The 57311-nt window shown below is 71.0% G+C and carries 48 protein-coding genes and 2 pseudogenes (2 of these 50 running past the window's edge); 21 read left to right on the top strand and 29 right to left on the bottom strand.

What is annotated here, in order from left to right; translation table 11 throughout:
* The 4 genes from ACIHIX_RS32670 to ACIHIX_RS32655 all read left to right on the top strand — a co-directional run.
* A protein-coding gene (locus tag ACIHIX_RS32670; RefSeq protein WP_399962528.1) for a hypothetical protein crosses the window boundary here: on the top strand, positions 1 to 570 show its 3' portion. Its footprint begins 501 nt before the window's first position; 570 of the gene's 1071 nt are visible here — the last part of the coding sequence; the start codon falls outside the window, past its left edge; its stop codon occupies positions 568 to 570.
* Positions 571 to 593: 23 nt separating this feature from the next.
* Positions 594 to 1463, top strand: coding sequence for a DUF3592 domain-containing protein (locus tag ACIHIX_RS32665; RefSeq protein WP_399962526.1), 870 nt, complete (start codon positions 594 to 596; stop codon positions 1461 to 1463).
* A 266-nt stretch (positions 1464 to 1729) separates the two neighbouring features.
* On the top strand, positions 1730 to 3367 hold the full coding sequence (locus tag ACIHIX_RS32660; protein ID WP_399962524.1) for a carboxylesterase/lipase family protein: 1638 nt from the start codon (positions 1730 to 1732) through the stop codon (positions 3365 to 3367).
* A gap of 171 nt (positions 3368 to 3538) precedes the next feature.
* Positions 3539 to 4216, top strand: a complete 678-nt coding sequence (locus tag ACIHIX_RS32655) for an SDR family NAD(P)-dependent oxidoreductase (RefSeq protein WP_399962522.1) — start codon at positions 3539 to 3541, stop codon at positions 4214 to 4216.
* Positions 4217 to 4378: 162 nt separating this feature from the next.
* Here the strand turns inward: ACIHIX_RS32655 and ACIHIX_RS32650 are convergent, their stop codons facing one another.
* The 7 genes from ACIHIX_RS32650 to ACIHIX_RS32620 all read right to left on the bottom strand — a co-directional run bounded on the left by ACIHIX_RS32650 (position 4379) and on the right by ACIHIX_RS32620 (position 10190).
* Positions 4379 to 4909, bottom strand: a complete 531-nt coding sequence (locus ACIHIX_RS32650; protein ID WP_399962520.1) for a cyclophilin-like fold protein — start codon at positions 4907 to 4909, stop codon at positions 4379 to 4381.
* Positions 4910 to 4926: 17 nt separating this feature from the next.
* Positions 4927 to 5592: an SDR family NAD(P)-dependent oxidoreductase gene (locus tag ACIHIX_RS32645; protein WP_399962518.1), complete on the bottom strand. Its 666-nt coding sequence runs from the start codon at positions 5590 to 5592 to the stop codon at positions 4927 to 4929.
* A gap of 181 nt (positions 5593 to 5773) precedes the next feature.
* The gene (locus tag ACIHIX_RS32640; protein ID WP_399962516.1) at positions 5774 to 7195 is read right to left on the bottom strand and encodes an MFS transporter; all 1422 of its coding nucleotides are present in this window, start codon (positions 7193 to 7195) and stop codon (positions 5774 to 5776) included.
* A gap of 223 nt (positions 7196 to 7418) precedes the next feature.
* Positions 7419 to 8291 carry a helix-turn-helix transcriptional regulator gene (locus ACIHIX_RS32635; RefSeq protein ID WP_399962514.1) on the bottom strand — a complete coding sequence of 291 codons (873 nt, stop codon included), beginning with the start codon at positions 8289 to 8291 and terminating at the stop codon, positions 7419 to 7421.
* Between the two features lie 124 nt (positions 8292 to 8415).
* Complete coding sequence (locus ACIHIX_RS32630; RefSeq protein ID WP_399962512.1) at positions 8416 to 9117, bottom strand: type 1 glutamine amidotransferase domain-containing protein; 702 nt, start codon at positions 9115 to 9117, stop codon at positions 8416 to 8418.
* A gap of 30 nt (positions 9118 to 9147) precedes the next feature.
* On the bottom strand, positions 9148 to 9537 hold the full coding sequence (locus tag ACIHIX_RS32625; protein WP_399962510.1) for a nuclear transport factor 2 family protein: 390 nt from the start codon (positions 9535 to 9537) through the stop codon (positions 9148 to 9150).
* Between the two features lie 53 nt (positions 9538 to 9590).
* Positions 9591 to 10190: a flavodoxin family protein gene (locus ACIHIX_RS32620; protein ID WP_399962508.1), complete on the bottom strand. Its 600-nt coding sequence runs from the start codon at positions 10188 to 10190 to the stop codon at positions 9591 to 9593.
* Positions 10191 to 10440: 250 nt separating this feature from the next.
* On the opposite strand from ACIHIX_RS32620, the gene ACIHIX_RS32615 reads away from it, so the two are divergent.
* Positions 10441 to 12027, top strand: a complete 1587-nt coding sequence (locus tag ACIHIX_RS32615) for a Na+/H+ antiporter (RefSeq protein ID WP_399962506.1) — start codon at positions 10441 to 10443, stop codon at positions 12025 to 12027.
* A gap of 25 nt (positions 12028 to 12052) precedes the next feature.
* Positions 12053 to 12994 (top strand): NADP-dependent oxidoreductase, encoded by a 942-nt coding sequence (locus ACIHIX_RS32610; protein ID WP_399962504.1) that lies wholly within the window; start codon positions 12053 to 12055, stop codon positions 12992 to 12994.
* A gap of 78 nt (positions 12995 to 13072) precedes the next feature.
* Here ACIHIX_RS32610 and ACIHIX_RS32605 read toward each other — a convergent pair.
* The 6 genes and pseudogenes from ACIHIX_RS32605 to ACIHIX_RS32580 form a co-directional block, all read right to left on the bottom strand.
* Positions 13073 to 13330: pseudogene (locus ACIHIX_RS32605) on the bottom strand (transcriptional regulator); the annotation flags it as partial.
* 114 nt (positions 13331 to 13444) lie between these two features.
* Entirely contained in the window at positions 13445 to 16642 is a 3198-nt protein-coding gene (locus ACIHIX_RS32600; protein WP_399962502.1) for a family 78 glycoside hydrolase catalytic domain, read from the bottom strand.
* A gap of 40 nt (positions 16643 to 16682) precedes the next feature.
* Positions 16683 to 19733 carry a family 78 glycoside hydrolase catalytic domain gene (locus ACIHIX_RS32595; RefSeq protein WP_399962501.1) on the bottom strand — a complete coding sequence of 1017 codons (3051 nt, stop codon included), beginning with the start codon at positions 19731 to 19733 and terminating at the stop codon, positions 16683 to 16685.
* A 68-nt stretch (positions 19734 to 19801) separates the two neighbouring features.
* Positions 19802 to 21067: an ABC transporter substrate-binding protein gene (locus ACIHIX_RS32590; protein WP_399962499.1), complete on the bottom strand. Its 1266-nt coding sequence runs from the start codon at positions 21065 to 21067 to the stop codon at positions 19802 to 19804.
* Positions 21068 to 21110: 43 nt separating this feature from the next.
* Positions 21111 to 21932: a carbohydrate ABC transporter permease gene (locus ACIHIX_RS32585; RefSeq protein ID WP_399962497.1), complete on the bottom strand. Its 822-nt coding sequence runs from the start codon at positions 21930 to 21932 to the stop codon at positions 21111 to 21113.
* Positions 21929 to 22876: a carbohydrate ABC transporter permease gene (locus tag ACIHIX_RS32580; RefSeq protein WP_399962495.1), complete on the bottom strand. Its 948-nt coding sequence runs from the start codon at positions 22874 to 22876 to the stop codon at positions 21929 to 21931. The genes ACIHIX_RS32585 and ACIHIX_RS32580 overlap by 4 nt, the downstream gene beginning before the upstream one ends.
* 333 nt (positions 22877 to 23209) lie before the next feature.
* Here ACIHIX_RS32580 and ACIHIX_RS32575 point away from each other — a divergent pair, with 333 nt between their 5' ends.
* On the top strand, positions 23210 to 24250 hold the full coding sequence (locus ACIHIX_RS32575) for a LacI family DNA-binding transcriptional regulator (protein WP_399962493.1): 1041 nt from the start codon (positions 23210 to 23212) through the stop codon (positions 24248 to 24250).
* Between the two features lie 51 nt (positions 24251 to 24301).
* On the opposite strand, the pseudogene ACIHIX_RS32570 reads toward ACIHIX_RS32575, so the two are convergent.
* A pseudogene (locus tag ACIHIX_RS32570) lies at positions 24302 to 24700 on the bottom strand (glycoside hydrolase family 43 protein); the annotation flags it as partial.
* 149 nt (positions 24701 to 24849) lie between these two features.
* Between ACIHIX_RS32570 and ACIHIX_RS32565 the strand changes: the two are divergent.
* Positions 24850 to 26694, top strand: a complete 1845-nt coding sequence (locus tag ACIHIX_RS32565; RefSeq protein ID WP_399962491.1) for a hypothetical protein — start codon at positions 24850 to 24852, stop codon at positions 26692 to 26694.
* Positions 26695 to 26772: 78 nt separating this feature from the next.
* On the opposite strand, the gene ACIHIX_RS32560 is transcribed toward ACIHIX_RS32565, so the two are convergent.
* The 8 genes from ACIHIX_RS32560 to rpmG form a co-directional block, all read right to left on the bottom strand.
* Positions 26773 to 27687: a PfkB family carbohydrate kinase gene (locus tag ACIHIX_RS32560; protein ID WP_399962489.1), complete on the bottom strand. Its 915-nt coding sequence runs from the start codon at positions 27685 to 27687 to the stop codon at positions 26773 to 26775.
* Between the two features lie 133 nt (positions 27688 to 27820).
* Complete coding sequence (locus tag ACIHIX_RS32555; RefSeq protein ID WP_399962487.1) at positions 27821 to 28915, bottom strand: SPFH domain-containing protein; 1095 nt, start codon at positions 28913 to 28915, stop codon at positions 27821 to 27823.
* 29 nt (positions 28916 to 28944) lie between these two features.
* Positions 28945 to 29382 carry an NfeD family protein gene (locus ACIHIX_RS32550; RefSeq protein ID WP_399962485.1) on the bottom strand — a complete coding sequence of 146 codons (438 nt, stop codon included), beginning with the start codon at positions 29380 to 29382 and terminating at the stop codon, positions 28945 to 28947.
* Positions 29383 to 29476: 94 nt separating this feature from the next.
* A complete protein-coding gene (locus ACIHIX_RS32545; protein WP_399962483.1) occupies positions 29477 to 30259 on the bottom strand; it encodes a VOC family protein in 783 nt (260 codons plus the stop codon).
* Between the two features lie 128 nt (positions 30260 to 30387).
* The gene (locus ACIHIX_RS32540; RefSeq protein WP_399962481.1) at positions 30388 to 31926 is read right to left on the bottom strand and encodes a CHAD domain-containing protein; all 1539 of its coding nucleotides are present in this window, start codon (positions 31924 to 31926) and stop codon (positions 30388 to 30390) included.
* Positions 31927 to 32083: 157 nt separating this feature from the next.
* Positions 32084 to 32206 (bottom strand): type B 50S ribosomal protein L36, encoded by a 123-nt coding sequence (ykgO, locus tag ACIHIX_RS32535; RefSeq protein WP_026084623.1) that lies wholly within the window; start codon positions 32204 to 32206, stop codon positions 32084 to 32086.
* A gap of 39 nt (positions 32207 to 32245) precedes the next feature.
* Positions 32246 to 32506: a type B 50S ribosomal protein L31 gene (locus tag ACIHIX_RS32530; protein ID WP_399962479.1), complete on the bottom strand. Its 261-nt coding sequence runs from the start codon at positions 32504 to 32506 to the stop codon at positions 32246 to 32248.
* A 46-nt stretch (positions 32507 to 32552) separates the two neighbouring features.
* Positions 32553 to 32717, bottom strand: coding sequence for a 50S ribosomal protein L33 (rpmG, locus tag ACIHIX_RS32525; RefSeq protein WP_399962477.1), 165 nt, complete (start codon positions 32715 to 32717; stop codon positions 32553 to 32555).
* 161 nt (positions 32718 to 32878) lie between these two features.
* On the opposite strand from rpmG, the gene ACIHIX_RS32520 reads away from it, so the two are divergent.
* Positions 32879 to 33163, top strand: coding sequence for a hypothetical protein (locus ACIHIX_RS32520; RefSeq protein ID WP_399962476.1), 285 nt, complete (start codon positions 32879 to 32881; stop codon positions 33161 to 33163).
* Between the two features lie 34 nt (positions 33164 to 33197).
* Here the strand turns inward: ACIHIX_RS32520 and ACIHIX_RS32515 are convergent, their stop codons facing one another.
* Positions 33198 to 34277: a bile acid:sodium symporter family protein gene (locus ACIHIX_RS32515; RefSeq protein WP_399962475.1), complete on the bottom strand. Its 1080-nt coding sequence runs from the start codon at positions 34275 to 34277 to the stop codon at positions 33198 to 33200.
* Between the two features lie 202 nt (positions 34278 to 34479).
* Here ACIHIX_RS32515 and ACIHIX_RS32510 point away from each other — a divergent pair, with 202 nt between their 5' ends.
* Positions 34480 to 35229 (top strand): M23 family metallopeptidase, encoded by a 750-nt coding sequence (locus ACIHIX_RS32510; RefSeq protein WP_399962473.1) that lies wholly within the window; start codon positions 34480 to 34482, stop codon positions 35227 to 35229.
* A gap of 162 nt (positions 35230 to 35391) precedes the next feature.
* Here the strand turns inward: ACIHIX_RS32510 and ACIHIX_RS32505 are convergent, their stop codons facing one another.
* On the bottom strand, positions 35392 to 37305 hold the full coding sequence (locus ACIHIX_RS32505; protein WP_399962471.1) for an ABC transporter ATP-binding protein: 1914 nt from the start codon (positions 37303 to 37305) through the stop codon (positions 35392 to 35394).
* A 322-nt stretch (positions 37306 to 37627) separates the two neighbouring features.
* Here ACIHIX_RS32505 and ACIHIX_RS32500 point away from each other — a divergent pair, with 322 nt between their 5' ends.
* From ACIHIX_RS32500 to ACIHIX_RS32485, 4 genes are all read left to right on the top strand, one after another.
* Positions 37628 to 39043, top strand: coding sequence for a family 2B encapsulin nanocompartment shell protein (locus tag ACIHIX_RS32500; RefSeq protein WP_399962469.1), 1416 nt, complete (start codon positions 37628 to 37630; stop codon positions 39041 to 39043).
* A gap of 14 nt (positions 39044 to 39057) precedes the next feature.
* Positions 39058 to 40521: a family 2 encapsulin nanocompartment cargo protein terpene cyclase gene (locus ACIHIX_RS32495; RefSeq protein ID WP_399962467.1), complete on the top strand. Its 1464-nt coding sequence runs from the start codon at positions 39058 to 39060 to the stop codon at positions 40519 to 40521.
* Positions 40522 to 40536: 15 nt separating this feature from the next.
* On the top strand, positions 40537 to 41412 hold the full coding sequence (locus ACIHIX_RS32490) for a geranyl diphosphate 2-C-methyltransferase (protein WP_399962465.1): 876 nt from the start codon (positions 40537 to 40539) through the stop codon (positions 41410 to 41412).
* An 84-nt stretch (positions 41413 to 41496) separates the two neighbouring features.
* The gene (locus tag ACIHIX_RS32485; protein WP_399962463.1) at positions 41497 to 42300 is read left to right on the top strand and encodes a peptidoglycan-binding protein; all 804 of its coding nucleotides are present in this window, start codon (positions 41497 to 41499) and stop codon (positions 42298 to 42300) included.
* Between the two features lie 404 nt (positions 42301 to 42704).
* On the opposite strand, the gene ACIHIX_RS32480 is transcribed toward ACIHIX_RS32485, so the two are convergent.
* Positions 42705 to 44123, bottom strand: coding sequence for a GH1 family beta-glucosidase (locus ACIHIX_RS32480; protein ID WP_399962461.1), 1419 nt, complete (start codon positions 44121 to 44123; stop codon positions 42705 to 42707).
* A 119-nt stretch (positions 44124 to 44242) separates the two neighbouring features.
* Here ACIHIX_RS32480 and ACIHIX_RS32475 point away from each other — a divergent pair, with 119 nt between their 5' ends.
* Positions 44243 to 45793 (top strand): glycoside hydrolase family 43 protein, encoded by a 1551-nt coding sequence (locus ACIHIX_RS32475; protein ID WP_399962459.1) that lies wholly within the window; start codon positions 44243 to 44245, stop codon positions 45791 to 45793.
* Between the two features lie 70 nt (positions 45794 to 45863).
* Here the strand turns inward: ACIHIX_RS32475 and ACIHIX_RS32470 are convergent, their stop codons facing one another.
* Positions 45864 to 46880, bottom strand: a complete 1017-nt coding sequence (locus tag ACIHIX_RS32470) for a LacI family DNA-binding transcriptional regulator (protein ID WP_399962457.1) — start codon at positions 46878 to 46880, stop codon at positions 45864 to 45866.
* Positions 46881 to 47102: 222 nt separating this feature from the next.
* Between ACIHIX_RS32470 and ACIHIX_RS32465 the strand changes: the two genes are divergently transcribed.
* Together ACIHIX_RS32465 and ACIHIX_RS32460 are read left to right on the top strand one after the other, a co-directional pair.
* Positions 47103 to 47411 carry a GNAT family N-acetyltransferase gene (locus ACIHIX_RS32465; protein WP_399962455.1) on the top strand — a complete coding sequence of 103 codons (309 nt, stop codon included), beginning with the start codon at positions 47103 to 47105 and terminating at the stop codon, positions 47409 to 47411.
* Positions 47404 to 48528: an NAD(P)-binding domain-containing protein gene (locus tag ACIHIX_RS32460; RefSeq protein WP_399962453.1), complete on the top strand. Its 1125-nt coding sequence runs from the start codon at positions 47404 to 47406 to the stop codon at positions 48526 to 48528. Before ACIHIX_RS32465 ends, ACIHIX_RS32460 begins: the two co-directional genes overlap by 8 nt.
* A gap of 64 nt (positions 48529 to 48592) precedes the next feature.
* Here ACIHIX_RS32460 and hppD read toward each other — a convergent pair whose 3' ends face one another.
* Together hppD and ACIHIX_RS32450 are read right to left on the bottom strand one after the other, a co-directional pair.
* Entirely contained in the window at positions 48593 to 49798 is a 1206-nt protein-coding gene (gene hppD, locus ACIHIX_RS32455; RefSeq protein ID WP_399962451.1) for a 4-hydroxyphenylpyruvate dioxygenase, read from the bottom strand.
* 280 nt (positions 49799 to 50078) lie between these two features.
* Entirely contained in the window at positions 50079 to 50546 is a 468-nt protein-coding gene (locus ACIHIX_RS32450; RefSeq protein WP_399962449.1) for a MarR family winged helix-turn-helix transcriptional regulator, read from the bottom strand.
* Between the two features lie 199 nt (positions 50547 to 50745).
* Here ACIHIX_RS32450 and ACIHIX_RS32445 point away from each other — a divergent pair, with 199 nt between their 5' ends.
* From ACIHIX_RS32445 to ACIHIX_RS32430, 4 genes are all read left to right on the top strand, one after another.
* Positions 50746 to 51165 carry a YciI family protein gene (locus ACIHIX_RS32445; RefSeq protein WP_329342903.1) on the top strand — a complete coding sequence of 140 codons (420 nt, stop codon included), beginning with the start codon at positions 50746 to 50748 and terminating at the stop codon, positions 51163 to 51165.
* Entirely contained in the window at positions 51162 to 52340 is a 1179-nt protein-coding gene (locus tag ACIHIX_RS32440; RefSeq protein ID WP_399962447.1) for an RNA polymerase sigma factor, read from the top strand. The genes ACIHIX_RS32445 and ACIHIX_RS32440 overlap by 4 nt, the downstream gene beginning before the upstream one ends.
* A 370-nt stretch (positions 52341 to 52710) precedes the next feature.
* Positions 52711 to 53727, top strand: coding sequence for a sigma factor-like helix-turn-helix DNA-binding protein (locus tag ACIHIX_RS32435; protein WP_399962445.1), 1017 nt, complete (start codon positions 52711 to 52713; stop codon positions 53725 to 53727).
* A 248-nt stretch (positions 53728 to 53975) separates the two neighbouring features.
* The gene (locus ACIHIX_RS32430; protein WP_399962443.1) at positions 53976 to 56225 is read left to right on the top strand and encodes an ATP-binding protein; all 2250 of its coding nucleotides are present in this window, start codon (positions 53976 to 53978) and stop codon (positions 56223 to 56225) included.
* Positions 56226 to 56284: 59 nt separating this feature from the next.
* Here ACIHIX_RS32430 and ACIHIX_RS32425 read toward each other — a convergent pair whose 3' ends face one another.
* On the bottom strand, positions 56285 to 57311 hold the 3' portion of the coding sequence (locus ACIHIX_RS32425) for an ATP-binding protein (RefSeq protein WP_399962441.1). It continues 926 nt past the right edge of the window; only the last 1027 of its 1953 coding nucleotides appear in the window; its start codon lies beyond the right edge, outside the window; it ends in the stop codon at positions 56285 to 56287.

Raw genomic sequence — 57311 nt, 5'->3', positions numbered from 1 at the left:
GCGCCCGGTCCAGCCATGAGGAGCGACTCCCCCGAGGGCTGCGCCGCCGGTTTCCTCACGCTGATCGGGCTGCTGCTCGGCGTGACCGCCGTGCTCGTACTGTTCCACGCCGACCTCTTCGACCGCGACGAGGGTACGGGCGGCGCCTCGCCCCGGCCGTCCGCCTCGTCGTCGTCCACGACCACCGTGACCTCCGCGACCGGCACGGTCACCCTCGGCCCGGGCCGGTCGATGCTCGACCCTGGCCAACTGCGCAGGGCCGTCGAGTCGTTGACGCGGGACGCGGACAAGCGCCGGGCGCTCACCCTGGTCGTACAGGAGCGCCTGCTGACCGTCGTCTTCTCCCCGGGCGGCACGAGCGGGTTCGACCCGCGATCCCTGCCCTACGACCGCGTCCCCGCTTTGGTCGACAAGGCCGGCACGGGCGTCGACTCTCCGCGCGGCTGGCAGCTGACCGCGGACGGAGTGACCGGCCGGCTCACGCTCAGGATCGTGGTGACCGGCGACGGAGGCGCGGGGTCGCTGGAAGCGGACGCGCACGGCAAGGTGCTGCGGCGCAGCGGCAGTTGACCGGATCGGCAGGAGGAGGACACATGGGGTGGGCCGGGTTTCTGGCGCTGTGGTGCGCGCTGTGGGCCGTGGTGGCGCTGATCGGGTTCGGGATGTCGCTGGCCGGGGTGACCAAGGCGCAGCGGACGGTCCGGCTGGCGGGGCGCGTCGAGCGGGTGCGCGAGCCCCGGCACGGCGGGTCCCGCATGGGCGGGATATCGGTGGTCGTCGCCTACACCGACCCGGTCACCGGGCAGGCGGTCACCGTGACCAACGACGGTGAGCGCGGCGAGATGATCACGGAGGCGTGGGAGGGCAGGGAGGTCGGGATCAACCACCCGCGCGGCAGACCGCATGCCTACCGGTTCACCAACCGCCCCGAGGAGCCCAGCCGCGGCCTGGGCCGGCCTTCGTTCGCCCTCTTCCTGGTGTACGTCGGCCTGGTGGTCCTGTCCGCAGTCCACTGGGCCTGGCCATGGGCCCTGATCGGCTTCGGCGGCCCCCTGGCGCTCTTCGCCGCCGCACACCTGCCCGCGACGATCCGCGCCAGGAACGACCACGCGGCGAAGCTGGCCGCGATGGAGCACACCGAGGGCCGCGTGGTCGCCGTCCTCAGGGACGTCAGCGTCGACCAGGACGACGGGCACACCTACACCACCATCACCCCGGTCGTGTCCTTCACGACCCACGAGGGCACAGCCGTCACGGCCCACTGCACCTCCCATCTCCCCGACCCGGCCGGCGCGTACGGCCGGGAGGTCACCGTCCACTACACCCGCGCCGACCCGGCCGACTTCACCGTCGACCGCGCCGCGGAACGCCGCTCGCAGAATCAGGACGTGACGTTCAACGTCCTGACGATCGCGGTAATGGCGGCGACGGGCGTGGTGGGGGTGCTGTTTCTCGTCGGATGAATACGCGTTCTCCTCGCGTGGACAGGAGCGGCCGGCTGCGGTCGAACTTCTTGTGCCGTCCGCACCGCATGGATAACGTTTCCCAGTCGGAACGCCGGCGACCGCGACCGCGCACCGACGCGCGCCACCTGTACGGCTGGACATATTCATGAAAGCGCACTTCGGGAGCGCGGCTCGCCGGTAATGAATCGTTTCACCCGCACGGCCCGGTGAACACGACCGAGGGCAACGGTTCCCACTGCGCGCTCTCCATCCGAGGAGGTCCGATGCCAGGTTCGAGGATGACCCGCAGGACGATGATCGGCGGAGCCCTGTCCGTCGTCGCCGTGACGAGCGTGCCGACGCCGGCCCTCGCGCGCGGGGCACACCGAACGGACGAGGCGGCGACCTGTCACGGCAGGGTGCGCGGACGGCGTGAGGACGGCATCGTGAAGTTCCTCGGCGTGCCCTACGCCACGCCACCGGTCGGCGAACTGCGGTTCAAGGCCCCCGAGCCGCCCCGGAGTTGGCGCGGCGTGCGCGACACCGTGGACTTCCCCAACCCGGCCTTCCAGGTGGCCGGCATCGAGATGGGCCCGAACGGCAACGGTCGGATGCCCGCGCCCTCCGAGGACTGCCTCTACCTCAACATCTGGACGCCCGCCGCGGACCGCCGGCGGCGACCGGTGATGTTCTACAACCACGGCGGCGGCTACATGATCGGCTCCGGCTCCGCCACGGGGCAGGACGGCACCCATCTGGCGCGGCTCTACGACGTCGTGGTGGTCGAGTCCAACCACCGGCTCGGTCTGCTCGGCTACCTGTTCCTGGGAGATCTCGCCGCCGACGACCGGTACGCCGCCAACCAGGGAATGCTGGACATCCTCGCGGCGCTGCGCTGGACCAGGGAGAACATCGAGAACTTCGGGGGCGACCCCGACAACGTGATGGTCTGGGGCGAGAGCGGTGGCGGCGCCAAGACCGCCGCGATCCACACGATGCCGGACGCCGTGCCGCTCTTCCACAAGGCCTCGATCGAGAGCGCCGCGCCGCTGCGCTTCCCCACCCGCGCGGGCGCCACCGCGCGGGCCGAGCGCACGCTGGAGCTCCTCGGACTGACCGCGGCGGACATCCCCGCACTGCACGGGACACCGGCCGAGAGACTGCTCGCGATCCAGCAGTCCGAAGCCGCGAACGGCGCACCACCCTGGGGCGACGCCGGTTCGCTCCCGGGCTTCGGCGCCTTCGTCGACGGCACCGTCATCCCGCGGCATCCCTTCGCCGACGGCGCCGCCCCCTTCTCGGCGGGCAAGCCGCTGATGTGCGGCACATGCCGCGACGAGACGGTGTTCTTCAGCCTGTTCGGGCCGCCCGACATCTTCCGGATCGACGAGGTCGGCCTGCGCAGGGAACTGGCCCGCACGTATCAGGGCGCCGAACTCGACCGCGTCATCGACGTCTTCCACAGATCCCGGCCCGACGCGACACCCGCACAGCTCTACTTCGCCATCACCACCTCACCGATCTGGCGCGACGCGATCAAGATCGCGGAGGCCAAGGCGGCGCAGCACGCGGCGCCGGTGTTCATGTACCAGCTCGCCTACAAGAACCCCACCTTGGTGCCCGGCACGGACTTCCCCCTCGGCTCGCCGCACGCGTCGGACATCAACCTCAAGTTCGCCAACACCGACAAGGACCTCGACTCCCTCCTGAACGCGGACCAGTCGCCGGGCCGGCTCGCGACCGCGCGGCACATGAGCGGACTGTGGGCGGGCTTCGCCCACCAGGGGCGTCCGGCTGCGGAGGGGGTGCCGGCGTGGCCGGCCTACACGCCGCAGCGGCGGGCGACGATGTGGCTCGACGCCGAGTGCGGGATCGTCGACGATCCGGACCGGGCGGAGCGGCTGTACTGGCAGCTCGGTTGAGAGCCGGCGGCTCCGGGCGGCTGCGCCACAAGGGCGCGGCCACCACCGCCCCACAATCGGAATGACCTATCCATTTATGGTGCTACGCTGGACGCCGGACAACCGGACAGCCCTATCCGGTTCACGAACCGGATAGGGCTGTCCATTACCTGCACCGGAAGGATCACCCCCATGACCAGCATCGCCATCGTCGGAGCGGGCCCTCAGTTGGGCCTGGCCGTCGCCCGCACCTTCGGCTCCCGCGGCTTCGACGTCGCGCTCGTCTCACGCGACCGCGACAAGCTCGGCCGACTTGTCGACACCCTCACCGCCGAGGGCATCACGGCCGCCGGGTTCCCCGCGGACGTCCTCGACCGCGACGCGCTCACCCAGGCGCTCAAGGACGCCGCCGCGCACTTCGACGGCATCGACGTCCTGGAGTACTCCCCCGTCGGAACGCTCGGCTCCACCACCCTCACCACCCCGACCCAGACCGAGCCGGACCATGTACGGCACGAGATGGAGTTCCAGCTCTACGGGGCGATCGCCGCCACCCGCGCGGTGCTGCCCGCCATGCGTGAGGCCGGCGCCGGCACCCTGCTGTTCACCACCGGCGCCGGCTCCATCGACCCCGTACCGCAGGTCGGCAACGTCAACGCCGCCGCGGCGGCCCTGCGCAACTGGGTCCTCAACCTGCACAAGGAACTGGACGGCACCGGCGTCCAGGCCGCCCACGTCGGCATCGACGTGTCCATCGGCACGCCGGCTGTCCCCGGCTTCCCCACCGCCCAGCCCGAGGAGATCGCCCCGGTCTACTGGGACCTGCACACCACCAAGCGGGACCAGGCCGAACTGGTCTTCAGCGGCTGACACCACGCAGGACGCCGCCCGCCAAGCGCCCCTACCGCGCGGCGTACCCGCCGTCGACCGTCGGCCTCGGCGCGAGGGCGGCGCCGGCGGTCAGGCCGATCACGCCGCGCTCGGAGGCGTGGGCGAGGTTCATATGTGGTCTCGCGACGAGCGCGCGCCGCCTCAGGACGCGGCCTCGATGGTGGCCTCGGTTGCGGTGGCGAGGAGTTCGGTGTCGCCGTTCAGCCGGCCGAGGATGATCAGGCCGGGGTCGCTGGAGCCGCTGCCGCGGTAGAAGAGGGCGAGGTTGCCCCAGGGCGCGTAGTACGCCAGGTCACCGGGTTGTGCTTCGGCGGCCTCGGGGGTGCCTGAGGTGGACAGACGGCGGGGCAGGTCGGCCGTCTTCTCCGTCTCGTGGAAGTCGTTCAGGTGCAGCGTGAGCGGCAGCAGGCCGGCGAGGTCGCGGGCCGTGGCGCTGTCGTTCAGGGTGGCGTCGACCGGGTGGCCGTCGAGGGTGATGCGCAGGTGCAGGGCGGCGGTGTCCTTGTCATCGCGGGGTGAGGCCGCCGGCGCTGCCGATGACGCGGAGGCGGCGGCGGACGACGCGGACGGTGCCGACCGCGGCGGAGCCGGCTCGTCGGTGCACGCGGTCGCCGCGAGGAGCACGGCGGTGGGGATCGCGCGGGCCAGGCTGGAGCGGGTGGTCGGGTGCACGGCGTCCTCCAGGTGCGTCAGTCGGGCAGGGACTCGGCGTAGTGGCGGAAACCCTCGCGCGCGAGGTGGATGTCGTACAGGCGCTGGGCCAGCGCATCGGGGCTGCTGTGCTCGGCGTCGGGGCGGATGGCTCCGGGGATGATCAGCTGGGCGGCGTGGATGTTCTCCGGTACGAGGGCGTCGTGGAGCATGCGGGCGTAGGCGCTCTCGGCGGCGAAGGCGATCGAGGTGCCCGCCCGGTCGGGGTGGGGGCGCACGGCGCTGCCGCCGTTGACGAAGAGCAGGGTGCCGCGGCCGAGGCGGCGCATGCCGGGCAGGACGGCGTTCACGGCGGCGACCGGGCCCTTGACGGAAAAGGCGAGGGGAGCGTCCAGGTCGTCGGCGCTCGTGTCGAGGACCGGACGCATGAAGTCGGCGCGAGGGACGGGGCTGTACTGAAGGATCTCGATGGGCCCCAGGGCGGCCGCGGCCGCGTACAGCGCCGCGTCCAGTGACTCGATGTCGAGGGCGTCGGCGGTGAAGCCCTGCGCCTGGACACCGGCCCGGGCCAGCTCTGCGGTCAGGCCCTCCAGCTTCTCGGCGTTGCGGGAGAGGAGTGCCACGGTGTGGCCGGCGGTTCCGAAGCGACGCGCGGTGGCGAGTCCGAGGCCGGGTCCGGCGCCGACGAGGGCGAAGGTCGTCACAGTGAGTCCTTGCGGGTGGGGTGCTGTGTTCCGCACCGACCCTCACACGCCGGTGCGAGGGCGAAAAGGGGAGAAAGGCATCCGGGGAGAGCGGCGTCCCAGGGAGGAAATCCTCCCTGGGAGAGTGCGGACGACACGACTCTGGTTCGGCACCCACGTCCGCAGACGTGCGAGAAGGGGCTCAGCGCCGCGGTAGCCGCAGTGCGGGGGCCAGGTTCAGGAGCAGCCCGATCACCGCGACACCGGTGACCAGGTTCAGGCCCGGCCGGTAGGCGGTGAAGTCGGCGCCGCCGTCTCCCGCCTGAGCGATCACGGCGGTGAGGACGGCGAGGACGAGGGCGGCGCCGACCTGGCCGGAGGTCTGCACCAGGCCGGAGGCGAGGCCCTGTTCGGAGTCGTCGATGCCTTCGGTGGCCTGGGACATGATCGCGCTGTACCCGAACGCGAAGCCGCCGCCGAGCAGGACGAGGGACGGCAGCATGGCGAGCAGATAGTCGGGCGAGGAGCCTGCCATGGCCAGGAACCAGACATAGCCGAGGGTCAGCGAGATCATCGAGGTGACGATCAGCGGCGCCGTGCCGAAGCGGTTGACGAGTCGCCCGGTGAGGGGCGAGCCGACGGCGACGATCAGCCCGACCGGCAGCAGCGCGAACGCCATGCGCAGCGGCGACCAGCCGAGGCCGTCCTGGAGGTACAGCGTCATCATGAACTGGAAGCTGAGGTAAGAGCCCATCAGCGCGACGATGCTGAGGTTGGCCCGGACGGTGGTGGCCTTGCGCAGGATACCGAACCGGACCAGCGGGTGCCGGACCCGCTGCTCGATCAGCACGAAGGCGACCAGCAGCGCGCCGGCCACGCCGAAGGAGCCCAGCGTCGCCGCGGAGGTCCAGCCCGTCTGCGGGGCGGTGACCACGGCGTACACGGCGAGCAGCATGCCCGCGGTGAGCGTGATCGCTCCGGCCGGGTCCTGGCCGCCGGTCCCGGTGCGGCGGTCGCGCGGGATCAGGACGAGACCGACGACCAGGGCGAGCAGCGCCAGGGGGACGGGCATCAGGAAGGTCCAGCGCCAGCCGAAGCCGGTGAGCAGGCCGCCGAGGATCAGGCCCGAGGAGTAGCCGAGGGCGCCGAAGAGGCTGAAGACCGACAGGGCCCTGTTGCGCTGCGGGCCCTCCGGGAAGGTCGTGGTGAGGATGGACAGGCCGGCGGGCGCGGTGAAGGCCGCGGCCAGACCCTTGACGAAGCGGGTCGCGATCAGGAGCGTGCCGTCGTCGACGAGACCGCCGAGCAGGGAGGCGGCGGCGAACACGGCCAGTGCGACGAGGAAGACCCGGCGGCGGCCGAGGAGGTCGGCGGTGCGGCCGCCGAGCAGCATCAGACCGCCGTACCCGAGGACGTAACCGTTGATGATCCACTGCAGTGAGCCGGTGGCCATGCCGAGGTCGTGGCCGATGGAGGGCAGGGCGACACCGACCATGGAGACGTCGAGGCCGTCGAGGAACAGCACGAGGCACAGCACGGCGAGGACGGCCCACAGGCGGGCGGTCCAGCGCGGCTCGGCGACGGCGAGCGGCGGCGTCCCGGGGCGGGACTGGGTCAGGGACATGGGGAGCGGGATCTCTTTCCTGGCGGATGAGCAGGCGGGTCGGACGCCTCGACGCTGAGGAATCGGAAGGAGGAGGGCCGTACCGGGGGCGGGGACGCGCGGCGCGGTCGGCCTCGTGACGAGCGTGCCAGGAACGCCGTGCACGAAGAAGGGAGAGCCTCTTCCCAGGCGTGGGGCGCGTAGGAGAAAAGGCTCCCCCTCTGAAGGGAATACCTCACCGCGGTCAGGCTGAGCTGTCGCTCGCCGAACGGCTGGGATCGGCCGCCCAGGAGGCCAGCATGCGCAGGCTGTCGTGGGTGGGGGTACCGGCTTCAGCGGTCCAGACGATGATCTGGAGGTCGGGGTCGGCGGCCCAGGTCACGGCGTTCCAGTCGAGGTGCAGGTCCCCGACGACGGGGTGACGCAGGTGTTTGGCGCCGGTGTCCCGTACGGCCACGTTGTGAGCGCCCCACCACTGGCGGAACTGGTCGTTGCGGACCGAGAGTTCACCGACCAGGGCGGCGAGCTGCGGGTCCCCGGGGTTGTTGGTGTTGTGCATCCGCATCTGGGCGATGGCCAGCCGGGTGACGCCCTCCCAGTCCGCGTACAGCTCGCGCATCGCGGGGTCGGTGATGAGCAGCCTTATGAAGTAGCGCTGCTTCTCGGGGATCTTCCCGAAGTCGGTGATCAGAGCGGCGCCCATGGTGTTCCAGGCGACGATCTCGGTGCGCGGACCGATCACGAAGGCGGGGGTGTGCGCCATGTCGTCGAGCATGCGCTGCAACTGCGGCTGGGTCGTGGGGCTCGGCCGGCGGCGGGGAGGGCGGTAGTCCTCCTTGGCGGCGAGTTCGTAGAGGTAGGCGCGCTGGTCCTCGTCGAGGTGCAGGACGCGGGCCAGTGCCGCCAACACGGACGGCGAGGGCTGGATGCGGCCCTGTTCGAGGCGGGCGTAGTAGTCGGTGCTGATGGCCGCCAGTACGGCGACCTCCTCGCGGCGCAGACCTGCCACGCGCCGTGAGCCGCCGCCGTCGGGCAGGCCGACGGCGGCCGGGTCGAGCTCGGCGCGGCGCGCCTTCAGGAACTCCCCCAGGTCATGGCGGTGGGAATCGCGGTTCATGCCCTCAGCCTGGCACCGGAGGTCGGTCCTGTCAGGGGGAGGGATCTGTCCCTGGTTCGGCGGAGGCGGGTCCACTCGCCGCTCACGAGGGAGCTGGTGTCGTCCTGGTGGTCCGGAGCTGCCGTCAGCCGAGGGCCTTGACGACTTCCTGGGCCAGGGGGACGGCCGACGCGGGGTTCTGGCCGGTGATGAGGGTGCGGTCCACCTCGATGTGCGGGGCGAAGTTCTCCTCGCCCTTGCGGTAGTCCACGCCGACGTCGGAGATCAGGCGGTCCTGGAGCAGCCATTTCGCGCGGTCGGCGAGGCCGTTCTGGATCTCCTCGGAGTTGGAGAGACCGGTGAGACGGTAGCCCGCGAAGGGGGACCTGCCGTCGGCGTCCACGGTGGACAGCAGGGCGGCGGGGCCGTGGCAGACCAGCGAGACGATCTTGCCGGAGGCGAGCCAGGCGCTGAGCAGCCGGCCGGCCGCGGGATCGTCCGAGAGGTCCTCCATCGGGCCCCAGCCGCCGGGGACGAACACGGCGTCGTGGTCGTCGAGATCCACGTCCTCGATGCGGACGGGGTTCGCCAGCTCGGTGGCCTTCGCGAGGGCGGCCCGCATGTTCCGTGCGCCTTCCTCGCCGCCGTTGAAGTCCGGGGTGAGGCTGAGCGGGTCGGCGGTGGGCGGGACGCCGCCCGGGGTGGCCGCGGCGATCTCGTAGCCGGCCTCCTCGAAGACGCGGTACGGGCCGATGGCCTCCTCGGCCCAGAAGCCGGCCGGCTGCTCGAACCCGTCGGCGAGGGTCCAGCGGTCGGCGGCGGTGACGAGGAAGAGGATCTTCGTCATGGAGTGCTCCTTGCGGTAGGTACGGGCGGGTCAGCCGTTCGCGGCCAGCTGGACGACGTGGCTGTCGGCGGCCTGCACCAGCTGGGTGAGCTTGCCGTCGCCGACCGTCCACAGGTGGATGAAGCGGGCGTCCGACTCCGCGCCGGACTTGGCCACGGCGTGGTAGTGGCCGCGCACGAAGACGTGCTCACCGGCGTCGTAGAACTCCTCGGCCACCCCGCCGAAGGAGGCGAAGTCCGGCGCGAGTCGGCCGAAGAAGTCGGTGCCGACGCTGGCCCAGGTCCGGTAGACGCCGCCGTAGGGGAAGCCGGGCGTGATGTCCCAGACGATGTCAGGGTCGATCACCTCGGCGGCCACGTCCGGGTCCATCCCGGAGTCGTAGAGCCGGCGGACGAGGGCGAGGTTCGGGGAATCGGTCATGGGGGTGCTCCTAGGGGGTTCGAGAGGGAATCCGAGGGGAATCCGAGAGGGGGTCAGGCGGCGAGGGATGCGCGGCCCGCGCGGAAATACGCGGTCTGCCGTGCGACGCGGGCACCGAGGCTCTCGGCCGTGGCGATATCGGACTTGTGGACCGCCTCCGGACCGGCGTCGACGGGGGTCTGCGCGCCCGCCCCGACGAAATAGCCCAGCCGGTTGACGTCGTTCTCGCTGCCCTCGGTGGAGGCCCAGCCGGGCTGTACGCCGAGGCTGATCCAGTGCATGCCGTGCTGGGCGGCCATCGTGAAGAAGTAGCCGAGGGTCGAGGACTTGTCGCCGTTCTTGGCACCGGAGTTGGTGAAGCCGGCGGCGATCTTGTCGGCCCAGGTCTGCGTGTACCAGCGCTTGCTGCTGGCCTCGGCGAAGGTGTGGAAGGCGGCGGAGGCGGTGCCCATGTAGGTGGGGGCGCCGAAGACGATGGCGTCGGCGGCGTCCAGCTGCGCCCACTGCTCTTCGGTGATCGTGTCCACGGGTACGGAGATCACCTCGGCACCGGCGTCCGCCGCGCCACGCGCCACGGCTTCCGCGATGACGGCGGTGTGTCCGTACCCGGAGTGGAAAGCGACGGCGACCGTGGGGCGGGGGATGGAGGACATGAGGAATTTCTCCTGGAAAATGAATTGCGCGACTATTTCTCCAGCAGCTTGGCATGGAATTCAAAGGCAAAGGGAGGGAAGGAATTCTCCCTGCTTTGCGCACTGAGGGTAGGAAGATTTCGTCCCTGGATGGGCCGGGCCCCAGGTGGGATTCTCCTCTGGACGACTACAAGGCAATGACGGCGACGACCTCTGCGTCCGCTCCTTCCCGCGCTGACCCCTGACGGACCTACAGGAGAGAAGAACCACCGTGCTCGGTCTCGAACTCGTCGTGGTCCTGGGCGTGGCCGTGCTGGTGGGCAACGTCGTGGGACAGCGCCTCGGCATCGCACCGCCCGTCGTACTGCTCGTGACTGGTGTGCTCCTGGGCTTCGTCCCCGCGGTGCGGGAGGCGCAACTGCCCCCGCAGGTCGTGCTGTTGCTCTTCCTTCCGGTGCTGCTGTACTGGGAGAGCCTGACCACCTCCCTGCGGGAGATCCGCACCAACCTGCGCGGCATCCTCCAGCTGAGCACCCTCCTCGTCGTCGTCACCGCCTGGGCCGTGGCCGCGACGGGGCACGCCCTCGGGCTGCCATGGGGACCGGCATGGGTGCTGGGCGCGGCCATGGCGCCCACGGACGCCACCGCGGTCGGCGTCCTGGCCCGCGCCCTGCCCCGCCGCCAGGTCACCGTGCTGCGCGCGGAGAGCCTGGTCAACGACGGCACCGCGCTGGTGGTCTACGGTCTCGCCGTCGGCATCACGGTCGGCGAGGAGCATCTGAGCACGCCGCACGTCGGCGGGCTGTTCCTGCTCGCCTACGGTGGCGGAGCGGCCGTGGGGGTGGTGGTCGCGTGGGTCAACATGAACCTGCGGCGGCGGCTGACGGATCCGCTGCTGGGCAACCTGGTCATGATCCTGGCCCCGTTCACCGCGTATCTGCTCGCCGAGCTGATCGAGGCGTCCGGTGTCCTCGCGGTCGTCGTCAGCGGGCTGATCATGTCCCAGGTCGCCCCGCGCATCATCCCGGCCGCACACCGCACGCAGGCCCTGGCGTTCTGGCCGCTGGCCACCTTCCTCATCAACGGCGCGCTGTTCGTCCTGGTGGGCGTGGAACTCCAGTACGCCGTCCGCGACCTGGACCGCGCCGACCTCCATGACGCGCTCGTCGCGGTCGGCGTCATCTCCGTGGTGCTCGTCGCCGTACGCTTCGCGTTCCTCTACGTCGCCACCTACGTGGTGCGCGCTCTCGACCGCAGCCCGCGCCAACGCACGCTCCGGGTCGGTCACCGCGCCCGGGTGGTCAGTGGGCTGGCCGGGTTCCGGGGCGCGGTGTCCCTCGCGATGGTCCTCTCGGTCCCGCAGACCCTCGACTCCGGCGAGCCCTTCCCGGACCGCAGCTTCATCGTCTTCGTCACCTCCGGCGTGATCCTCGTGACCCTGGTGGTGCAGGGACTGCTGCTGCCGGCGGCGGTCCGGTGGGCGAAGCTGCCGCCCGACACCTCGGTCGACGAGGAGCACGACCTCGCCGAGACGACCGCCATCGAAGAGGCGATCGAGGCGATGCCCCGGCTCGCCGCCGAGCTGCAAAGCGATCCGAGGATCGCCGAGTGGCTCCGGCAGGAGTACGAGGCCACCCTGGCGTCCGTCCGGGCCAGGAGCGCGGGCGCCCCCGACGACCCCGCGGTCCGTCAGCACGAGGACTACCTCGCGCTGCGCCTGGCCCTCATCGCCGGCAAGCGCGCCACCGTCGTCCGGCTCCGTGACGAGCGCCGGATCGACGACACCGTACTGCGCCGCCTCCAGGCCGCCCTCGACAGCGAAGAGGTCCGCCTGTCCGGGGGCGCGCCGGTCGAATGACCCGTTCTCAGCGGGAGGACTCTCCATGAAGGCCATAGGACTGGCCGAGTTCGGCGGCCCCGACGTACTGCGGGTCCTGGACCTTCCGGTTCCCGAGGCGGGCCCGGGCGAGATACGCGTCCGGGTGCACGCCGCGGCGGTCAACCCCGTCGACGCGATGGTGCGCCGCGGCCTCGCCTTCGTCTCCGACGCCGCACCGCCTTATGTCCCGGGCATGGACGCGTCGGGTGTGGTCGAGCGGATCGGTGCGGGAACCGACACCGATCTCCGTGTCGGTGACCCTGTGATGGCCGTCGTGGTCGTCTCCGGGACCCGCGGTGCCTATGCCGAACGGCTCGTCGTCCCCGCCGAGTCCGCGGTCCGCGTACCGGACGGCTTGGACGCCGTCGAGGCCGCCACGCTGCCGATGAACGGGCTGACGGCGCGCATGGCACTGGACCTGCTGGAACTTCCCGCGGGTGCCACCGTGGCGGTCACCGGAGCGGCCGGCGCGGTCGGCGGGTACGCCGTCCAGCTGGCCAAGGCCGACGGGTACCGCGTGATCGCCGACGCGGCGCCGAGGGACGAGGCGCTGGTGAGGCAGCTCGGTGCCGATGTCGTGCTGCCGCGCGGTGACACGTTCCCGGCACTGGCGCGCCGCGAAGTACCCGACGGCGTCGAGGGACTCGTCGACACCGCCGGGGTCGCCGGTCCCGCCCTGCGCGCGGTTCGCGACGGAGGCCGGGCGGTGTCGTCGGTGGGCGGGGTCGAGGTGCCCGTCGAACGCGGCATCGAGACCCGCAACACCTTCGTACCGCGCTACGCACGCGAACGCGCCGCACTCGACCGCCTCCGCCGGCTCGCGGAGCAGGGCCGTCTCACCCCGCGCGTGGCGCGGACCCTTCCGGCCGAACAGGCGGCGGAGGCACACCGGTTGCTGGAAGCGGGCGGTCTGCGTGGGCGAGTGGTGCTGACGTTCGCCTCGTGACGCGGTCCCGGGGTGGTGGTCAGGGGGCCGCAGGGCTGTATCGCCGCAGCCGTTGGAACGCGGGGGGCGGCGGTTGTACTGGACGTCGTTCGCGTCCCAGCGGGCCGCGAACTCGGTTCTGTGGGTGGCGAGTTCGTCGGCGATTTCGGTGTTGCCGGGTGTGCGGGCGGCCTCGGCGCGCAGGCTGCCGACGGCGTCATGGGCGATGCCGTCCCAGTCGCGGTAGAAGCGGCGCGCCCGCGGGTCGAGGAAGACGAAGCGGGCGAGGTTCGGGGGCTGTTCGGCGCTGCCGAGGGCCTCTTCGTAGAGGGCGCGGGCGAGTTGGTTCGTGGCCAGGACGTCGAAGTAGAGCTGGACAGCGGCACCATGGCCGGCACGACCGGCCGGGCGAGCGGGAGGGCGGCGAACCGCCCCTCCCGCCCGCTCCGGCGGGGTCGTACCGCGTGTCCGCTACCGCTTCTCGCGGGCGACGAACACGTACGTGCCGGAACCGACCCGGTACACGGCCCGGTCCCCGTCGACGCGCTCGAACCTCGCCCCGTCCGGCGCCTGCCCGGGTCTGCCGCCTGCTGTCGGTACCCGGATCTCCGCCGTCGTGTTGGGCGGCACCTCGACCCGCAGGCGGAAGACGCCGTCCGTGCGCGTCCACTGCGACGACACCTCGCCGTAGGGAGTGCGGTAGCTGCCCGTGACGTGCGTCAGTGTGCCCACCGGCCGCGGGTCGATGACGAGTTCGCGGTAGGCCACGCCGCCGCGCGGCCGGCGGATCCCGGCGAGGCCGCTGTGGAACCACTCCTCGATCTGGAGAAGGATCATGTGGTTCTTGGAGTTGCCCATGTCCCATTGTTCGGGATGGGTGGTCAGACCGCCGGGGTTGGCCGTCGTGGGCTGCATGAAGTAGCCGTAGCTCGGGCGGGTGTCCTCCTGGAGCACGTCCCACAGGACGTCGTCACGGCCGCCTTCGTGGAGGGCTCTGACGATGGGCGCCAGCCCGATGGTGCCGCCGCTGAAGTGCGGTCCCCCGCCGTACGGTTGATGGGCGCGGACCAGCTCGACGAGCGCGTCGAGGACCTTCCCTCGTTCGCTCTCCGGCACCAGCCCCTCGTCCAGGGCCAGCGCCTGCGCGGCCTGGGTCGCTCCGGCGCCGCCCTGCTCGCCCTGTGCGGTGTAGCGGCCCAGGGAGCTGTTGTAGAAGGCGTCGTTGAAGGCCTGCTTGATGCCGGCGGCGAGGCTGCGGTACTCGGCGGCGTCGGCCGTGCGGCCGAGGAGGTCGGCCATGCGGGCCATCCGGTCGGCGACCTGGTGGTAGCCCCAGGTGCCGGTGATACGCCCGGAGGTCTGCTCGCTCGCGATCCAGTCGGCCAGCGCGGCGTCGACAAGGTGGGCGTCCTGGCCGGTGCCGGCCTTCTTGGTGCGGATGTAGGTGACGAAGGCCTGCATCTGAGGGTAATAGCGGGCCATCGTCTGGGTGTCGCCGTACGTCTCGTACAGGAACCAGGGCGTCAGGACGATGCCGTCGCCCCAGTTGATCTCGTCGCCGAAGCGGCCCGTGTAACCCCAGTCGTAGACCGGTGCCTTGAGTGCGACGTTGCCGATGTTGTCGCCCGCCTTGGACTGGCCCTCGGCCAAGTGCCTTTGCATGGTGCGCAGATAGGCGGCGTAGCCGAAGGTGCGGTGCAGTGAGGCGAAGGGCTGGAGGTAGTCGGCCGGGTAGGCGAGCTTCTCGCGGCCCGGGCAGTCGGTGAACGTCGACATGACGTTGCTCATGATCGAGTACCGGGACATGCGGTGGATGCGGTTGATCCGCTCGTCCGAGGTGCGCACGTCGCCCGCGGCCGGAACGTCCGCGTGGATCTGCAGACCGGTGATCGTGTCACGGGTGGGTGTGTAGCCCTCGGGCAGGCCGGTGACCTGGATCCACTGCATGCCGAAGTAGTGGAACCGCGGGTGCCACGTCTCGTCGGCGGTCGCGCCGTGGGTGGTGTAGGCGGCGAAGACGTCGGTTCCCCGGGCCGCGCCGCCGCCGCGGATGGATGCCTGGTCCACGGCGCCGTCCGCGGTCAGGGACTCGGCGGGCCGGAGCTTCACGGTGGTTCCGGCGGGGACCCGGCCCTCCAGGTTGAGCTGTGGCCAGCCGGCGAAGTTCTGCCCGAAGTCGAAGACCCAGACGCCCGGTTGGGGCTGGGTGACGCGGACCGGCCGCAGCCTGTCGACGACCTTGAGGGGCTCGGCCGCCCGCCACACCAGCTCGGTGGTGAGATTGGGGGGCGGGGCGAGGCCGGCGTCGACCCATCCCATGGCCGTGCCGTCGCGGCGCTCGGCACCCGCGCTCAGGTCGGCGCCGGGGGCGGTCCAGGCGGGCTGTTCGCGTCGGGCGTCGTAGTCGGAGCCTGAGTACCAGTTGGCGGTGGTCGTCGGGCCGAGGGCCGCCTTCCAGGAGCCGTCGCTGACGATGGTCTGCACGGTGCCGTCGGCTTTGGCGACCTCAAGGCGGGCGATGAGACGCGGGGTGACCGCGGCGCCCGCGCTGGGGTCGGTGCTCGCGAGCGAGTTGCCCGAGGCGGAGACCCCGGCGCCGGAGGCGTGGTCGGAGGAGAGAGCGGGCTGGAAAGTGAGGGTGGTGCTCGCGGTGTCGATCGCCGTGATCGTCCGTGACTCCAGCCGCGCTCCCCCGTCGCCGGTGTCGACGTTGACGGTGCCGCCCACGTGGTAGTTGGCCACGCTGCTCACCTTGACGGCGTCGGCGCCCCGCGGGGCGGCCTCGACCAGGCTGCCGGTGCCCTTGAACTGGCTCTGCCACCAGCTGTACGGGGCGCCCCGCCCGGTCACGCTGTTGGTCACGGACCGGGTCACCAGTGCGGTGCCGTGACCCAGTTCGACGCCGAGGGTGTTGTCGCCGTTCCTGATGAGGTGCGTGACGTCGTAGGCCCGGTACTCCACGGACAGTTGGTAGTTGGAGTTGCCCGGGGCGAGCACCTCGTCCGTGACGGGCCGGTCGTTGAGCCGGGCCACGTGGAGTCCGACGCCGGACAGATACAGCCGGGCCCTGCTGACGCCGCCGCCCCGGCCGTCCACGCGGAAGGCGCGGGCGAACACGGGCAGCGGCTGGTCGACGGCGCGTCCGGCGTACTCGATCCAGCGTGCCGCACCCCACTCGGCGCGCCGTAGCAGCCCCATCTCCCAGGAGGCCGAGCCGCTCCACGGGGTCGCCCCGCCCTTCCCGCCCCATACCCGCACGCGCCAGACGACACGGTCCCGGGAGCCGAGCGCGGGCCCCCGCCACGCGACGTCGGTCTGCGCGGCGGAGCGGACCCTGCCGCTGTCCCACAGCAGACGCCCCGCGTCGAGGTCGCGCTCCGAGCGCGCCGCCCGGATCTGGTACGCGCTCTGCACCCACCCGCCACCCGCGTGGGCGACCCGCCAACTAAGGCGCGGCGCGGGGTCGTCGACACCGAGCGGGCCGTCCTCACGGCCGTCGATCGCGAGCCCCACGACCCGGGCGCCGCCACCGCTGCCGTCCTGCGGCCGGGCGTACGCGCTCTGCGTGGCGAGCCCGGGCGTCAGGGGAAGAGCGAGTCCCGCGGCGGATGCCGCCATGGTGCCGACCACCCGTCTGCGGCTCGGTGTGCCGTTCGATGCCTCTGTCATGCGAAGTCTCCCTCATCGGAAGCGAGTTGTATGAAACGTTTCATCGAAGCCTGCTGGTGAGGTGGTACGAGCCCGAGGGCAGCCGGTACGAGGCCACACCGTCGGCATGGCCGAGGAAGCGCACCCCGTCGACGTCGGCCAACGGCGTCCGCGCCTCGCGGACGGCGTCGGCGGAGGCGGCCGGAAGGCGCAGGGTGGCCTCGCTGTTGGCGGGCACCTGGACGTCGTACGAGAGGGCCGCGCCTCCCTCGTCGAGCGTCCACTCGCTCCTGATCCGGCCGTACGGCGACTCGTGGGCCGCCGAGACCTGGGTGATCCGCCCGGTGGGGTCGAGGTGCGGCTGGAGGCGGAAGTGTTTGAAGCCGGGGTGGTCGGGGGCGCGGGCGATGCCGGCCATGTAGGCGTACATCCACTCCATGACGGCGCCGTAGGCGTAGTGGTTGAAGGAGTTCATGCTGACCGGGCCGAAGCCGTCGTCCCCGGAGTAGGAGTTCCAGCGCTCCCACACCGTGGTGGCCCCGTTCCTCACCGAGTACAGCCAGGACGGCATCGCGTCCTGGTGGAGGAGCCGGTACGCCAGGTCGGTGCGGCCCTCGTCGCTGAGGACCGGGGCGAGGACGTTGACGCCGAGGAAGCCCACGGACAGCGTGTTCTCGGCGTACTTGACCCGGCTGCTGTCCGGGTGGGCCGCCTTGTAGGCCGCGTCGTTGCCGATGTTGTCCGCCAAGTGGCCGATGAGGGACCGGCGTTGGGCCTCGGTGTCGTAGAAGCCGAGTTTGAGCACCCACAGCAGGGCGGACTGGGTGTTGTCCTCCGTCGTCCGGTCCGGGTCGGCGCCCGGTTCGATCGGGGAGGCTTCGCCGAGACTGGACCGGAGGGTGACCGTCCCGTCTTCGGTGCTCAGGTACTTGGCGATGAAGGCCCGCTTGATGCCCGCGAAGAGCTCCTCGTAGGCGGACGCCTCCGACGGGCGGTCGACGGCGCGGGCCATCCGGGCCATCAGGTGAGCGGTGTAGCCGTAGTAGACGTCGCTCATCAGCTGGGCGCTGGTCTGCTGCGGGGCGAGCCAGTCGCCGGTGAGGGAGCCCTGTCCGGCGTAGGTGTCGCCGGTCTGCTGACGGATCCAGTCGAGGTAGCGGGTCATCGCGGGCCAGCTGCGCTCGACGACCTGCGGATCGCCGGTCATCTGCCACAGCGTCCAGGGCAGTACGACCCCGCAGTCGGCCCAACCGCTGCCGCCGCCGGGCCAGTTGTAGCGTCCGCCGGGTGCGACCCCGGTGAACTGGGCCTTGTCCATGCCGTAGAGCGTCGCGGAGTCGACGACCGTGTCCTGGAAATGGGCGAGGAAGGGGGCGGCGTCGGCGTTGTAGAGGCCGGTGGTGGCGAAGACCTGGGTGTCGCCCGTCCAGCCGAGGCGCTCGTCGCGCTGGGGGCAGTCGGTGGGCACCCACAGGTAGTTGCCGCGCTGGCCCCAACGGATGTTGCTGATCAGTTGGTTGGTGTCCGGGTCGTCGGTGGTGACCGCCCCGGTCTCGTACACCGCGGAGGTGGCGACCTTGCCCGTCAGCCGGGTGATGGTGACCGTCTCGGTCGCGGTGACGGACGCGTAGCGGAAGCCGTAGAAGGTGAGGGAGTCCTGGTGGGTCTCGCCGTCGCGGTCACCCTTGAGGACATAGGTGCTGGTGGCCTGGGCGGTGCGGAGGTTGGCCCGGTAGACGGAGCCCTCGGGGCCGTCCGCGCCGGCGCTGTCGTCGTTGAGCATCTCCCCGAACCGGAAGGCGACTTGGGCACCGGCGGGGCCGCGCACGCTGTAGCGCGGTACGCCGACCATGTTCTGGCCCAGGTCGAAGACCGCGGTGTCGCCCGCGCCGATCACGACCTGGGCGGAGGCGGCCCTGAGCGGGTCGGTCACCGTCCGGTCGGGATCGACGACCACGCGGCCCCGGCCCGCACCGGTCACGCCCGTGTACACGGTGACCGACCGAGGCCGGCGGTCCCAGCGGCTCATCAGCCGGGCGGACTCGGCCGGATAGGCGAGGAGCCGGGCGTCCGGGTACCTGGCCGTGTAGGGGACGCGTTCGGTGTCGGACCAGGCCGAGTCGTCGTAGCCGGAGGACGTCCAGCCCGGCAGTTCCGCGCGGGCGTCGTAGGTCTCGCCGTCGTAGAGGTCGTCGGCGCGCCAGGGGCCGGTGTCGGTGGCCTTCCAGGTGCCGTCCGGCCGGGTGACGACGGACTCGGTGGTGCCGTCGGCGTAGCGGATCAGCAGCTTGGCCTTCAGGGCGAGGGCGTTGCCGTCCTCGGACCAGTACGTACTGCCCTCGGATATCCGGCCGTTGTACCAGCCGTTGCCGAGGACGGCCGCCAGGGTGACGACCGGGTCCCGGGCGACGAGGTGGGTGACGTCGTAGGTGAGGTAGTCGGCGCGGACGTCGTAGTTCGTCCAGCCGGGCGGCAGCAGTTCGAGGGTGGTGCCGCCGTCCTGCGGGACGGTCACCCGGTGCCCGCTGACGTAGGCGTCGTAGACGCCGAGGGCGGAGACGTACAGCCGCGCCTCACGGACCCGGCCCTTCAGGCGCGTCTGCGTGCGCAGCATCGGCGCGCCGGGCGAGTGGGGCTTCTTGCCGCTCATCCCGATCCACTCGGCGTCGTCCCAGCCGGTGACGCCGTCGGTGCTCATCAGGCCCGTCTCGAACCAGGCCACGGGGCCGCTGCCGATCCAGCGGCCCTCGGCGTCCCAGACGTTGACGGTCCAGTGGTAGCGGGTCGCGGCCCGCAACGGCTTCCCCCGGTAGCGGACGGCCACCGAGTCGGCGGACGGGACACGGCCGCTGCTCCAGACGTCGGCGCGGTCACCGGACAGCTTGCCCGGTGAGCTCGCCACGAGGATCTCGTAGGCGCCCTGGCTCCGCCCGCGCCCGGCGGACCGCATGCGCCAGCCGAAGCGGGGGCGTGCGGCGTCCACGCCGAGCGGGTCGGTGCGGTGTTCCACGGTCAGTCCGTACACTTCGCCCTCCTCCACGGGGCGCCGCGGCGCGGCCCCGGCGGGCGCCGCGCCGGTCGTGCCGGCCGGGTCCCGTCGGTCCTTCGGCATGGTCACTCCTTCGGTTCTCGGGTGCTTCATCGGTCACTCCGTCGGCCCTTCGGGCCCCGGCCCGGCGGTCAGGAGCCGGCCTGGTAGTCGCTGTCCATGTCCTTGAGGAGCTGTTCCGGCGTGCTCTGGCCGCTGAAGATCTCCTGGAGGCCGCTGAGCATGGTCTGCTGCACCTTGGCGTTGGGCCACAGCTGGTCCATGAACGGCACGGTGCGGTTGGCGGTGACGAACGCCGAGAGCTCGGTGAGCGAGGCGTCGGCCCGGTAGTCCGTGTCCGGGAGGGAGGGCAGGCCGCCCTGCTTCTCGACGAACAGGTTCATGCCTTGGGGCGACATCACGAACTTCACGAACTTCAGGGCCAGTTCGGGGTTCTTGGCCTTGGCGTTGACACCGTATCCGGCGCCTGCCGCGGCCGGGACGAGGGTCTGGGAGGGAGTGTCGGTCGCCGGAAGCGCCTTGAGCGTGAACGTACCCTCGGGGTTCTTGCCCTTGAGCAGGGCGATGACCCAGTTGCCCTGGACGATGCCGAGGGTCTTGCCGGTGGCGGCGAGCTGCTGGCTGGCCTCGTAGTTGGTGCCCAGCGGGTTCTTCTGGAAGCAGCCGGTCTTCTCCATCGTCAGGTACTTGTCCAGGGCGGTGGCCCACTGCGACTTCGCGAAGGTGGCCCGGCCCGCCTGCATCTTCTGGTCGAAGGTCCGGTCGGGGCCGTAGACGGTGGTGGCGACCAGCGCGTACAGCACCAGCTGGGTCACCCAGTTGTCCTGATTGCCCAGGGCGAAGGCGGGGGTTCCCTCGGCCTTGGCGTCGCGGCAGAAGGCGAGCAGCTTCGTCCAGGTGTCCGGTGGGGTGAGGCCGGCTTTCTTCAGGGCCTGTTCGTTGTAGACCGCGCCGATGCCGTTCTGGCCGAAGATCGCGTTGTACGTCTTGCCCTCGCACTGGGCGACGGACTTGATCGCCGCCGGCATCTTCGCGGCCCACGGCTGGTCGGAGAGGTCGCGCAGATAGCCGGGCTTGGCGAGGACGTGGGTGGCGCCGGGGTTGCCGTTGCCGGGCCACACCGACATCACGTCGGGTGCGGTGCCCGAGGCGAGTTGGGTGCGGATCTGCTGCTGGTACTGGTCGGCGCCGCTGGTGGTGTAGCGGACCTTGACGCCCGGGTTGGCCTTCTCGAACGCCTTGACGACGTCCTCGATGGAGCCCTGGTCGACCGAGGCCAGCGTCAGGGTCTTGGAACCGCCGCCGCCGGACGCGGACTTGGTGCCGCCACCGCAGGCGGCCAGCAGGGCGGTGGCCGTCGCCGTGGCGACGAGGGCCGTGAGCGTGCGTGTCTTCATGGGGTCTCCCTTGCGGAGCAGAAGGCGGGGTGAGGGCGAGACGTCATCCCCGCAGCCCTCCGGCAAAGCCGTTGATGATGCTGCGTTGCAGGAGGAAGTAGATGAGCAGGACCGGCAGGATGCTGATCACCAGGGCGGCGAAGATGAGGTTCCAGTCGGTGACGTACTGGCCGACGAAGCCGGCGATGGCAACGGGCATGGTCTGCTGGGCGCTGCCGCTGAGGTACAGCAGCGGGGTGAAGAAGTCGTTCCAGATGGTGACGGTGTTGAGGACCAGCGCGGTCACCGTGATGGGCTTGAGCACGGGCAGGACGACGTAGCGGAAGCTCTGGAGCGGGGAGCAGCCGTCGATCAGCGCCGCGTCCTCGAAGTCACGGGGCAGGGCGCGCAGGAAACCCGCGTACAGGAAGACCGTGAACGGGACCTGGAGGCCGGAGTAGAAGAGCACGAGCGCCCAGGGGGTGCCGAGGAGGCCCAGGTCGCGCATGGTCTGGTACAGCGGCAGCGAGGCGAGTTGGAACGGCAGGACGAGGCCGAGGAGGACCAGCAGATAGGTGCCTCGTGACCAGCGGGCCGTGATGCGGGCCAGCGGATAGGCGGCGAGGGAGGAGACGGCCAGCACGATCACGACGCTGCACGCCGTCACCAGCAGGCTGTTGGCCAACGCCCCGCCGAGGGCGCCCTGTTGCCAGGCGGTGGTGAAGTTGTCCAGGGTCGGCGAGCTGGTCGGGCTGATGGGGGACGAGGTGTCCGAGGCCGGCCTCACGGCGAGGTTGACCAGGACGTAGACCGGGAAGCCGACGGTGAGCGCGATGGCGATCATCGACAGTTCGAGGGCGAGGGTGCGGGGGCGGTAGCGGTTCACGAGGCGGCCCTCTCGCTGCGGGCCAGCAGGGCGTACTGACCGGTGGAGGCGAGGGCGACGACGATCGTCAGGACCACGGCGAGGGCGATGCTGTAGCCGAACTCGCCGAGGGTGAAGGCGTCCTTGTAGATGAGCGTGGAGAGGGTGTCGGTCGCGTGGCCGGGGCCGCCGCCGGTCAACGCGTAGACCTGGTCGAAGAGTTTGAGCCCGCCGATGCTCGACAGCAGCAGGTTGATCGTGAAGGCCGGGGCCAGCAGCGGCCGGGTCACCGACCAGAAGCGGCGCACGGGTCCGGCGCCGTCGAGGGAGGCGGCCTCGTGGATCTCCGGGGGCACCGACTGCAGTCCGGCCAGGAAGATGACCATCGAATAGCCCGCGTACTGCCAGACGATCACGGCGACGATCGTCCACAGGGCCAGGTCGGGGCTGCCCAGCCAGTCCTGCCGCAAGCCGTCGAGTCCTACGGCGCCCAGGAGGCTGTTGACCGCTCCGTCCGGGCCGAGCAGGTTCCGCCACAGGTAGGCGGTCACGATCGGGGTGACCACCGCGGGCGCGAACAGCAGGACCCTGAGCAGATTGCGGGACTTGATGGCCGAGTTGACGCCGAGGGCCAGCAGCAGCCCCACCGCGTTCTGCACGATCGTGATGGCCACGGCGATGAGCAGGGTGCGCCAGATGGCCTGGACCGCGTCGGCGTCCCGGGTCATCTCGGCGAAGTTGTCCAGGCCGACGAAGGAGAAGTCGGGGTCCAGGCCGTCCCAGTCGGTGAACGCGTAGTACAGCCCGCGGGCGCTGGGAACGAGGACGACGAAGGCGAACAGCAGCAGGGCCGGCGCCATGAACCACCAGGGCGGTGTGGTGCGCGCCCGGCGGGCCGGGGTGCCCGGGGCGGGGTCCGGGGAGTGGTCACGGTCCGGGAGCTGGGCGGTCGGGGCGAGGGTCACGGGCGGACCTGCTTCCTTGAAACGATTCAAAGCCTGCCCGTTGCGGGCTGGAGCGGCTCGGCGGAGTGAGGGCACCCGCCGGGAATGTTGTGTTGTGGGCTGCGGACGACAGCGGAACGCGCACCCTCTGGGGGCTGACGGGTAACGTTTCCCATCGGGTGGTGCCAGACCCTAGAGAGCCCGCCGCATGACGTCAAGATGCCGCGCACGCTGCAGGATTGTTACGGCACCGCCCCCGCCCAACCGATCCCGCTCCGGTGATCGCACTTACCCGGGGAGGACTTTCTCCGTACACTTTCCGCCAACGTTGCCCACGGCACCGGAGGAAGCCGCATGGAGCCGCCCAAGCCCGCACGTCGCGTGACGATCGTCGACGTGGCCCGTCATGCGCGGGTGTCCACCACCGCGGTGTCCAAAGTGCTGCGCAACGCCTATGGGGCGAGCCCCCAGATGCGGGCCAAGGTGCGGCGCGCCATCGACGAGCTCGGCTACCGGCCGCTGGCCGCCGCGCGGGGCCTGCGCGGACAGACGTACACCATCGGCGTGATGCTCCCGGACATCCGCAACCCGTTCTTCCCCGAGATCGTCGACGGCGTCACCGGCCGCCTCGCCGACACCGACTACCAGGTCTTCCTGGGCCCCGGCGGCTGCAACGACGAGCAGACCGAGGCCCGGGTCACGGAGGCCATGATCGACCGGGGGATGGACGGCATCATCCTGATCGCTCCCGTCTCCTCGCGCGCCCACCTGGAGCACGTCGCCTCCGCCGTGCCGACCGTCGTGGTCGGCCGGCACGGGCACTCCCCCGTCTACGACACCGTCACGGACGACGACATGGCGGGCGCGTCCCTGGTCGTCGATCACCTCGTCGGCCTCGGCCACCGCCGTATCGCTCACATCGAGCACCACGAGACCGACCCCACGCGTATCGCGGAGATGCCCAACGCCCAGCGCGCGGACGGCTACCGGCGCGCCATGCGGGCGCACGGCCTCGCCGACGAGATCGACATCGTCTCCACCACCTACACCCAACAGGGCGGATACGAGGGCGCCCGGCAACTGCTCGCCCGTCCGCGACGGCCCACGGCCGTCTTCGCCGGCGCGGACATCGTCGCCATGGGCGCCCTGGAAGCGCTCACCGACGCCGGGCTGTCCGTTCCCGGCGACATCTCGGTCGCCGGGTACGACAACACGACGTTCGCCTCCTTCAGCCCCATCTCCCTGACCAGCGTCGACCAGGCGGGGCACGAGATCGGCGGCAACGCGGTGCGCCTGCTGCTGGAGCGGATCGCCGATCGCGCCAAGACCTCCGTGCAGATCAAGCTCTCCCCCACGCTGGTCGCCCGCCGCACCACCGCGGCCGTGAGCGGGTAGGGCGACGCCGCCCGGGCGGGCGCTTCCCGTGTGACCGGGCGGGCCGCCGTCTCACCCGTCGAGGGGTTCGTAGTCGAACCAGTCGAAGTGGACCGAGCCGGAGGCGGCGAACATGCCGAGGACCCGGCCGGTGAAGCCGCCCGCGACCTCGGTGGAGAGGTATTTGCCGTCGAGCGAGGCCAGTTCGGCGAAGGTGCCGTCCGCCTGCTCGAAGCCGAGGGACACGGTGTCGGGCCCGGTGCGGGCGTCGCGCACGGCCTCGACGGCGGCCACGTCGATCCTGAGGACCACGGGCCCCGGCGGTAGCGGCCCCGACGCGACGACCGTGCTCAACGGGCCGATGCGAGCGATCACCCGCACCTCACCGGCGGCGGCCTCGATGTCGTAGTGATGCCGCTCGTCGAGCCGGACGGTCAGGCCCCCGCGCCCCTCCCCCGCGTCGGCCGGCGTGGGGTATGCAAGCGTTTTCAGCGTAGAAGAAGCCCACTTCGGCATGCTCCTTGACGCCAACACGCCACGATGCTTCCATCTCGACCGAAAGCGCTTAACCGCTCCGGCACCCTGACACCCCGGCACCCCTCCGCATCGAAGAGGTTGTCATGCCTACGTCACTATCGTCTCGCGCGGGCGCCGCCACCGCCGCCGCGTTACTCGCCCTCGCCTCCCTCTGGGCCGTCGGCCCCACCGATCCCGCGTCCGCCGACACGGCCGCACCGTCCGCGCGGGTGATGGAGAACCTCGGCCGCGGAGTCGTTGCGGTGCGCAGCAGCTCCACCCAAGTGCTCGTCTCCTGGCGCCTGTTGGGCCTGGACCCGGAGGGCATCGGGTTCAACGTGTACCGCTCCACCGCGGGCGGCGCGTACACCAGGCTCAACGCGGGCGTGCTGACGGGCGGCACCAACTACACCGACGCGACCGCCGACTTGACCAGGTCCAACAGCTACCGCGTGACCCCGGTCGTCGGCGGCCAGGAACAAACACCCAGCAGTGCCTTCACGTTGACGGCGAACCACGCCACCGAGCCCGTGGTCCGCGTGCCGTTGCGCTCCGGCGGCCCGGTGAAGTTCGCCTGGGTCGGAGACCTGGACGGCGACGGCGCGTACGACTACGTGATCGACCGCCAGACCTCCCCCCAGACATTGGAGGCGTACCGCGGTGACGGGACCTTCCTCTGGCAGGTGAACCTGGGGCCCAACAGCCAGAACCAGGACAACATCGAGCCGGGCTCGTCGACCGTCGACGTCGGCAACTGGGACGGTGTCACGGTCTACGACTTCGACAGCGACGGCGACGCCGAGGTCGCCCTGAAGATCGCCGACGGCGTGACCTTCGGCGACGGGACCACCTGGACGCACGCCGACGACTCCCGGCAGTGGATGGCGGTCCTCGACGGCCGCACCGGCGCGCTCAGCCGGTACTCGTCGATCCCCACGACCTATCTGTCCGACGGCCCGCTCGCCGCCCGCCTCGGCGTGGCCTACCTCGACGGCACGACCCCCAGCCTGGTCGCCTTCATGAAGAACCGGCAGGACGGCGGGGCGTTCAACCTGATGATCGGCGCCTGGAAGTACGACGGCGCCTCACTGGACCGCCAGTGGACCTGGCAACGCGGCAGCCAGGACGCACCCGACGGGCACAACACCCGCGCCATCGACGTCAACGGAGACGGCACCGACGAGATCGCCGAGATCGGGTTCGTCCTGAACGGCGACGGCACCCTGCGCTACTCCATGGGCCCCAAGGGCATCGTCCACGGCGACCGCTTCCACATCGCCGACATGGACCCGAGCCGCCCCGGCCTGGAGGGCTACGGCGTCCAGCAGGACAACCCCAGCGGACTGCTGGAGTACTACTACGACGCCTCCACCGGCGCCCTGATCTGGCAGCACTACGGCGGCCCCGCCGATGTCGGACGCGGCATGGCCGCCGACATCGACTCCCGCTACCCGGGCATGGAGGTCTGGTCGTTCTCCGGCCTGTACAACGCACGCACCGACGCCCTCACCGAACCCGACACCGCCAAGCGCCCCTGGCCGCAACTGGGCCTGTGGTGGGACGGCGACCTCACGGCGGAACTGCTCAACGACGGCAAGATCGAGAAGTGGGACCCGCTGAACCCGACGTCGACCGGCAGCGTGCCGCGACTGGTGAGCACCTGGAACTACGGTGCCGTCGACGCCTCCCAGGGCATCAACCCCCTCTTCGTGGGCGACATCCTCGGCGACTGGCGCGAGGAGGCGATGTACACCGACTCCACCTACGACGAGCTGATCATCTTCACCACGAACCGGCCCACGACCACCCGGCTCTACACCCTCGCGCACAACCCGGCCTACCGGAACGCCATGACCTTCAAGGGGTACATGCAGTCCCACCAAGTCGACTACTTCCTCGGATCCGGCATGTCCACCCCGCCCCGCCCGCACATCACCTACGCCCCGTGACACCTGCTCCGCTCCTCGCCGCCACGTCTCCGGGAAGCGGGTGCGTGTTCCCTCACGTGAGCACGGCCGTCCCGGACCTCACGGCAGCGACGAAGTCCCGGACGGCGAAGGCCCCTCCCGCATCCAGTCCCGTGTGCCGAACGCCGTGCAGGACCGTGAGGCCCATACGGCGGCTTCGCGCAGCGCCGCCGCGAATCCCCGCGCGGTCAACTCACCCTGTTCCGTGAGCCGGTGAGCGAGAGCGCCGTGCAGCACGTCACCCGCGCCGAGCGTGTCCACGACCCGCACGTCCGGCACGTCCACCGTGCCGCCGCCGCTCGGCCCCTCCCACACGAGGGGCCGCCCGCCCCGGGTCACCACCGCCCAGGTGACCCCGCGCTCCCGCAGAAACCGTAGGACTTCCCCGGGACTTGAGGTCCCGGGCGGATGGAAGGCGTCCGAGCAGACGGCCACGTCGACCGAGGCCAGCAGCTGCTCCGTGCCCTCTTTCCAACTGCCGCCGTCAAGAACGGTCCGGCATCCGGCGGCACGTGCGGCTGGCGCGACGGCCACCGCCAGCTCCATGTGATGTCCGTCGAACTCGACGACGTCGTACCCCGACACCAGCGCCGCCAGGTCATCGGGGACCGCGAGCCGGCGTCCCGACGCGTTGGTCGACGCGACCGCCCGCTCGCCGCTGGACGCGGTCACCAGGATCGAGGACACGGCGGGCGGCGCGGCCGAGTCGGCCGACAGGTCCCGCACCGTCACCCCGAGCCCCCGCAACTCCCCCGCGGCCACGACACCCAGCGGGTGGCACCCGACCGACGTGAGCAGCGTGGCCGCACCACCGAGGTACGCGAAGGACACGGCCGCGTTGGCCGCCGGCCCGCCCGCGGCCACCGTCTGCCGAAGCGCCGTCACCTTCTCGTCCGCGCCCGGCACATGGTCGACGAGCTGGACGACGTCGAAGGTGCACAGGCCGACGAACAGTCCCTCAGGGCGTCTTGGCACGTCGGTCGACCGTCCAGGTGTCTGCGGAGCACGGAGCCATGGCGAGGCAGCAGCCAGGTGTACGCGTCACCTCAGCCGCACCCTACCCACCGCGAGCACACGGAAGGCGTCAGAACCCCGACGCCCCGTATGTCTACGCCCGACGTGACACCGTCGTGGACTGTGCGGCCTCGGCCTCCGCCTTGGCGTCGTTCACGGCTGCGGCGGCCTCCTTCCCGGCCTCGTCGGCGGCCTTGGCGGCGTCGAGCAGAACCGCCGAGCCCGATTCGAGTGCGGGACCGCGGGCTTCGTCCGATGCCGCACCGGCGCCGACTGGGCCGGCGTTTTCGGGTCGCGCCGCAGGGGCCGGAGTCGCCGTCGACTGGTCGCCGAACGCACGGGTGACGGTCCGGACCGCCTCGGTCAGCTCTCCCGGGATCACCCAGAACGTGTTGTTGTCACTGCCCGCCAAGTGCGGCAGCGTCTCCAGGTACTTGTAGGCCAGGACCTTCGGATCGGCATTGTTGCGGTGGACCGCCTGGAAGACGAGCTCCACCGCCTTCGCCTCGCCGTCCGCCCGCAGGATCATGGCCTGTTGCGCGCCCTGCGCCTCCAGGATGTCCTTCTGCTTCGTGCCCTCCGCCGTGAGGATCTTGGCCTGCCGCTCCCCTTCGGCGTGCAGGATCGCCGCGCGCTTGTCACGCTCGGCCCTCATCTGCTTCTCCATCGCCTCCTTGATGGTGTGCGGTGGGTCGATGGCCTTGATCTCCACACGGTTGACCCTGATGCCCCACTTTCCGGTGGCGTCGTCGAGGACGGCCCGGAGCCGGGAGTTGATCTCCTCACGGGAGGTGAGTGTCTCCTCCAGGTCCATGCTGCCGATGACGTTCCGCAGCGTGGTCACGGTGAGCTGGTCGATCGCCTGCAGATAGTCGGCGACCTCGTAGGCCGCCGCCCGTGGATCCGTGATCTGGTAGTAGAGAACGGTGTCGATGTTCACCACGAGGTTGTCCTCGGTGATCACCGGTCGGGGGTCGGACGAATAGACCTGCTCCCGCACGTCGAGCTTGGTGTTGATGCGGTCCGCCACCGGCAGCACCAGGTTGAGGCCCGGTTGCAGCGTGCGGCGGTATCGGCCGAACCGCTCGATGTTGTAGCGGCGCGCCTGCGGCACGATCCGCACCGTGGAGGCGACAAGGAAGACGATGACGATGGCCGCCACGACAACGGCGATGACAACTGGTTCCACAGTGCCTCCATAACCGTGCGATCAGACGCTCAGGGCAGCAGCTCGCGGGGGTAGACGATGGCGGTGGCGCCCTGGATCTCCATGACGTCCACCAGTGCCCCCACCGGGATCACCTGGCTCTCGTCGAGGGCCCGGGCGGTCCACTCCTCGCCGCCGAGTTTGATCAGGCCACGGGTCGCGGTGACCTCCTGCACGACCTCGGCGCGCCTGCCGATCAGCGCGTCGCTGCCGTCGCGCATCAGCGGGGTCTCCGCCATGTACCGCAGCGCGACAGGGCGGGCGAGGAGCAGACCCGCCGACGCGGTCACGCCGAGCGCCACGAGTTGTCCGAGGGTCCCGATGCCCACCCCCGCGACCACGGCGGCGACCAACGCCGCGCCCGCGAACAGGCCCAGGACCAGTGTCAGCGTGAAGAACTCCGCGACGCCGAGCGCCGCGGCAAGGAGCAGCCACACGAACCATGGCATCCCATCGCCCTCCTTCGGGGGCATCCTCCACCAAGTTACCGCCCGGAACGCCGGGCGGGACGAGCCCTGCACCCGGCGTTCTCGGGGGCGGCTGTCATCCCTGACGCGGATTCGGCTTCAGTACGGCGAACACCGCCCGGCCCGGGTCGGCCAGCCAGGCGATTCGCCCGACATCCGGCACGTCCGTGGCCGGCATCAGCACCGAACCGCCGTTCTCCCGCGCCTTCGTCTCGATGGTGTCGGCGTCGGCCACGGCGAAGTACGGGATCCAGCGCGCGTCCTCCCCGCCGTCCTGGAGCTGGGCCACACCGCCGAAGGAGCCCTCCTGCTGGTCGCCGTCCTTGATGCTGAGCACCTGGTACGTCATCCCGGGAGCCTGCATCTCCTGGGTACGCCAGCCGAACAGCCCCTGATAGAAGCGGATCGCCGCCTCCGGGTCGCCGGCGTGCAGTTCCGTCCACACCAGCGTGTTGTCCTCCGAGGCGACCTCCAGGCCCTTCGTCCTCGCGGGCTGCCAGGCGGCGAATTCCGCGCCCTGCGGGTCGGTGAACTGGGCCATCCAGCCCTCGCCCATGACGTCCATGGGCTCGGCGCGCACAGTGCCCCCGTCGGCGAGCACATCCCGCGCGGTGGCCTGGATGTCGTCGCTCTGGAAGTACGTCGTCCAGGCCGACTTGGCGCCCTCCTCCGTCAGCGGGCCGAGGGCGCCGACGATTTTCGCGCCCTTCTGGAAGAACCCGTACCCGCCCGCGTCGGGCCCCGCGGAAATGAACCGCCACTCGAAGACGGCCCCGTAGAAGGCGGCGGTCGCGTCGATGTCGGGGCTGCCGAGGTCGATCCAGTTGGGTGATCCGGTGCGGAAGTCGGTGCCGAGCATGCGTTTCCTCCTGCGCAGTCCGATGTCGGGACTCCGCAACGATGCCGCCCTCTGCGACAGGGCTCATCGCACCGCCTCGGACCGCCGAGGCTGTTTCACCCGGCCGGGGGTGCCCGTAGGGGCGGGTGTCAGTGGCCGAGCGCCTTGCGCAGGCCCGGCTTCGACGCTTCGGCCCACACCGCCGGGAGCTCCCGCTCGCGCTCCGCGGCCACGGCCTGTTCCTGGCCGTACAGCAGACCCCAGGTGAAGCCGGCCTCCCCCGCGGAGTGCGCGGTCAGGGCCAGACTCCGCAGGGCGTCCCGTGCCACGACGCTGTCCTGGTGATCACCGAGCACCTTCTGGACGGCCTTCACGCGCTTCCCGAGCCGCTTGGCGGGCTTGCCGAGCGTGGCGCGTGCCGGTTCGGTGGCGTAGCGCGTCTTCTTGGCCGCCTTACGGGCCTCGTGCAGGGCCGTGTCGCGTTCCGTTCCCGGGGCGAGTTCCAGCGCGTGGGTCACTCGGTCGGCGAGCCGCTCGTACTCCTTGAGGATCGACTTGACCAGCACCTTCTCGGGCTTGCGGGCGGCCTTGCGCCGCAGGGGCGGCTGCTCGGTGAGCGCGGCCAGCGCGTCCAGCAGGGCCAGGTAGCGGGAGCTGCCCAGGGCGTCGAGGGTGCGCCGGTGTGCCGCGGAGGCGTTGGCGACGTTCCATGCCTGAAGGCGGGCGGTGACGGGGCCGAGGACCAGCTCGCGCGGCGTGGCCCTGACGCGGGAGGCGAGCCGTTCCATGAGGACCTCCTGGTCGCGTTCGGCGCCCATCTCGCCGCCCAGCCACTTGAGGTCGTCGCGGATCGGGTCGGTGACCGCACGGTCCAGTACCGAACGGTAGGAGCGCAGGGTGCTGCGCAGCCGACGGCAGGTGACACGCATCTTGTGCACCGCGTCGGGCCGGTCGCGGCGGACCGCGGGATCCAGGTTCACCAGGGCGCGCACCTGTTCGTCCAGGTACCGGAGCACCTCGTCACCGGCCGAGCCTGGCACGACGGTCTCGACCCGCTCGTCCGGCAGCCGCGGCCCGCCCACTCCCGTCTCCTCCAGAGCACGGGCCAGCTTGGACGGCCGGTCCGCGCGGTCGATGCCCTTCTTCCGCAGCGTCTTGTCCACGGCGTCGAGCAGCGAGGGATCGGTGTCCTGCGCGAGTTCGACTTCCATCTCGGTCCACACGGCCAGCGTGGGCAGCCCGCGCAGGGACTCGGCCCGGACCCTGTCGAGGGTCAGCTCGGCCAGGACCGTGCCGTCGCCGTCGACGAGGCCGCGGGTCTCCCGGGTGGAGCGGATCCGCACGACCGGCGTCAGCTCCGCTCCTCGGGTGCGGGACAGAGCAAGGTCGCTCAGAGAGTCGGGAAGTGTGTCGGACAGTGGGGCCCGCACCTCCTCCCGGGTGTCCCCCGAGAGAGGCAGCTTCAGGTGCCATCCGGCATCCACGCCACCCGTCCTGCGCCGCAAGGCCGCCGAGGCGCCCGCCAGGCGCAGGTCCTCCGTGTCGAAGTACACGGCGTCCAGCTCGTCGATGCCCTGTGCCACGACCGCCTCGATGGCGGCCACACCGACGAGGTCCGCAAGCCACGAGGTGTCGTCGGCCGAAGGGGCCTCGTACTTTCGCTCTGTCTCACGCTGCGAGGAGGTCATGTCTCTCGCGTACACGCCTGGGCCCAGCTCAAACAGGTGCGGCACCGATCCAGCGGCCGGCCCTCCGACTCCGGACGAGCGGAGGCATCCGATGATGCGGCCCGGCACCGGAGTACGGTGCCGGGCCGCCGTGTCGCCATGGCTTGACGGGACGGCGTCAGCCCTGGCGGGCCTTGAAGCGGGGGTCCTTCTTGTTGATCACGAAGGTCACGCCGCGCCGGCGGACCACCTGCGCTCCGGGCCGGGCCTTCAGCGAGCGCAGGGACTTGCGCACCTTCACAGCGGTCTCCTTCCGGGAGAGGGGACGGCGAGGTCGCCGTCAGGGGCGGGCGGCGGCGGTACGGCCGTAGCGCCGCTCGAAACGCTCCACCCGGCCCGCGGTGTCCACGATCCGCGAGGTGCCGGTGTAGAACGGGTGGCTCGCGGACGAGACGTCCACGTCGACCACCGGGTAGGTGACGCCGTCCTCCCACTCGACCGTGTCCTGGGCGTCGAGGGTGGAGCGGGTGAGCATGCGGAACCCTGCCGCGCGGTCGCGGAAGACGACCGGGCGGGAGTTCGGGTGGATGCCGGTCCTCATGGGTGGTGCCTCCTTCGTGTGCCCCGGCCGTCGGCCGGGGCGGTGGTCATCGTTCTTCGCGGAACAGCAGGTGCCGGCCGGCCACCGGGTCGTACTTGCGCAGGACGAGCCGGTCGGGGTCGTTCAGACGGCTCTTGCGGGTCACATAGGTCACCCCGGTACCGGCTGTCGACCTGAGCTTGACCACGGGCCGCGTGGTGCTGCGTGCCATGAGGTACTCCTTCCACCATCACCGAGCCAATTGACCCGGTCATGTCATTCGGTGTGTGTAACACGGCTCCCGTCCCGTGCATTCCCGGGTGGACCGGCACCCCGGACGGAGCCTCGCGCTCCCGGGCCATGGCCGCTCCGCGACTCACTATGATCTTGGTCATGACAGTGCAGACCCCCGAGAAGGCTCCTTCCCGCAAGCAGCGGCTGCAGGAGAAGCAGCGCCGCCAACTGCTGGCGGTCGACATCGTGGACAAGGCGGAGATCAAGGTCCACAAGGCAGAGTCCGAGCTGGCCGTCGCCGTCACCGAGGCCGTACGCGTCTTCGGTGACGAGCAGTCCGCCTCCGAAGGGCTGGACATGCCCATCGAGGCCATCCACCGGTTCCTGACCATGGCCCGGGAGGCCGGAGCCGAACCCGCCGAGGCCGGCGCCGACACCCCCTGACCCGAAAACGTCCGTCAGATGTCTCGTACGTCGCTCAGTGCTGATGCGCTGCGCGGCGCGACCGGGCGCCCGGCCCGCCGATGGAGAACCTCCCCTTGGGGCCGGGCGGCTTCCCCGCCGCCCCCGCGACGACCTTCTGCAGCAGGCTGTAGGAGAGGATCGGCAGCAGCACCTCGGGGCGGTGGGAGAACCAGCCGGCGGCCAGCACGGCCGCGGCGCTGCTGTTGTTCATGCCGGTCGCGAAGGTGAGGGAGATCCGGTCGGGCCGGTCGCTGCCCGTCCAGCGGGACATCCAGCGGCCGCAGGCGAAGGCCAGGCAGCACACCGCGCCGGACAGCCCGAGGGCGAGCACCAGCAGGTCCGGGTCAGGGTGCGCGAGGGCCTGCCCGAGGGCGCCGGCCGCGTTGAGGTAGCAGAGCAGCAGGATGTTCAGCACATTGGCGGCTTTGACCGCCGGCAGGACACGGCGCGCACGGTCCTCGCCGAGCGCGGCCCGTACGGCGATGCCGACGAGGCACGGCAGCACCACCGACACCAGGGCGAAGAACCCGGCCCCGGTCCGTGCGATGAAGTCGACCGTGCTCGTGTCGTCCAGGGCACCGGCACCGTCGGGACCGACCAGAAGGCCGGTCACCCGCATCCCCAGCGGGATGGTGAGCGGGCTGAGCAGCGTGGAGCCGATCACCATGGCCACGGCCAGGGGGACGTTGGCGCCCGCGTTCTGCCCCCAGGAAGCGGCACCGCCCGCGATCGGCATCGCCAGCACCAGCATCAGCCCGACCACCAGGCCCTCCGCCTCCGCCGCATCGGGCCAGGCCCGCAGGCCGACCGCGACGACCGGGACCACCAGCAGGGGCAGCAGAGCATTGGCCGCGACGCCGAGCATCAGCCGAACCGGCCGTGCCATCACACCCCGCAGATCGGCGACCCGCACCCCCAGCCCGGCGTTGAACAGCATCACCGCCAACAGCACCATCGACACCGTCAGCGCCTCGCCCCCCACGGAGATCGGCAGCCTCAGTCCACGCGCCCACTCCCCGGGCACCGGGAACACGCCGGCCGTCAGGTAGCAGAGGAGCATCAGCCACAGCAGCCTGCGCTGCACGAACTTCACGCAGCAGAGTCTATGGGTCGCTCAGTGTCACCTCACTCGCGGGGAGGTCTGCGGCGGTGCGTCGGGCGCCGTGCCGGTGGTCGCACCGGCGCAACCGGCTTCAGAGGTGAACGACGTCAACACTCACGCCGTCCGGTCCACCCGATCGAGGGACGCACGCTACTGCGGTCGCCTCACTCCTGCCCGATCGGCGTACGGAATCATGCGAGCCGCGCGTCACGGCGATGTGCTCGTGGACATGGACCACGAATCCGGTACGACCCGTCGCCGGGCCCTCGGCCTGACGGCGGCACTGCTCGCCGGCGGCACGATCGCCGGCCGAATACCCGACGAGCCGCCCGCTCCCGACGCACCTCCCGTCCGCGGGGACGTACTCGACTCCGAGGAGGTGCTCGCCCCCGAGACCGGCCAGGAAACAGACGGCGCCTGTGCGGAGTTCGTCGACTGGGACTACGAGGCCGCGCTCGCCGAAGTCCTCGAACCGGGCCCGGACCAACGCCAGGAGGACCGCGACCTCGCCGAGACCGACGCACTGTCCCGACCCCGCTGGGCCCGGCCCCTGCGCCGCAGTTACAAGGTCACCGCCCGCTACCGCCTCCGCGGTCCCTGGCTCGCCGGCCACCACACCGGCATCGACCTCGCCGCTCCCCTCGGCACACCCGCCTACGCCGTGGGTTCCGGCGTCGTCGTCCTCGCCCGCCGCTCCGGGACGTACGGCAAGGCCGTCACCATGCGGCTGCCGGACGGCAGTTACGCCCTGTACGCCCACCTCTCCCGCATCCAGGTGCGCGAGGGCCAGCGCGTCACCCCCGGCCAGCGCATCGGTCTCACCGGCGCCACGGGGCGCGCGACGGGTCCCCACCTCCACTTCGAGGTACGCGCCCGCCGCCACTACGGCACGGACATCGACCCCGTGCGGTACATGGCGGGGCGCGGGATCCGGATCACCTGAGGGGCGGACCTCGGTGTCAAGCGCGCCGACGCGTCCCTCGTAGGAGGGTCCCCCGCGGTGAGCAGGTGGTCGAGGCCGGTGCCCCAGGGCCTTCTGGCCCGGCTCGGCGCGGACCGCACCCGGCCGGAACGGGCGCGGCCCGCGCCGGGCCGAGACCAGCGGTCAGGACCCCGTGCTCGTACGAGCGTGCGTCGGCGTTCTGCCGTCCTCGGCCGGCGCCCGGCCGGGCTGTCCCGGCATGCCGCCGAGGCTCCCTCCGGGGGCCGGGTCCTCGGGGTCGGACTCCGCGCTCTCGCCGAGGAAGCCGCCCGACTGGTGCTGCCACAGCTTGGCGTAGGCACCGTTCGCCGTGAGCAGTTCGTTGTGGGAGCCCTGTTCGACGACGCTTCCCCGGTCGAGGACGACAAGGCGGTCCATGCCGGCGACGGTGCTCAGACGGTGGGCGACCACGAGGGCGGTGCGTCCCTCCATCAACCGCCACAGGGCGTCCTGGACGAGGATCTCGCTCTCCGAGTCCAGTGCGCTGGTCGCCTCGTCGAGCAGCAGGACGGGGGCATCGCGCAGGATGGCCCGGGCGAGGGCGACGCGCTGGCGCTGGCCGCCCGAGAGTTTCACTCCGCGCTCCCCCACCAAGGTCGCGAAACCGTCGGGGAGTTGGTCGGCGAACTCCGTGACGTGCGCGGCCTCGGCCGCGGCGCGGATCTCGCCGTCGGTGGCGCCGGGCCGGGCGAAGGCGATGTTGTCCCGCAGGCTGCGGTGGAACATGGCGGGTTCCTGCGGGACGTACGCGATCAGTGAGCGGAGGTCGCTCTGGCGCAGCCGGGCGATGTCCTGCCCGCCGATCAGGATGCGTCCGCCGTCGATGTCCGACATCCGCAGCAGGAGCCGGGTGAGGGTGGTCTTGCCGCCACCGGACCTGCCGACCAGACCGATCCGGGCGCCCGCGGGCACATCCAGGTCGAGACCCTCGAAGATCGGCTTCGCGCCGGCGTGGGCGAAGGTCACCGTCTCGAACCGGACGCCGCTGTCGCGCGATGCGAGCGGTTCGGGTTCCGTCGGGTCGAGCACCGTGGGCGGATCGAGCATCAGCTCGGTGAACTGCGCGGCCTCGGTCATCGAGCTTTCCAGCCGTCGGTAGATCTGGTTGAACTCGAACATGATCTGGGTCGCGTTGGAGTAGTACGTGAAGGCGACGACGATCTGCTCCACCCCCTGGGCCGGGCCGCCGAGGGCGATGGCGAGGAGCAGGCCGAGTACGTTGGTCAGCACGGACATCGGGGCGATGAGGGTGTCGACGCGCAGATTGCCGTAGTCCCACGACCTCAGCGTCAGGCGCCGGGAGTCCGCGACCCGGCTGCGGTGCTCGTCGGCCTCCCGGCGTTCGGCCGCGAACGCCCGGATGGTCTCCATGTTCATGAGGCTGTCGGAGACATGGCCGGAGACCCGCGCGAGCGCCGCCTCGCGGTCGTTGACGAGCCGTTGTCTGCGCCGGATCAGCGGTGTCGCGGCCGCCACGGTCAGCGCGATCATCGCCAAGAGGCCGACGACGAGCATCGGTTCGTAGCTCCACAGCACCACGGCGCCGAACAGGAGGGGGACGAGGCTGCCCACGATCCGGTACGTCATCGTGTCGACGAAGTCCTCGAAGCGCTTGCCGTAGCTGAGCATCCTTTTGGTCAGGGACCCGGCGAAGTTGTCGTGGAAGAACGCCGCGTCCTTGGCGAGGAGTTCGTCCATGCCGCTCACGTACAGATGCTCCATGCCAAGGGCGTCCACGCGGTTCAGACAGTGCTGTCCGACCCGCCACACGGCCTCGGCGAGCAGCAGCGTCACGCCGAAGCCCAGCACGTACGGCAGCGCCGCGCCGAGGCTGAGACCGCCGTCGACGGCCTGTCCCGCCAGTTTGGCGATCAGCAGGGGCGCAACATAACGGGTGCCGATGTTGCCCAGGGCCGGCAGCAGCAGCGCGGGCAGGGCCAGTCGTCGAAGTCTCAGCAGTTCCCGGCCGTAGCGGCGCAGTGCCAGAACGACCGCGCTCCTGCCCGGCGCCGGTGCTCGCGTGTCTGTTGTCCCCATCACACTCCCGGAGGTTTGGAAGTCGGAAGTGTCCCGTCATCTGCGGTCTTCAGTCCAGGCATTTACCGCGCAGTGGCGAGAACCGGACACCAGGGGACGGCTGCCGTCGATTCACCCCAAGGACACGGGCCTCTCCCGATGGCTTGATCATGCGCGGCGGGTGGCGTGATGTCGCTCAACGGTCCGATAAACCGCATTCGCATGATTGTCACTGCTTCGAAGGAAGCGTCCGGGTTCTCCGGGCAAGGCGGCTCGACCGGCGATTACGGTCCTGCGAGTGGATGGATCACCGACGCCCGCCAAGAAGGAGTAGCCCCCCGCGATGACCGTGGACAGCAGCCCGGAAACCCAGGCCGCACCAACAGTTCCGCAGCAGTCCCTGAGTACCGCCGCCGCACGCAACCTCACCCACACCACCAAGTCCGCCCCGCAGATGCAGGAGATCACCTCCCGCTGGTTGCTGCGGATGCTGCCCTGGGTCGAGACCAGGGGAGGCGCCTACCGGGTCAACCGACGGCTGCGGCACACCGTCGGCGACGGGCGCATCGAGTTCACGCAGGAGGGTTCCACCGTCCGTGTGATCCCGCGCGAACTGGGTGAACTGGCCGTACTGCGAGGCTTCGAGGACCTGGACGCCCTCACCGCGCTCGCCGAGCGCTGCACCCAGCGGGACTTCGCCGCCGGCGAGGTCATCGTCGAGCGCGGCAGCCCGGCGGACCGGATCCATCTGATCGCCCACGGGCGTGTCAGCCAGTCCGGGGAGGGCAAGTACGGCGGGGAGATCTCCCTCGCGGTGCTCGCGGACGGCGACCGCTTCGGTGAGGACGCCCTCCTCGACTCCGAGGCCCGCTACGCGTACACGGCCACCGCCGAGACCTCGGGCACGCTGCTGACCCTCTCCCGCGCCGACTTCACCGCGGTGAAGGACTCCGCGCCCGGTCTTCAGGCCCACGTCAGCGAGTTCACCTCCGCCACCCGACGTCGACAGAACAAGCACGGCGAGGCCGAGATCGCCATGTCGGCCGGTCATGTCGGCGAGATCGACGTGCCGCACACCTTCGTCGACTACGAGATGAAGCCACGGGAGTACGAACTCTCCGTCGCGCAGACCGTGCTGCGGATCCACACCCGGGTAGCCGACCTCTACAACGGGCCGATGAACCAGACGGAGGAACAACTCCGGCTGACCATCGAGGCGTTGCGCGAGCGCCAGGAGCACGAGCTCGTCAACAACCCCGAGTTCGGGCTGCTGCACAACGCCGACTTCAAGCAGCGCATCCAGACCCACTCGGGCCCGCCGACCCCGGACGACATGGACGATCTGCTCTGTCGTCGCCGCGGCACCAAGTTCTTCCTCGCCCATCCGAGGACCATCGCCGCGATCGGACGCGGTTTCAACGCCTGCGGGCTCTACCCGGACCACGTCGACGTCGGCGGACAGTCCGTCCCCGCCTGGCGCGGCGTCCCGATCCTGCCCTGCAACAAGATCCCGATCAGCAAGGAGCAGACCAGCTCCATCATCGCCATGCGCACGGGCGAGAAGAACCAAGGGGTCATCGGCCTGTGGCAGACCGGGCTGCCGGACGAGGTCGAGCCGGGACTCTCGGCGCGGTTCATGGGCATCAACGAGCAGGCCGTCATGTCCTATCTCGTCAGCACGTACTACTCCGCCGCGGTGCTCGTGCCCGACGCGCTCGGCGTGATGGAGAACGTGCAGATCGCCCGCGGACGCGACTGAGGAGCAGAACGAAGATGTCCGATCCCGGGTTCTCCGTACCACCCCTGCCCGCCCAACGGTCGAGGCCGGGCACCGCCGTACCGGACGTCCCCGCGCCGGCGGTCCCCGACCTTCCGATCACCGCGGCCGCCTTCGGCCTCGCGGAGGTGGCGCACCCGCCGCTCGCTCCGACGCCGCCCTCGCCGCCGACCACCGGCACCCTGTCCGCCACACCTCCCGTACCGGCGTTCGAGCGGGTCCTGGGCGGACCGACCGGACTGGGCACGGCCTCGCTGTCCCTGGCGGCCGGTTCGTCGCCGACCGACACACCGCCGTCTCCACCGGCCGCTCCGGTCGAGGCCGCCGCACCTCCCGCGCCCGCGGCCGACTCGGACCTCCGGCGGCTGGTCCTCGGCGGGCCCACCGGTCTGGGCACCGCCTCACTGTCGCTGGCCCACACCTCGCTTCGCCTGCCCGCGGAGCCCGTCGCCGCGCTCCCGACCCCGGCGCCACCCGCCGAAGGCCAGGCCGTACCGGGCCTGTACCACCACCCCGTCCCGGAGCCCGACCCGGAACGAGTCGAGGAGGTGAGCCGCCGGATCAAACGCTGGGCGCAGGACGAGGTCCAGCTCTACCCGGAGGAGTGGGAAGGCCAGTTCGACGGCTTCTCCGTGGGGCGGTACATGGTCGGCTGCCACCCCGACGCCCCGACGGTCGATCACCTGATGATCGCCACCCGGCTGATGGTCGCGGAGAACGCCGTCGACGACTGCTACTGCGAGGACCACGGCGGCTCACCCGTCGGTCTCGGCGGACGCCTCCTCCTCGCGCACACCGCGCTCGACCCGCTCCACACGACCCCCGAGTACGCGCCCGGGTGGCAGGAGTCGCTCGGCTCGGACCCGCCGCGGCGCGCCTACCGCAGCGCGATGGACTACTTCGTGCGCATGGCGTCGCCCTCCCAGACCGACCGCTACCGCCACGACATGGCCCGGCTGCACCTGGGCTACCTGGCCGAGGCGGCCTGGGCCGAAACCGATCATGTCCCCGAGGTGTGGGAGTACCTGGCGATGCGCCAGTTCAACAACTTCCGCCCCTGCCCCACCATCACCGACACCATCGGAGGCTACGAGCTCCCAGCGGACCTGCACGCCCGGCCGGAGATGCAACGGGTCATCGCCCTGGCCGGCAACGCGACCACCATCGTCAACGACCTGTACTCCTACACCAAGGAACTCGCCAGCCCCGGCAGACATCTGAACCTGCCCGTGGTGATCTCCGAACGCGAGCAGCTCTCGGAGCGCGACGCCTATCTCAAGGCGGTCGAGGTCCACAACGAGCTCATGCACGCCTTCGAGGCGGCGGCGGCCGACCTGGCCGCGGCCTGCCCCCTGCCCCCCGTGGTGCGCTTCCTCAAGGGCGTGGCCGCGTGGGTCGACGGCAACCACGACTGGCACCGCACCAACACCTTCCGCTACAGCCTGCCCGCCTTCTGGTAAGGAACGGACACCTTAGTGACCACAGAAATCACCCCCACCGTCTCCGCGACGATCCCGGCCCCCGCGACCCCCTACCAGGGGGACATCGCCCGGTACTGGAACAACGAGGCGAGGCCGGTGAACCTGCGCCTCGGTGACGTGGACGGTCTCTACCACCACCACTACGGCATCGGCGCCGTCAACCACGACGCGCTCGGCGACCCGGAACACAGCGAGTACGAGAAGAAGCTGATCGCGGAGCTGCACCGACTCGAGTCCGCCCAGGCCGAGTTCCTCCTGAACCACCTCGGTTCCGTCGGACCCGGCGACACGCTCGTCGACGCGGGCTGCGGGCGCGGCGGGTCCATGGTCATGGCCCATCAGCGCTTCGGCTGCAAGGTAGAGGGCGTCACCCTGTCCGCCACCCAGGCCGAGTTCGGCAACGGACGGGCCCGGGACCTGCGGATCCAGGACCATGTGCGCTCACGCGTGTGCAACATGCTCGACACTCCCTTCGAGAAGGGCAGCGTCACCGCCTCGTGGAACAACGAGTCGAGCATGTACGTCGACCTGCACGACCTGTTCGCCGAGCACTCCCGCTTCCTGAAGGTGGGCGGCCGGTACGTGACGATCACGGGCTGCTGGAATCCCCGCTACGGCCAGCCGTCGAAGTGGGTCTCCCAGATCAACGCCCACTTCGAGTGCAACATCCACTCCCGTCGTGAGTATCTGCGGGCCATGGCCGACAACCGGCTCGTGCCCCAGACCGTGATCGACCTGACCCCCGACACGCTGCCGTACTGGGAGCTGCGGGCCACGTCCTCACTGGTCACCGGGATCGAGGAGGCCTTCATCGAGTCGTACCGGGACGGCTCCTTCCAGTACGTGCTGATCGCGGCCGACCGCGTTTGACCAGCGGCCCGTCCGGTCAAAAAAGGCGTGGCGGTCCGGTGAGGGCCGCCACGTCCGGCCGCAGCGACACAACGGAGGAGTGCCATGGCCGTCAGAGAGCTCTCCGGAAGCGTGGGGGAAGGCGGGGTGAACGCGGGCGACGACGTGTTCACCGTCCAGATGCTCCTCAACCAGGTCGGCCCGGGAGCAGGCGGTCCGAACCCACCGCTCCAGGTGGACGGCCTCGTGGGCCCCAAGACCAACGGGGCGATCCGCGGCTTCCAGCAGACCCGGCTCGGCTTCCAGGACGGGCTGGTCGAACCCGGTCAGGTCACCTTCACGGCCCTCAAGGGCTTCTTCACCTCGCCCGCCGAGTTCCCGGACGAGGCCGTCGCGGGCCCCGGTGCCGTCCGTGCCCATCGGCTCGTCTACCGGGATGTGCGGCTGCTCGGCAACCGCCCGGCGGGCGACACCGTGATCGAGGTCAACTTCGACACGCCCCTCCAGTGGTTCCTGGACAGCGCCAAGGACACCGCCGCGCACACCGCGGACCCCGTCCGGCTCAAGATCATGGCCCATGGGGCCCCCGCGTTCGTCCAGTTCTGCCGAGAGAACCTGGCCATCGCCAACCTTCCCGCCCTGGGCGTACTGAGGGATTCCTTCCGTGCCGGCGTCGATCTCTTCTCCTGCTCCGCGGCCTTCATCGCCGCCGGCGGCGGGGACGGCAACGTGTTCTGCTCCCGCATGGCCCAGCTCCTCAACACGTCCGTCCGCGCCTCGACCGCGACCCAGTTCTACACACCGGGTTCGGCCGGCTCCGGGCTGGACTTCGGCCAGTGGGAGGGCACGGTGCTGACATACGGTCCGCGCGGCGATGTGATCAACGTCGAGCACGCACCACGCTTCTGACGGCTCGTCGGGCGTCTCATCTGGGAGGCTCAAGCTCGTCCGGCGGGGTGAGAGGCAGTCGTCCTCGTCCGGGACGTCGCCGTCGAGGCGGAGGACTTCGGGCACCGGGGCCCGCCCCCGCAGGCGTCCGCCGACCGTGGGCGGGAACCCGTCCCAGTCGATGACGTAGCCGGTGACGGCACCGACGATTCCCTCGTACTCGGGTCGCCCACCCGCCTTGATCCAGGGGTTCTGCCGGCGGTACTGGTGGTCGTCCAGCCACGGCGAACCGGGCAACGCGGCCGGCCCCGGGTGCAGGATGTGCTCCTCCTCGTCGAGGTTCTCGTACGCCGTCCGCGGGAAGCCGCGTCGCTCGAACAACGCGGCCGTCAGGCGCCGGCGGTGACAGCCCTGGTCGTCGGCTCTCAGTCGCCGGCGTTGTGCCTCACCACCAGGTCCCGGTACCACAGCGCGCTGTCCTTGAGCGTGCGGCGCTGGGTCTCGTAGTCGACGTGGACGATGCCGAAGCGCTTGGAGTAGCCGTAGCCCCACTCGAAGTTGTCCATCAGCGACCACACGAAGTACCCCCGCAGGTCCACTCCGGCGGCGAGGGCCCGCCCGGCCGCGGTCAGGTGGCGGCGGATGTAGTCGACGCGCTCGGGGTCGTGGACGGCGTAGGTGCCGTCGGGGCCGACCGTGACCCGGTCCTCGAAGGCCGCTCCGTTCTCGGTGATGACCAGGGGCTGGCCGGGGAACCTGGTGTGCAGGTCCAGGAGGAGTTCCTCCAGGCCGTCGGGGTCGATGTTCCAGCCCATGGCGGTGTGCGGCCCGTCCGTGGCGTGGAACTCGACCTGGGGCGAGCCGGGCCAGGGTGAGCCGCCCATGTCCTTGTGGCCGTCGTTGTTCTGACGGGGCGTCCCGCCGTCCCAGAGGCCGACCGTGGTGGTGGCGTAGTAGTTGACGCCCAGCAGGTCCAGGGGCTGGTGGATCCGGGCCAGGTCGCCCTCCTCGACGAAGGACCAGTCGGTGACGGCGGCGGTGTCCTCGATGAGGTCCTTCGGGTAGTGGCCGCGCAGCAGGGGCTCGGTGAAGGCACGGTTGGCCAGCGCGTCGATACGGCGTACGGCCTCGGCGGCGCCCTCGCCCTTCCCCCGCAGGACATGGAAGTTGAGGGTGATCGAGTACTGCGGATCGTTGGTGGTGACCGCCCTGAGCTGCTCGACGGCCAGACCGTGGGCGAGGTTGAGGTGGTGGACCGCGGTCAGTGCCGCGGCGTCGTCGGTGCGGCCGGGCGCGTGGGCGCCGGAGCCGTAGCCGAGGTAGGCGGAGCACCAGGGTTCGTTGAGGGTCGTCCAGATCGCTACCCGGTCGCCGAGGGCCTCGCCGACGATCCGCGCGTAGTCGGCGAAGGCGAACGCGGTCGCGCGGTTCGTCCAGCCGCCCTCGTCCTCGAGGGCCTGGGGCAGGTCCCAGTGGTAGAGGGTCGCGACCGGGGTGATGTCCCGGGCGAGCAGGCCGTCGACCAGACGGCTGTAGAAGTCCAGGCCCTTGGGGTTGGCCGGGCCCCGGCCGGTGGGCTGGATGCGGGGCCAGGAGAGGGAGAACCGGTAGGCCCGCAGGCCCAGGGAGGCCATGAGGTCGAGGTCGGCCTCCAGGCGGTGGTAGTGGTCGGCGGCGACGTCGCCGGTGTCGCCGTTCCAGGTCTTGCCGGGGGTGTGGGAGAAGGTGTCCCAGATCGAGGGGCCGCGCCCGTCCTCGTCGGCGGCGCCCTCTATCTGGTAGGCGGCGGTCGCGGAGCCGAGGAGGAAGTGCGCGGGGAAGGACAGGGGCTGGGCTGTCGGCATGCGGGTTTCTCTCTGCTGGGTATCGGCCGGGAAGCACACCGATGTTAACGTTAACAAGGCGTCCGGGCCTATGCCCTGGACGCATCCCGCTCCCACCCCGCCTGCCCCGGAGTGCGCCCGTGCCGACCTTCGCCAACCCTGTTCTCGCCGGCAGCCACCCGGACCCCTCGGTCTGCCGGGTCGGGGCGGACTTCTACCTCGTCACGTCGTCGTTCGCGTACTTCCCCGGGCTGCCCGTCCTGCACAGCCGGGACCTGGTGAGCTGGCGGCCGCTCGGACATGTCGTGGACCGCCCGACACAGGTGTCGTTGACCGGCCTCGACGTCTCCGACGGCCTGTGGGCCGCGACGATCCGCCACCACGACGGCATGTTCTACGTGGTCGTGGCCCTGGCGAGAGGCCGCCAGGGCAGCACCACCTACCTCTTCACCGCCTCCGACCCCGCCGGGCCCTGGTCCGACCCGGTCGTCCTGGACGCGGAGGGGATCGATCCGTCGCTCTTCTTCGACGATGACGGCCGCTGCTGGTTCACCGCCTGCCGAGACGCCGCCGACCCCGCGGTGACCGGCCCCGGTGAGCTGTACATGCGCGAACTCGACCTGGACACCCTGGCGTTGACCGGACCGACCCATGCGCTGTGGTACGGCGCGATGCGCGGCGCCTGGGTGGAGGCGCCGCACGTGTACAAGCGGGACGGCGTGTACTGGCTGATCGGCGCGGAGGGCGGCACCGAGCACCACCACGCCGTGACCGCCGCCCGCGCCGACACGGTCACCGGCCCCTATGCGACCGACCCGAGGAGCCCGCTGCTCACCCACCGCCACCGCGGCGCGGCGGAGCCGATCCACAACGTCGGTCATGTCGACCTCGTCGACACGCCCGCCGGGGAGACCTGGGCCGTGGCGCTGGCGGTACGGCCGATCGAGGGCACGCACACCCTCGGCCGGGAGGTGTTCCTCGTCCCGGCCGAATGGACGCCCCGGGGACCCGTGTTCGCACCGGACACCGGACGCGTGCGGCTGTCGGAGCGGCTCCCCGCGGGCATCGAAGCGGCCCCGCGGCCGGACGCACCGGTGCGGTACACCTTCGACGGCCCGACGCTCGGCCCGGACTGGACCAGCCTGCGCGGACCCGTCGACGAGCATGTCTCACCGCGTCCCGGCCAGGGCGGCCTGACCCTCCGCCTCTCCCCCGAGCCCCTCACCTCGACCGGTACCCTCGCGTTCGTCGCGCGCCGCCAGCAGCACGTGCGCCTGCGCGCCGCCACCCGGATCCGTTGCGCCGCCGCCACGCCCGCGCGGGCAGCGGGGCTGGTCGTCTTCCAGCACCAGCGACAGCACGCCACGCTCTCCCTGACGGCCGACGCCTCGGGAGCCCCGCAGGTCGTGCTCACCGCCGTCGAGGCGGGCGTCACCACCCGTCTCGCCGCGACGTCCGTCTCGGACATCGAGGTCGTCCTCGCGGTCGACAGCGACGAGTGCGGCTACACCTTCCGCGTCGAGGACGAGGGCACCTGGATCACCCTGGGCAGCATCGAACGCCCCTTCTTCAGCACGGAACGGGCGGGCGGGTTCGTCGGCGTCCACCTCGGCCTCCACGGCGTCGGCGACTCCGGCGAGGCGCTCGTGCGCTGGTTCACGTACACGCCCGGCGCGTCGGATCAGCCGTAGGGGTTCTTGAGCCGGCGATCTTCGGACAGGCACGGCAGGGGCAGCGATGGTTTCGACGCGCCGGCGTGCTTCAGGAGTCAGTGCGCGGTACGGCGGTGCTGCGTCGGACGACCAGGTGCGGGGCGAGCCGGCGGCGCTGCGGCGGCTCGCCGCCCAGCATGTCCACCAGCAGTTCGATGGCGCTGCTGCCGAGGTGGGTGAAGTCCTGCCGGACGGTGGTCAGGGCGGGCACCAGGTATCCGGCGCCCTTCATGTCGTCGAAGCCGACGACCGACACGTCCTGCGGCACCTTGACGCCTCGCTCGGCGAATGCGGCCAGCGCGCCCATCGCCATCTGGTCGTTCCCGGCGAAGACCGCGGTGGGCAGGGGGGTGTCGGCCGCGCAGAGGTCGTGGGCGAGACGGAATCCGCTCTCCGCGCTGAAGTCGCCTTCCAGCACGACTCCTTCTGCTCCCGCCGTGGCGAGTTCGGCCTGCCAGCCGTCGACGCGGGCCCGGGCGTCGAAGGTGCGCAGCGCGCCCGTGAGATGGGCGATGTGGCGGTGGCCGAGGTCCAGGAGGTGGCGGGCTGCCAGACGGGCGCCGAGCTCCTGGTCGACCTCGACGAAACCGAGATCGGGGTTGGGCACGCTGCCGGACATCACCACCGCGACCGGCACCCCGATCGAGAGGCGGGACAGCGCCTCCACGGCGTCGGGCCGGTCGGCGACCACCGCGATCGCCTCCACCGACTGGTCGGTGAGGCGCTGGAGCGTCTCCATGAGGTCACCGGTGGTGCTCTCGCCCTGCCGGCTGGCCAGGCTCACCCAGTAGCCGGTCTGTTTGGCGGCGGTCTCCACGCCCAGGAGGATGCGGGGCAGTTCGAACAGGTCCGACCCGACGATCACCACGCCGATCGTGGAGGAACGGCGGCTCTTGAGGGCCCTGGCGACACTGTTGCGGCGGTAGCCCAGCTTCTGGATCGCCGCCTCGACCCGGGTGCGGGTCTCCGGCCGTACCGACGGATGTCCGTTGATGACACGGGAGACGGTGATGTGCGAGACGCCGGCCTCCCGGGCGACGTCCATCATGCCTGGCGGCCGGTTCATGTCACTCGTCCTCTGCCCTCACCCTCGGCACGGCCTCGCGCCCGTCACCGATCCTGTCACAGGCGCCGCGTCCGCCCGCCGACCGCGCGGGCCGGGCGCCGGAGCACGTGTCCGTGTTCGTTGACACATCACTCACGAATGACTAGTTTTGTAGATGCATCAACCAAATCCTCAGGGTAGCCCCCGCACCCTGCCGGATCAGCCGGGCCGCTAGGAGAACACGTGACAGTCAAGATCGTCGACGCACCCGAGGCACGCCGCTACGAGGCCCGGGTGGACGGCGGATCAGAGGTCGCCGGGTTCTCGGAGTACATCCGGACCGAGGAGCTGATCTCGTTCGTCCACACGGAGGTGGCGTCGGCGTACGAGGGCCGGGGGATCGGCTCCGCACTCGTCCGGGCCTCCCTCGACGAGGCCCGCGCCGCGGGGCTGCGGGTGCTCGCCACCTGCCCCTTCTACGCCGGCTGGATCGACCGCCACCCCGAGTACGCCGACCTGCTGTACCAGAACCGGAGCAGGGTCAGTGACTGAGCGAACCGCGAGCGTCGTGGTCATCGGTGGCGGACAGTCCGGGCTGTCGGCCGGCTACCACCTCAAGCGGCGCGGCTTCACCAGCGCCCTGACCGACCCGGCCGGCGACCGGACCTTCGTGGTGCTCGACGCCGAACCCGCGGCCGGCGGGGCGTGGCGGCACCGCTGGGAGTCGCTGCGGATGAACACCGTGAACGGCATCTTCGACCTGCCGGACTTCCCGAAGCCGCCCATCGAGCCCGAAGAGCCCAGCCGTACGGCGGTGCCGCGCTACTTCGCCGCCTTCGAGCGGGCGACCGATCTGCCGATCCTGCGACCGGTGACGGTGAGCACCGTACGCCCGCTCGACGACCGCCCCGACGGCGAGCTGGCCGTGGAGTCCGGCGCGGGGACCTGGATCACGCGGGCGGTCATCAACGCCACCGGCACCTGGACCAACCCCGTCCGCCCCCATTACCCCGGGCAGGAGAGCTTCGCCGGCCTCCAGTTGCACACCCACGACTACGTCTCGGCCGAGCAGTTCGCGGGCCTCGGGGTGGCCGTGGTCGGCGGCGGCATCTCGGCACTCCAGCAGCTGGAGGAGATCTCCCGGGTGGCCACCACGTACTGGTACACGCGGCGCGAACCCGTCTTCCTGGAGGGCGGGTTCAACCCCGAGGTCGAGGGCCGCCAGATCATCGCCAGGGTCACCGCCGACGTGGAGGCGGGCAGGCCCACCGGAAGCGTCGTCTCCTACACCGGGCTGGGCTGGACCCCGTATGCCCTGGCGGCGAAGGAGCGCGGGGTCCTGGAGCGCCGCCCCATGTTCACGGCGATCGAACCCGGCGGCGTCCGTGAGGCGGACGGTTCCTTCACGCCGCTCGGCGCGATCCTGTGGGCCACCGGCTTCAAGGCGGCGCTGGCCCACCTGGACCCGCTGCGGCTGCGCAACGAACACGGTGGGATCAGCATGAGCGGCACCCAGGTGGCCGGTGAACCGCGCGTCCACCTCGTCGGGTTCGGGCCGTCCCAGTCCACCGTCGGCGCCAACCGCGCGGGCCGCCAGGCCGTCAACACTCTGCTGCGGCAGTGGAAGGCCGCCGAGATGACCCCCGCCGGCGAGCAGGTCAGGACATGAGGCCGTACCGACTCCGCGAGGGCCGTGATCGCACCCATGCGATCACGGCTCCGCTCAGGCGGTCCTAGAAGTTGCCGCGCTTCGCCTGCTCACGCTCGATCGCCTCGAACAGGGCCTGGAAGTTGCCCTTGCCGAAGCCCAGCGAACCGTGGCGCTCGATGAACTCGAAGAACACCGTGGGCCGATCCCCGATCGGCTTGGTGAAGATCTGCAACAGATAGCCGTCCTCGTCACGGTCGACGAGGATGCCGCGCGAGGCCAGCTCCTCGATCGGCACACGCACCTCGCCGATCCGGGCGCGCAGCTCCGGGTCGGTGTAGTAGCTGTCCGGGGTGGCGAGGAACTCGATGCCCTTGGAGCGCAGGATGTCCACGGTCCGCAGGATGTCGCTGGTGGCCAGGGCGAGGTGCTGGGCACCGGGGCTGCGGTAGAAGTCGAGGTACTCGTCGATCTGGGAACGCTTCTTGCCGACCGCCGGCTCGTTCAGCGGGAACTTCACCCGGTGGTTGCCGCTGGCGACGACCTTGCTCATCAGCGCCGAGTACTCGGTGGCGATGTCATCGCCCACGAACTCGGCCATGTTGGTGAAGCCCATGACCCGGTTGTAGAAGTCGACCCACTCGTCCATGTTGCCCAGTTCCACGTTGCCCACGACGTGGTCGAGCGCCTGGAAGACACGCTTGGGCTCGTCCTCGGGCTTGACGTAGCCGGAGGTGCGGGCGACGTAGCCGGGCAGGTAGGGGCCGGTGTAGCGGGAACGGTCCACCAGGGTGTGGCGGGTCTCGCCGTAGGTGGCGATGGCCCCGATCCGCACCGTGCCGTGCTCGTCGGTGACGTCGTGCGGCTCCTCCAGCACGGTCGCACCCTCCGCGCGGGCGTGCTTGATGCACCGGTCGACGTCCGGCACCTCAAGAGCGATGTCGATCACGCCGTCGCCGTGGCGGCGGTGGTGGTCGAGCAGCGGGCTGTCCGGGTCGACACCGCCCTTGAGCACGAAGCGGATCGCACCGGAACGCAGCACGAACGCGTGATGGTCACGGTTGCCCGTCTCCGGACCCGAGTAGGCGACCAGCTCCATACCGAAGACCACCTGGAAATACAGCGCGGCCTGCGTCGCGTTGCCCACCGACCAGACCACCGCGTCCCACCCGGTCACCGGGAACGGGTCCCCCTCGGCGTCGTACTCCACGAGCCCGACCAGCTGCTTGAGCTGCTGAAGGTCGAGCTCCGCCAGTCGCTCCTGGCTCGTGAGGGTCTGCTCGATGCTCATACGTCATCCCTTTCGGTGTGCGTGCCTCCACCCGTGGCGGTAGAACACACCGGCACCCCTCCCCTGCACAAGAGTGACATTCTGAGCTGTTCAAGCTGCTCAGTTTGTCCTCCGTGAGACCGCTTCTTCTATACAAAATGCCCAGTGGAGGGTTGGACGTCAGGCACCGCTGAGCGACGCCGGTCGCGGGCCGAATCCCGTACACGGGACCCGGCTCCGCACCCGCGACGGGGAGGTGCCCGCCTCTTTCGTCAGGACGAGAGGCGGCTCGGCCGTGGCGTCAGGGCGCGTCCTCGTCGAGCTTCTCGACCACCCGTTCCGAGACCTGCCCCAGCGTGCGCAGCTCCGAGGGGGTGACATGGTCGAGGAACAGCGCTCGTACGGCCTCCACGTGGAGCGGAGCCGCCTCCGCGATCGCCTCGCGGCCACGGTCCGTGATCACGACGAAGGCGCCGCGCGCATCCTCCAGGCACTCCTCCCGCACCACCAGGCCGCGCCCGGCCATCCGCGCGATGTGATGGGACATCCGGCTCTTCTCCCACTCCAGGCTCCGAGCCAGGTCCTGATAGCGCTGCCGCCCCTCCGGCACGTCCGTCAGATTGACCAGTACGGCGAAGTCGGCGGCCGACAGGTTCGACTCCGCCTGGAGCAGGCGCGAGAGGCGGCCTCCGAGTTTCTCGTGCAACCGGATGAAGCTCCGCCAGGCATGCTGCTCATCCGCCGTCAGCCACCGCACGTTCTCCGCCATACCGGAAGTCTAGACGCGGTTGACACCTCACCCAATGCGTGAGGACAGGCGACACGATGATCGGCGCCGGGCTCGGTGGGCTCGGGTTGTGCGGGTCGCGCGAAAAAGGTCGGCCGCCGATGTCGAGACGCCGCGTCCGGCTCCGTCCCCGGGGTGAACGCGACCACAATGGGCCGCACCAGTACCGAGGAGAACCACGATGGCCAAGTACCTGCTGCTGAAGCACTACCGAGGCGCCCCGGCCGCGGTCAACGACGTGCCGATGGAGAAGTGGACACCTGAGGAGATCACGGCGCATGTGCGGTACATGAACGACTTCGCGGCCCGGCTGGAGGAGAGCGGCGAGTTCGTCGGCGGTCAGGCGCTGGCCCCCGAGGGCGAGTGGGTCCGCTACGACGGTGAGGGGCGCCCGCCGGTCACCGACGGACCGTTCGCCGAGACCAAGGACCTCATCGCGGGCTGGATGATCATCGACGTCGACAGTCACGAGCGGGCGGTCGAGCTGGCCGGGGAGCTGTCGGCCGCTCCCGGAGCGGGCGGCAGGCCGATCCACGAGTGGCTGGAGCTGCGCCCGTTCCTGGCCGAGAACCCCGCCGTCACGGACTGCCCGCATCGATGAACGACGCACTGCTGCGCAGCCTCACCCCGGGGGTGCTCACCGTTCTCGTCCGCCGCGGAGCCGACTTCGCGGCGGCCGAGGACGCCGTACAGGAAGCGTTGATCGAGGCGCTGCGCGTCTGGCCGGCCGATCCGCCGCGGGACGCCAAGGGCTGGCTGGTCACCGTGGCCTGGCGCAAGTTCCTCGACGCGACCCGCGCCGACACCGCGCGGCGCCGGCGGGAGGATCGAGTGGAGGAGGAACCGGCGCCGGGGCCCGCGCCCGCCGTGGACGACACCCTCCAGCTCTACTTCCTGTGCGCCCACCCGTCGCTGACCCCGTCGTCCGCCGTCGCGCTCACCCTGCGCGCGGTCGGCGGACTGACCACCCGCCAGATCGCCCAGGCCTGTCTCGTGCCCGAGGCGACGATGGCGCAGCGCATCAGCCGGGCCAAGCGCACGGTGTCCGGGGTGCGCTTCGACCAGCACGGTGACGTCGCCACCGTGCTGCGCGTCCTCTACCTCGTCTTCAACGAGGGCTACTCCGGCGACGTCGACCTCGCCGCCGAGGCCATCCGCCTCACCCGGCAGCTCGCCGCCGCGATCGACCATCCCGAGGTGGCGGGGCTGCTCGCCCTCATGCTGCTGCACCATGCCCGGCGTGCCGCAAGGACCGCTCCCGACGGCAGCCTCGTCCCGCTCGCCGAGCAGGACCGCGGCCGGTGGGACACCGCGCTGATCGCCGAGGGCGTCGAGATCCTTCAGGCGGCTCTCGCCCGTGACCGGCTGGGCGAGTTCCAGGCCCAGGCCGCCATCGCCGCCCTCCACGCGGACGCGTCCCGCGCCGAGGAGACGGACTGGGTGCAGATCGTCGAGTGGTACGACGAACTCAGCCGCGTGACCGACAGTCCCGTGGTCCGGCTCAACCGGGCCGTCGCCGTCGGCCAGGCCGACGGTCCGCGCGCCGGCCTGGCCGCGCTCGCCGAGCTCGACGCCGCACTGCCGCGTCACACCGCGGTGGCGGCCTACCTCCACGAGCGCGACGGTGACCTGACCACGGCGGCGCGGCTGTACGCCGAGGCGGCCCACAAGGCCCCCAGCCTCGCCGAACGCGACCACTTGACCCGCCAGGCGGCCCGCCTCAACACCTACCTGAGTCGCCGAGCCGCCGATGACGCGGATGGCGCCGACGAGTGACGACGGACGGGCGAGGCCCTGGGACTTCGCCTGCCGGCGCTGTGGCCGGCAGGCGCCGCGAGAGCCGCTCTCCACGCAACCGGCAATGGCGACCTGGCAGTTGCCGGTTCTTCGTATCGAGAATGCCGGGAGACGCGCGAACGGCCCTCCGTATGCCCAGAGCGCGATACGCATACGTCGGCGGCCTGTCTGCACGGGAGTTCTAAGGCTCGGCCCAGGGTGTGATCCAGTGGCCCGGCGCGCGACCTGGTGCACGACCGGCACGTTGGGCAGCCGTGACGCACGGGGAGTGGGAGAACGTGACGCGATGCGTCGGCATTGAGGAGCAGTCCCTCCTCTCAACGACTCATGGCGAAAAGGAAATCACCGTATGCACGGCATCCCGCCCGGTTCCGTCGACGTGCGCGTCAGTACGGCGCTCAGGTCGCGCCGGTTGATCCTGCACGCGCTGGACATGTTCGAGGTGTCCCCCGCCGTGGGAGGGCGGTCCACGGGCGGGCGCGCCTCGGCGGTGGCGCCGGCGGTGACCGCGCAGAGCGCTTTCGACGCACTGTACGTATACGCCGCCCCGTCGCTGGTGCAGCAGACGTACCTGCTCACCGGAGGCCGCCGGCTGGCCTTCGAGTCGACCGAGTTCGCCTTCCACCAGGCGTGGGAGCACTGGCCCGAAGTGGCGTGCGACGCCGACCCGGTGGGCTGGGTGCGGGAGCGCGCGCACGAGTACGCGCTCTCCCCGTGGCAGCGCTTGCGGTGGCTCGTGGCCCGCCCGGATCCGCCACCCGGCGATCCCGTGTGGCAGGCACTGCTGGCGCTGCACCCCCGGCATCGCCGTGCCGTCGTGCTGTGCGACGGACTGGGTCTGAGCGTCGGTGAGGTCGCCGCCGAGATGCAGGCCGGCACCCCGGCCACCCGGAACCGGCTGCTGCACGCCCGCGCCGCCCTGCACGACCGGCTTCGGGACACATCTGGCGGGACGTCGAGGCCGACGCGTGGCCGCCCGGATTCCCCGAGGCCGGAGGGCCGGTGTGAGCACGAGGAGCGGGACGAGGACGCGAGCGCCCCTCAGGACTGGATCCGGCGACGTCTTGAGCAGACGCAGGCCGCGACCCTGGCCCAGCCATGGTCCGTGCGCGCCGGCAGTGAACGGCGTACACGCGCACTCACCCGCACCGTCGCCCTGGCGACCGCGGCCCTGGTCGCCTTGATCGCCTTCACCCTCGCCACGACCCCGGGGCACTACGAACCCGTCGACCGCCCCAGCACGGCCGACGGCCGGGCGGAGCGCGGCAAGAGGGGCGCGCGGCAGCACGAATGCGCCCGGGAAGTGTCGTCGCGCTCCCGTCACCTCACTCCCGCAGGATGCCCGGAGGAGGCTGCTGGGCAGTGATGGGCGCTGTGGAGAGAATCGATTCTGCCGGGTCTGGACGCCCTCCTCGGGGAGCATCGAGCGGCGACCGAAGGTGACGACCGCTGATCCGTGTACGCAGGAAGTGCGAGGCCTGGTGACGACCTTGGCCCGCGGCCGCCGCTGCCCGCGGCATGACCATCCGACACACCGTGTCACAGAGCGTGAATGTGGGGCTATTGGTGGGGTTCTTATCCTCATGGCGTCGACCCGGCCATCTGCCGGCGGAGTTGACGAGCTTCGTCGGACGGGGCGGCGAACTGGCCCAACTGGCCCAACTGTTCAGACGGGCACGACTGGTGACACTGGTCGGTCCCGGCGGCGTCGGCAAGACCCGGCTCGCCCTGCGTGCCGCGGCCCAGGCGGCGCCCACGCTCGCCGACGGGATTCGGCTCGCCGAGCTGTCCGGGCTGCGGCGGCCCGAACGACTCCCCGAGGTCGTCGCCGACGCCCTCGAACTGCCGGACCGGCGTGGCCCGTCCGGCTTCGAGGCCGTCGTGAACCATGTCGCCGAACGCGAACTGCTGCTCGTACTGGACGCCTGCGAGCACCTGGTCGACACCTGTGCGCTGCTGGTCGGCGTCCTGCTCGCCCAGGCTCCCGGGCTGAGAATCCTCACGACCAGCCGACAGCCCCTCGGCATCCCCGCCGAGCACGTCGTGCCCGTACGGCCGCTCGGCCTGGCGGAGGGGGAAGCAAGCGAGGCGCTGCGACTCTTCGAGCAGCGGGCGGCGTCCGCCGTTCCCGGTCTGTCCTTCACCGCCGAGGAGCGCAGACTCGCCGCGACTCTCTGCCGCCGTCTGGACGGCATTCCGCTGGCGATCGAACTGGCCGCCGTACGCCTGCGCGCACTGCCCATCGGGGTGCTGGCCGCGCGCCTCACCGAGAGCTTCACCGTGCTGAACGCAGGCCGCTCACCGGCCTTGCCGCGGCATCGGAACCTAGCGGCGACGATCGGCTGGAGTCATCAGCTGTGCTCCCCCGACGAGCGGCTCCTGTGGGCCCGGTTGTCGGTGTTCGGCGGCGATTTCGATCTCCCGGCGGTGGACGCCGTCTGCACCGACGCCCAGCTGCCCGCGGGGTCGGTCGTGGACTCGCTGGTCGGACTGGTGGACAAGTCGGTGCTCCTCAGACAGGGGGACCGCTACCGCTTCCTCGACGTCATCCGTGACTTCGGCGGCCGGCGGCTGGAAGAGACGGGCGAGACGGCCGTCCTGCGGCGCCGTCTGATCGCCTACTTCCACGCACGGCTGCGGGACTTCGAGGAACGCTTCTTCACCTCCGAGCAGGTGTCCCTGCACAAGGCGCTGTTGGCCGAACACCGCAATCTCACCGCGGCCCTGGAGTACGCCGACGCGGACGGCACGCTGCTGCCGCTGGCCGCCGCCATGTGGCCGTACAGACTGTGTGCCGGCCATCCCGCCGAGGCCCGCTACTGGATGGACCGTGCTCTCGACCAACAGCCCGAGGTGTCCGAGGATCGCGTCAAGGCCCTGGTGTGGGCCACCACGTTCGCCGTGATCCAGGGTGACGTGGAAGCCGCCCACCGGCTCGCGGCCGTACTTCAGGAGCAGGCCGCTCAGCTCGACGACCCCAGGCTCCAGGGACTGGCCCTGATGTGTCACGGCATGGCCTGGGCCGTCGCGGGCGAACCCCAGGAGGCGGTGGCCCAACTGCGTCTGTCCCTGGACCGGCTCAGGAAGTACGGCACCGATCTGGACGTGGCGCTGGCGAACCTGCGGCTGGGCATCGTCCACACCCTCCACGACCGGCCGGAGGCGGCGATCGGCGCCTTCGAGGCAGTCCTCCGTCTCAACGGCGAGGACAGCTCGGAGAGTTATGTGCAGGGTCACGCCCACGGCTTCCTCGCCGTCGCCCATCTGCGGGCCGGCCGGCCCGCCGCCGCGGAACAGGCCGCTCGCCGCGCCCTGGCGCTGCACGACCGCAGAGCGGACGTCCTCGGCGTCGCCCTCTCCCTCGACTTCCTCGTCTGGGCCGCGACCGACCTCGGCCGCCATCAGCGGGCCGCTCTCCTCCTCGGCGGCGCGGACGCGCTCTTCCAACTCCTCGGCCGGGGCCGTGCCTTGGACAACGCCCGGCTGCTGCACGTGCACGAGCGGGCCCTGTCGGAGCTCGACCGGGCGATGGGCGGACAACTCCTGCACCAGGTACGCCGGACCGGCGCGTCCCTGCCGCACGAGCAGATCGTGGACTTCGCCCTGTCGGACGAGACCGCCCCGTCCGCCCAGGAGGAAGCCTCCGCACCGGGCGGCCTGACCCGGCGCGAACGCGAGGTGGCCGCCCTGGTGGCCGGCGGGATGACGAACCGGGAGATCGCCGAACGCCTCGTCATCTCCAAACGTACGGCCGACACCCATGTCGAGCACATCCTCGCGAAGTTGGGTGTCTCCTCCCGGGCCCAGATCGCACCGCTCGTCCCGACGACAGACCTCACGCGGGGGCCGGAGGAAGAGCGCTGAGGGCCTCGGTCCCCCGCTGTCGGGCGAGGGACCGAGGCCCTGAACCGCGGGCGCTCCGGCTACGGCCGGTCCGCCTGCCTCGGCGGTGACGCCTGCCCTCGGGGCAGCGGCAGAAGAGGGCCGCGACGCGGTCGGGCGGCCTGCTCGCCCACGTCTCTGATCAGCTCACGCAGGGCCGTCGTCCCGTCGGGGACGGGCAGCGTGGAGTCCAGCGCCTGCAACGCGCGGCGGGCCCTGCGCGCCGCCCGCCCGGGGTAGCCGTTGTGGTGGTCGAGGAGTGCCTGGGCGTGGCGGGCGAGCATGGTGGCCCAGGCATCGGTGCGCACGCTCGGATGGGTCAGGGCACGGCGTGCGCTGTGCCGGGCGTCGTCCGGCGCGCTGCGGATCTGGGCCACGGCGAGGGCGGCGAGGCTGACGGCGGGTGAGGGCCCACCCGGAGCGTCGGGCGGGATGGTGTCCGCGGCCTGCTGGAAGTGCGCGGCGGCCTCGTCGGCGTCGTGGTGCCGCAGGGCGAGCACCCCGTGGACGTAGGCGATGCGCCCGATGGAGGCGTCGTCGCCGGCGAGGACGGCTGCCCGCCAGGACCGGGCGAGGAGCCGGTCGGCGCGCTCCGGATCGCTCTCCGCGCACATCCACGCGGCGAGCCACCCGCCCTCGCAGCGAGCGGGACTGTCGGCCGGAGGCAGGGACAGCAGGTCCAGCAGCGTCTGGCGGCCCTCCTCGGCATGGCCGTAGACCATCCACCAGAACCAGAGGCTCACCATCGACTCCACGGCCCACTCCACATGCTCCCCCTGGGCGAGCGCGTGGCTGATCGCCGCCTGGAGGTCGGCGTGCCCCTCCTGCGCGAGTTCGACGGCCTGCCGCTGGCAGCCCGTGCTCCAGAGGTTCTCGGCCACGGCCGCCGTCCGCCGGCAGTGGATCAGGCGCCGCTCCGCCGCCACCGGGAACTCGTCGGCCTCCGTGAGCAGTTCGATGCCGAAGTCGCGGGCCGCCCGGCGCATCCGGTAGCGCGGCATCCGTACCCCGGCGCCGGGCTCGTCCAGCCGCTCCAGCACCCCCGAGGACAGCAACCGGGCCACACAG

It is taken from the genome of Streptomyces sp. NPDC051913 (assembly GCF_044593635.1).
In the GTDB taxonomy this organism is placed as follows: Bacteria; Actinomycetota; Actinomycetes; order Streptomycetales; family Streptomycetaceae; genus Streptomyces.
This window is presented reverse-complemented; position numbering and strand designations above follow the sequence as displayed.

Excerpts from the sequence above, each read along its gene's own strand:
- ACIHIX_RS32665 (WP_399962526.1), top strand. The coding sequence starts at position 594 with ATGGGGTGGGCCGGGTTTCTGGCGCTGTGGTGCGCGCTGTGGGCCGTG.
- ACIHIX_RS32660 (WP_399962524.1), top strand. The coding sequence starts at position 1,730 with ATGCCAGGTTCGAGGATGACCCGCAGGACGATGATCGGCGGAGCCCTG.
- ACIHIX_RS32655 (WP_399962522.1), top strand. The coding sequence starts at position 3,539 with ATGACCAGCATCGCCATCGTCGGAGCGGGCCCTCAGTTGGGCCTGGCC.
- ACIHIX_RS32640 (WP_399962516.1), bottom strand. The coding sequence starts at position 7,195 with ATGTCCCTGACCCAGTCCCGCCCCGGGACGCCGCCGCTCGCCGTCGCC.
- ACIHIX_RS32635 (WP_399962514.1), bottom strand. The coding sequence starts at position 8,291 with ATGAACCGCGATTCCCACCGCCATGACCTGGGGGAGTTCCTGAAGGCG.
- ACIHIX_RS32630 (WP_399962512.1), bottom strand. The coding sequence starts at position 9,117 with ATGACGAAGATCCTCTTCCTCGTCACCGCCGCCGACCGCTGGACCCTC.
- ACIHIX_RS32625 (WP_399962510.1), bottom strand. The coding sequence starts at position 9,537 with ATGACCGATTCCCCGAACCTCGCCCTCGTCCGCCGGCTCTACGACTCC.
- ACIHIX_RS32620 (WP_399962508.1), bottom strand. The coding sequence starts at position 10,190 with ATGTCCTCCATCCCCCGCCCCACGGTCGCCGTCGCTTTCCACTCCGGG.
- ACIHIX_RS32610 (WP_399962504.1), top strand. The coding sequence starts at position 12,053 with ATGAAGGCCATAGGACTGGCCGAGTTCGGCGGCCCCGACGTACTGCGG.
- ACIHIX_RS32600 (WP_399962502.1), bottom strand. The coding sequence starts at position 16,642 with ATGACAGAGGCATCGAACGGCACACCGAGCCGCAGACGGGTGGTCGGC.
- ACIHIX_RS32595 (WP_399962501.1), bottom strand. The coding sequence starts at position 19,733 with ATGCCGAAGGACCGACGGGACCCGGCCGGCACGACCGGCGCGGCGCCC.
- ACIHIX_RS32590 (WP_399962499.1), bottom strand. The coding sequence starts at position 21,067 with ATGAAGACACGCACGCTCACGGCCCTCGTCGCCACGGCGACGGCCACC.
- ACIHIX_RS32575 (WP_399962493.1), top strand. The coding sequence starts at position 23,210 with ATGGAGCCGCCCAAGCCCGCACGTCGCGTGACGATCGTCGACGTGGCC.
- ACIHIX_RS32565 (WP_399962491.1), top strand. The coding sequence starts at position 24,850 with ATGCCTACGTCACTATCGTCTCGCGCGGGCGCCGCCACCGCCGCCGCG.
- ACIHIX_RS32550 (WP_399962485.1), bottom strand. The coding sequence starts at position 29,382 with ATGCCATGGTTCGTGTGGCTGCTCCTTGCCGCGGCGCTCGGCGTCGCG.
- ACIHIX_RS32545 (WP_399962483.1), bottom strand. The coding sequence starts at position 30,259 with ATGCTCGGCACCGACTTCCGCACCGGATCACCCAACTGGATCGACCTC.
- ACIHIX_RS32540 (WP_399962481.1), bottom strand. The coding sequence starts at position 31,926 with ATGACCTCCTCGCAGCGTGAGACAGAGCGAAAGTACGAGGCCCCTTCG.
- ACIHIX_RS32530 (WP_399962479.1), bottom strand. The coding sequence starts at position 32,506 with ATGAGGACCGGCATCCACCCGAACTCCCGCCCGGTCGTCTTCCGCGAC.
- rpmG (WP_399962477.1), bottom strand. The coding sequence starts at position 32,717 with ATGGCACGCAGCACCACGCGGCCCGTGGTCAAGCTCAGGTCGACAGCC.
- ACIHIX_RS32520 (WP_399962476.1), top strand. The coding sequence starts at position 32,879 with ATGACAGTGCAGACCCCCGAGAAGGCTCCTTCCCGCAAGCAGCGGCTG.
- ACIHIX_RS32510 (WP_399962473.1), top strand. The coding sequence starts at position 34,480 with ATGCGAGCCGCGCGTCACGGCGATGTGCTCGTGGACATGGACCACGAA.
- ACIHIX_RS32505 (WP_399962471.1), bottom strand. The coding sequence starts at position 37,305 with ATGGGGACAACAGACACGCGAGCACCGGCGCCGGGCAGGAGCGCGGTC.
- ACIHIX_RS32500 (WP_399962469.1), top strand. The coding sequence starts at position 37,628 with ATGACCGTGGACAGCAGCCCGGAAACCCAGGCCGCACCAACAGTTCCG.
- ACIHIX_RS32495 (WP_399962467.1), top strand. The coding sequence starts at position 39,058 with ATGTCCGATCCCGGGTTCTCCGTACCACCCCTGCCCGCCCAACGGTCG.
- ACIHIX_RS32485 (WP_399962463.1), top strand. The coding sequence starts at position 41,497 with ATGGCCGTCAGAGAGCTCTCCGGAAGCGTGGGGGAAGGCGGGGTGAAC.
- ACIHIX_RS32480 (WP_399962461.1), bottom strand. The coding sequence starts at position 44,123 with ATGCCGACAGCCCAGCCCCTGTCCTTCCCCGCGCACTTCCTCCTCGGC.
- ACIHIX_RS32470 (WP_399962457.1), bottom strand. The coding sequence starts at position 46,880 with ATGAACCGGCCGCCAGGCATGATGGACGTCGCCCGGGAGGCCGGCGTC.
- hppD (WP_399962451.1), bottom strand. The coding sequence starts at position 49,798 with ATGAGCATCGAGCAGACCCTCACGAGCCAGGAGCGACTGGCGGAGCTC.
- ACIHIX_RS32450 (WP_399962449.1), bottom strand. The coding sequence starts at position 50,546 with ATGGCGGAGAACGTGCGGTGGCTGACGGCGGATGAGCAGCATGCCTGG.
- ACIHIX_RS32445 (WP_329342903.1), top strand. The coding sequence starts at position 50,746 with ATGGCCAAGTACCTGCTGCTGAAGCACTACCGAGGCGCCCCGGCCGCG.
- ACIHIX_RS32440 (WP_399962447.1), top strand. The coding sequence starts at position 51,162 with ATGAACGACGCACTGCTGCGCAGCCTCACCCCGGGGGTGCTCACCGTT.
- ACIHIX_RS32435 (WP_399962445.1), top strand. The coding sequence starts at position 52,711 with ATGCACGGCATCCCGCCCGGTTCCGTCGACGTGCGCGTCAGTACGGCG.